Origin of the sequence: Capilliphycus salinus ALCB114379, from assembly GCF_047276495.1 — a bacterium.
In the GTDB taxonomy this organism is placed as follows: domain Bacteria; phylum Cyanobacteriota; class Cyanobacteriia; order Cyanobacteriales; family Microcoleaceae; genus Capilliphycus; species Capilliphycus salinus.
On the sequence record NZ_CP178543.1, the window covers coordinates 5,001,070 to 5,058,740 of the forward strand.

Below are 57,671 nucleotides of genomic sequence, written 5' to 3' on the forward strand. Positions count from 1 at the left end.
CGGATCTGTTTCCCGATAACTGGATTTATATTCACAGTCCTGAAGTTAAAGTCGGTCGGATTCAAAACTTTAAAAACTGGAGTCCGGCGATGGTTCCAGACCAAACTAAAACCTGTTTGGGTTTAGAATATTTCTGTACAAAAGGGGATGATATCTGGAATTTATCCGACACCGAACTGTTAGATTTAGCAACTCAAGAGATCGAAAAATTGGGTTTGGCGAAAGCGAGCAAAGTGGAGGATGGAACGATTCTTCGTCAGCCGAAAGCTTACCCGGTTTATGACCGAGACTATCGCCGTCATTTACAAGTTATTCAGGATTATTTATCCCAGTTTGATAACTTACAAACCATTGGCCGTAACGGAATGCACCGCTACAATAATCAAGATCATTCCATGTTAACCGGAGTGTTGGCGGCTCAAAATTTACTGGGCGACAATCACGACCTTTGGAATGTTAATACCGAGCGTTCCTATCACGAAGAATTTACAAAAGAGGAGTGGAAAGAACGCCAAAAACCCGAGTTAGTAATGAAGTAAAATTTGGGGAGTTAATAGGGAAGTTCACAAAACCCTATTAACTCTTTATCTGTTCGCTTTCTCCGGTCAAAGCCATAGCTAAAATTTCCTGAAAATGGAACACTCATCTGCGCCTTTTGTTTCGGTAATTGTTCCAGTTTATAATGATGCGGAACGCTTAAAACACTGTTTAAATGCACTGGATCGTCAGACCTATCCGCAAAACTCTTATGAAGTGATTGTGGTCGATAATGGTTCCGATCCGGCTGAAAACATTGATTCGGTTGTCGGTGGGTTTCGTCAAGCGTTTTGTATTTATGAAAGCGCTCCGGGTTCCTATGCGGCTCGAAATCGCGGAATCTCTATCGCCAAAGGGGAAATTATTGCTTTCACCGATGCGGATTGTATTCCGGCTTTCGATTGGCTAGAACAAGGAGTAACACGTTTACAAAAGGTTCCCAATTGTGGTTTAGTTGTGGGAAAAATAGAGCTTTTCTTTCAAAATCCCGATAAAATTACGTCTGTAGAACTCTATGAAAGTATCACCGCTTTTCCCCAAAAGGAACTTTTAGAAAAATATCAATATGGCGCCGGAGCGAATTTATTCACTTGGAAAAAAGTTATAGAAAAGGTTGGTGTTTTTGATGCAACATTGAAATCAAGCGGGGATGTCGAATGGTGTCGGCGAATTTTTGAGAGCGGTTATCTGCAAGTTTATGCCGAGAAAAGTTGTGTTCAACATCCCGCCAGAACCTCTTGGCGAGAATTGTATAAAAGAACAATTCGGCTCGTCGGAGGAATTTATGATTTACAGCAGAAGAAAAAGGGTAAAAACGCTTTAAAAGATGTTGTTTTTCTTTCGCTTTTGCTGAAAAATTTGGTTCCTCCTGTAAATTTTGTAATTAATACATTTCTAGATGAACGCTTGACCAGTTTTAAACATAAATGTCAGGTTTCTCTAGCAATGTTTTTTGTGCGATATGTCAGCGCTTGGGAAGTTCTCAGGCTGAGATTTGGTGGATTATCTGCCCGAGAGTAGTGAACGGTTAGTAATGATGAAAGTTGCATTTATTGTTGGTCATTTTCCCCAATTGTCAGAAACGTTTATTCTCAATCAAATTACGGGTTTAATTGAACGAGGTCATCAGGTTGATATTTACGCCAGTTCTCCCGGTGATACGACAAAAGTTCATCCGGCGATCGCGAAATATAATCTTTTGGATCGCACTTATTATTTTCCTCAAGTTCCCGAAAATATTCTTCTGAGAATTTGGAAAGGAATCGGATTACTCCTAACTCAAGGCTATAAAGAACCGAGGCGTTTTTTGGATGCTTTGAACTTTTTTAAATACGGAGAGCCAGCCCTTTCCCTTTGGTTACTGTACACGATTATTCCTCAATTTGATCGCCATTATGACATCATTCACTGTCAATTTGGCACTCAAAGTTATCGGGGAATGTCGTTTCGGACGATTAACGCTCCAAATGCTCAATTAGTCACCACATTTCGAGGCGATGATATTAGTCGATTTGTGCAGGAAAAAGGCGAAAAGGTTTATCATAAATTATTCAAGACGGGTAACTTATTCTTGGCAAATTGCGAATTTTTTAAACGTCGAGTTGTCGAGCTAGGCTGTGATGAAAATCAAGTGTTTGTGCATCGTTCTGGTCTGGATTGTCGGCGATTTCCTTTTGCTCCCCGTTCCTTTCCTTCCGATGGAAAAATTCGGATTGTTACCACAGGTCGGTTAGTAGAAAAAAAAGGAATTGAATATAGTATTCGAGCCGTAGCCAAACAAGCTTTAGTCAACCCAAATTTAGAGTATAATATTATCGGAGATGGCATTTTAAAGGAAAGCTTACAACAATTAATTCGCGAATTAAATGCCAGTCAATTTATTCATTTGTTGGGTTGGAAAGATGAAGATGAAATCGTCGAAATCCTCAATCAATCCCATATTTTTATCGCTCCCAGTGTGACAGCATCCGATGGAAATCAAGATGCTCCCGTGAATGTTTTAAAAGAAGCAATGGCGATGGGTTTACCCGTGATTAGTACCTATCATGGAGGAATTCCAGAGTTAGTAGAAGATGGCGTAACAGGTTTTTTAGTTCCCGAACGAGATGCAGAAAGTCTAGCAGAAAAACTCGGTATTTTAGTTAAGAATCCGCAATTATGGCCGGAGATGGGAAAAGCCGGACGAGCCTATGTTGAAGAACATTACGACCTCAACAAACTGAATGATACTTTGGTCGAACTCTACCAAAAAACCTTGGTATCCGGCTGGCAGAATAAGAACTTAAATGTTCAGATGTCACCGTCAGTTAAGAGCATCACTCAATCATCGCTTTAATCATTTAAAAGAGGTTATCAAAATGGAAAACTTATCAACACAAACCGAACCCCAAGTTACAATTATTGCCGTTCCTCGCGAACGTTTTAGCTGTACTCGCGAGTCCTTAGAAAGCATCTACGAACACACAAAGATTCCGTTTAAATTAGTCTATGTTGATGGGAATTCTCCCAAACCAATTCGAGCTTACTTGCAAGAAAAAGCCGCAGAAAAAGGCTTTAAACTCCTAAGAACCGATTATTATCTTTCTCCCAACCAAGCGAGAAATCTGGGTTTAGCAGAAGTTGATACAAAATATTTGGTCTTCATTGATAACGATGTTGTCGTTACGCCCGGTTGGTTAACTGAGTTAATCAAATGCGCTGAAGAAACAGATGCGACAGTTGTCGGCCCTCTGATGTGTCAAGAAAGACCTTTACATGAAATCGTTCACTGTGCCGGGGGTGAGTCTCATATTTGGGTTGATAAAACGGGCCGGCGACGGTTTCGAGAAAAAATGTGTTTGCAGGGTAAAAAAGTCAGTGATGTTCGCGAGAAATTACACCGCCAAGAAACAGAATTAGCCGAGTTTCATTGTGTATTAGTTCGCTGTTCAATCTTTGATAAAATTGGTTTTCTAGATGAAGCCATGCTGAATACAAAAGAGCATTTAGACTTTTGTATGTTGGTTCGTCAGGCCGGAGAAAAAGTCTACTTTGAACCCAATTGTATCGTCACTTATGTACCCGGCCCCCCGCTAGAATTTGGCGATTTACATTACTATATGTTGCGGTGGAGTGATGCTTGGCAATTGGCAAGTTTGCACCGTTTACAAGAGAAGTGGAATCTGGCAGAGGATGAATATTTCAAAAGCAAATATAAAAAGGTCGGATGGCGTCGGTACGGTACGATTATTGTCCCCTTAGTTTTACGTTTGACTTGGGGGATGGGCAGCGATATTTTAGCCCGAATTATCGGCAAAATCGACCATGTATTTATTAATCGCTTCTTGACGACCCGCCATGCACGTCAGCAACGCAAACTTCATCAATCAATGTCAACGAACCCTTAAACCGATTAAGGTATTATTGGGATGGAAGATCCTAAAACTTAGCCATGAACATCAAACAGAAGGCAATTCAAGGTGTGGTTTGGTCTGTCATCCAAAACTGGGGGAGTCAGGCGGGTTCGCTGATTGTATTCTTAATATTAGCTCGCTTGCTGACTCCCGAAGCCTTCGGCTTAATTGGTCTGGCTAATGTTTTTTTGGCGTTCATGCAAATCTTTCTAGAGCAAGGATTTTCCCAAGCCTTAATTCAACGGGAGGAAATTCAGCCCGAAGAACTAGATACTGCTTTTTGGACTCATGTATTTAGCGGGTTGTTGCTGACAATTATTAGTTTTTTCTTGTCGGGATTTGTTGCGGAAATTTTCGATCAGCCCAAGCTTATCCCCATCCTTCAATGCTTCTCATTTCTGTTTTTCCTTAAGTCTCTGAGCCATGTTCATAAAGCTATTTTAAGCCGGACATTTGCGTTTAAAGTCATGGCGCTTCGGACAATTATCGGTATTATTATCGGTGGAGTTGCCGGGATTATCATGGCTTTATCTGGGTTTGGGGTTTGGAGTCTGGTTAGTCAGCAATTTATTTATGAATCGGTAGAAGTGTTTATTATTTGGGGTGCGATTGACTGGCGACCCAAACTCAGATTTTCTTTCCAACATTTGCAAGGTTTTTTAAATTTTGGCTTAAATATCCTCGCATTAAAATTTCTCGCTTTTTGCAACAAACGCACGGATAATTTACTCATCGGTTACTTTTTAGGAGAGGTGGCTTTAGGATATTATTTGATAGCTTTTCGGGTTTTAGAGGTGATGAGTCAACTCCTGATCAGCACAACAAAGCAGGTCGCATTACCCACCTTTTCTCGATTACAAACCGAACCCGAACGCTTTCGACAAGCCTTTTATAAAGTGACTTTATTCACCAGTTTAATTGCTTTTCCAACCTTTTCAGGAATGATTATTTTCACCCGAGAATTGGTGTTAACGCTATTTGGAGAGCAATGGCTACCTTCAGTTCCTATCATGCAAATTCTAGCTTGTGCTGGAATTCTCAATGCAATTTCTTACTTTAATAGTTCTGTATTTATGGCGATGGGAAAACCCTCTTGGAAACTGCGATTGAGTTTACTTAGTGCGGTACTCAATCTAATCGCTTGTTTATTGGCGGTAAAATGGGGAATTGTTGCGGTTTCTATCGCTTATGTCGTCAGCAGTTATCTCGCTTTTCCGGTCGGTCAATGGGCGATTAGCCAATTAATTCATGTTCCCGCCAGGAAGTATTTACAGCAATTTGTTAGTCCGATTATTTGTTCGCTTATTATGGTCGCAGGGATTTTAATTTTTAAATATTTTATGATCGATTTACTTGATGAAAAGCTATTAATCCTAATCGGCACGGCAATCGGTATAATAATATATGGACTGTGTATTAAATTCTTATACCCTCCGATTTTTGAAGATTTACTTCAAATTTTAGAAATGCTAAAATCTTCCAAAAAAAAGTTTTCAAATCGTTAAGGCTAAAATCAGAGCTTGAATTTAATCCTAAAAATTACCGCTTATGTCACCGCTAAATTTACCGTTCAAAATAGACTTCAGCTTCTCTAAAAACCAAGCTTTAATCGAAAATAGCATAATCGTTGCTTTTGTTTTTTTCGGCTTGGTGGGTATCCTTCACCATGAAATGTGGCGGGATGAATTTCAAGCTTGGTTACTCGCCAGAGACAGTGCATCGCTGATAGAACTGTTTCAAAATATGCGGTCTGAAGGACATCCGGGTTTATGGCATCTCTGTTTATATGGGTTAAGCCGAATCACCCAAAATCCTCTAATCATGCAGATTTTTCATTTATCTGTATCGGTTGTTATTGTGAGTTTAATTGTCAAATTTTCCCCTTTTTCTCCTTTACAGAAATTTTTACTCAGTTTTGGATATTACTTTTTTTATGAATATACAATCATCAGCAGAAACTACAATTTAGGTGTTTTATTTATTATTCTATTTTGCGTCATCTATTCAAAATCAAAGGTTAAACCCATATTACTGGCGACGTTATTAGCACTGATGGCCAATGCTAATGCTTTTGCTTTTATTCTCAGTTTTGCATTCTCATTAACTTTAATTGACGAGTTTTATAGCCAGATCAAAGCCAATAAACTCGACCGAAAAAAACTCTTGATTAGTTTCTTGATTTTAACTTTGGGTTGGGCTATTTCCTTTTTTCAAATTATCCGCCCTTTAATTTCCCAAGAAAAAATAATTCGTCCGATCCAATCTTCAGCCGAACAGATTGAATCTAGCCCGAGTTTATTGCAAGAAATTGAGCGGTTGGGTACGGCTGTTACAGATATTTGGAGAAGTTATGTACCGATTCCCTTTCACCTGAACAATGAGTTTTGGAACACTAACATACTGGTTCACAATACAAATTTTCCTTCGGTTGCGGGTATACCATTGGGTGCAATTATTGCGGGAGTAGCTTCTTTAATTATTCTAGCAATTACTGTAAAAATACTATATCCAAAACGGCTAATCTTGACAATTTATCTGTTTGGAACGGGTAGTATTTTTGCGTTTAACTACCTAATTTTTCAAGGAGTTATGAGGCACAGGGGCCACCTGTTTCTTTTGTTCATCGCCTGCCTATGGCTGCTTGAAAAAGAGTTATTGAATCGGCGAAAATTAACTTCAAAACAGCAAGCACCAAGTCAATTGCGAAGTCAATTTTTAACCCTGATTCTTTCGGTTCATCTACTCGGAGGTTTTCATGCTTACAGTGTAGATTTATTTTATCCTTTTTCTGTCGGTCGAGAAACGGCTCAATATATTCAAGATAACAATCTCGACCAGTTAACCATAGTCGGTCAACGATACAGACAAGCAGCCGTTTTATCCGGCTATCTCAATCAACAAATCTATTATCCCGATCTGGGTGAATTTGGTAGTTTTTGGACAACTAAAACCCCAATGGAAAAGATAGAAAAAATAGAAGGATTCATTCGCGATAATCCCAATGAAACCTTACTGGTTTTAACTTATGAACTGGAATCAGATTCGGTTTTCCCGGACGACATTAAAGTTACTGAATTGAAGCGTTTTGTTGAACCAACCATAGAACCCAATGAAAAATCATTCTACATCTACACCGCCCGAGAAATAGAAACCCCTTTAAACAACTAAAATCCAAAACAAAACAACTAACTTAAAAATGATGAATCAGCCTTTTTTCTCCATTGTTATTCCGACCTATAACCGCCCGGATAGACTGAAAAACTGTCTTCAATCTATCAGCAACCTAGACTATCCCCGCGATCGCTTTGAAGTGATTATTGTAGACGATGGCAGTTCCATGCCTCTAGAACCCGTTGTCACTCCTTTTCGTGAACAAATTGAGATCACTTTCATCACTCAACCCAACGCCGGACCCGCTTCCGCACGCAATACGGGGGCGGCTAAAGCCCGAGGAAAATTCATCGTTTTTACCGACGATGACTGTCAACCGACGGCCAACTGGTTAAACAGTTTAGAAACTCAATTTACCCAAACTCCCGAAAGCTTATTAGGAGGCAAAACCCTCAACGCTTTACCGGATAATTTGTATTCAACCGCCAGCCAATTATTGATAGATTATCTGTACGAATATTACAACGCCGACCGCGAACAAGCCAGCTTTTTTGCGTCTAATAACTTTGCCCTTTCTGCGGAATATTTTCATCAAGTCGGGCGGTTTGATACAACATTCCCCCTGGCGGCCGGGGAAGATCGGGAATTTTGCGATCGCTGGTTATATCACGGTTATTCAATGGCAGCCGTCCCCGATGCCGAAATTTATCATGCTCACAATTTAACATTAAAAAGCTTTTGGCGACAACATTTTAACTACGGTCGAGGTGCGTTTCACTTTCATCAATTACGGGCCAAAAGAGGGGTAGGAGAAATCAAAGTTGAACCCTTATCCTTTTATTTTAAATTGCTAAGTTATCCCTTTTTTCAACCCAAACATCATCAACCCCGATTAATCCTTTCTATGCTATTTTTTGTCTCCCAAGTTGCCAATATTTTAGGTTTTTTCCGGGAACGCATAAATTCCAAATCAAAACTTCATCCTTCTCCGCTTCCTGTTGAAAACAATTAATTTGATCTGCACAGATTGGAGATGATTTACAACTTAAATACGGAGAAATTAATGTTGTTAGAACTTCTGCTTAAAAATAAAAAGCTTAAAAAACTTCCCTGGTTGCTTCAACTTAGTCTGGCTCATGGGGCAACTCTAGGAACTAGCGCTCAATTTGCTGACGAGTTTGCAGAGGTAGAAACCTACTGTACATTTATTGGCTATTCCCGAAGCGGACATAGTTTAGTAGCAGCTTTACTTGATGCCCATCCCCATATTGTCATGGCTCACGAACTGCGTGCGGTCAAGTATGTCAATTATGGCTTTGGGCGAAATGCCCTCTATTATCTACTATTTCAAATGACTAAAGTTAGAGGACATTCTTGGATGCGTGGGGGCGGATACACCTACAATGTACCGGGTCAATGGCAAGGTTCTTTTGAAAAGATTCGGGTAATTGGCGATAAGCATGGTGAGTTTACGGTTTGTACCCTCGCTGACAACCCAAAGTTACTTAAAAAGCTGCGAGATGTGGTCAAAGTACCAGTACGATTTATTCATGTTGTCCGTAATCCATTTGATAATATTACAACGATGGCAACGATGGCACAGAGGAAAGCAAAGCAGAATTCGTTGGATATTTGGGGAACCATTGATCGCTATTTTAGTGTTTGTGAATCGGTTATGAAGGTGACAGCAATGGTCGATCAAGTCGATCTATACGATCTTCGTCAAGAAGATTTTATTCAAGATCCAAAAGGACAACTTCGTAACCTATGTCTGTGGTTGGGAGTAGAGCCATCATTAGATTATTTAGAAGCCTGTTCGAGCATCGTTTTTGAGTCGCCGCAAAAAAGTAGATATAAAATAGAATGGAGCGAAGATTTAAAGCAAGAGGTTGAAAGTAGAATGCGTTCTTTTCCTTTTCTAGAAGGCTATTCTTTTGAGAATTAGATGCTAAAAAAGTGGTTATTTTTCTCATGCAAATTTACCGTTAATAGCTTGTTATCCAATGATAAGTATTATTATTCCAACCCATAATCGACCTCATTTATTACCGAGAGCGGTTCAGAGTGCGCTGAATCAAACCCACCAAAATTTAGAAGTGATTGTGGTCGATGATGCTTCAAAAGAACGTGCATATCTCCCAGACGATCCCAGATTACGAGTTATTTTTTTAGAAAAGAACGTAGGCGGCGCCGGGGCGCGAAATGTGGGAACTAAGGCAGCTTTAGGGCGCTGGGTAACTTACTTAGATGACGATGATTATTTACTGCCTCACATGGTAGAAATTTCTCTGTCAACATTGGAAAAAACAACCGCCAATCCCCCCGTTGCCGTTATTTCAGGACTTCAAAAAGTGGATGAGACGGGTAAAGTGATCGCCACGCGCATTCCTCCCGCTCTTTCTCCGAAAGGAAGCCATTTCTTTTTAGAAACCCCAGAACCGGGACGTTCTTTTCACACCAAACAAACCCTAGTTGTGGAGCGGGATCTGGTATTGAAAATTGGGGGATGGGACGAAACCTTTCGCTCCCGGGTTCATTCGGAATTGTTTTTACGACTAAATCCCGAATGTACTCTGATAGGTTTACCGAGCGTAACTTATCATCTCCTCTCTCATAGCACAGAGCGAGTATCGGGCAATCAACAGCTACGACAAGAAAGCTTTTATCGTTTGATTAAAAAACATCAGGATGTCTTTAGAAACCATCCGAAAATGTTTGCAGAGTTTGTCTACAAACACGCCGTAACCTCCTCGGAAATCGGGCAGAATAAAGCCGCTTTTAATCATTACCTCTGGGCTTTAAAACTTCATCCGGCTCACACTTTTTTTCTGAGTGCTTGGTCTGCTTTTTCTCAACTTTCAAGAAGCTAAAAAAGCTATTTTTAACGGCTTCAAATTCTTCTTGATTATCTTTGGTCAAACTCAACAATATTTATAGAGGAGCTTACATGATTCGCGACATTTTAGAACTTGATGAACAAACGACATTAAAAGGTGAAGTAATTGTTCTTGGCTCAGGCATTGCGGGGGCTGAAGTATCAACCCATCTCGCCCGTCACGGCCGGGATGTAATATTACTTGAAAGTGGACGCGATCGCTTTGATCCCGAGATTCAAGCCTTAAACGATGTGATATTTTTGGGCAAACGCCACCGCGAGTTAAATCCGAATACATATTACCATCGATACTTACCTCCCGAGCTACGGGGAGTCAGTCGGGTACGTCAGTTTGGGGGAACCAGTAACGTTTGGACCGGGAAATGGAAATATCTACAGCCTTCTGACTTCGACGGAAGAGATTGGGTACCCAACAGCGGTTGGCCGATAGACTTTAGCGATCTTTTAGAACATTATCGTTCTGCTGCCAAAGATTATGGATTTGGTGATTTAGAAGCCGAAGCAGTACGCCCTGAAATCATCGATCTTCGAGCCAAAATTGCCGCCTATGGCTTGAAAATGAGCAGTTTTTATTGGGAGAAAACCCCCACCCGCACGGCAATCCGTTTCGGGGAAGAAATGCGTCGTTCGCCGAATTTACAAGTGATTCAAGGTGCGACGGCAACGGAGTTAAAACTCGATCCTTCAGGCCAGCGAGTGACTGCGGTGGTTTGTCGCTCTCTCGAAGGTCGAGAAATCTTGGTTGAGGGTGATATAATTGTTTTGGCGACTGGGGCGTTTGAAGCGGCGCGTCTGTTATTGGCATCTGACCGTCAAATCCCCGAGGGTATCGGGAATGCTCACGATCTGGTTGGTCGTTTTTACACCGATCATCCCAAACATCATACTGGCACCCTTTTGCCGGGTCATCTGACTCGACAATATGCCCACGAGTTGCAATATGCGCCCAAACCTCGGTTTTGTATCTGTTTTGCTTTAGATGATGATACTCAGCGCGAACACCAGCTTCTCGAACACGTTTTATATATTAAGCCCATCTATGAAAAACTAACAGACCGACTCAAACGAATGATTCAACGTCGGCCGATTTGCAAGGATAATAACGGAGCGGTGGCGACATACCAAGTGAAATTTGTGACGGAGCAACTTCCCCAACAAGATAGCCGTATTAAGCTCGGCACTGAACTGGATGCCCTCGGTCAACGAAAATTAGAGGTTGACTGGTGCTTTACCGAACACGATCATCGTTCCATGAAGAAAACCTTGGAACTGTTGACCCAACGTTTTGCTAATGCTGGTATTGGCACCTTTGAGTTTGGGGACGAGCCGCCCTGTATCGATAATATGACCGACGCCGCCCACCAAATGGGGACAACGCGCATGGGTAGCTGTCCTGAGGAGGGGGTGGTCGATGTTAATTGTCGGGTGTTTGGCACGGATAATCTTTATGTGGCGAGTTCTGCCGTGTTCCCAACTGGACCATCTTACTCTCCTACTTTTACTATTTTAGCGCTAGCCCGTCGTCTTGGTCAACATTTGCTTGAGATCACAAAGTCTCATTCTCCGAGCAAGCATAAGACTGAAGTCGCTTCAACTTCAGTCAATACGACAAGCGCACAAAGCGACCATCTCTAATCAGTTTTATCTCTAAAAAAGTATGGATTTATGAGAGTTGAAAGTTTAAAAGTTCAAGTCGAAAAGATTTTTAGTTCTCCCAAGCCCAAGATTATCTTTATGCACGTTCCTAAAACAGGAGGGACATCAGTTGACCGCTCTCTGAGAATGGTTTATGGAAAAAAAAATAGTTACCAAGTTCACCCCATACTTACCAGTAATGCGGTTCAAGCTGTGACTCAAAACGGGAAAATTAACGGTAAAATTGATAAATTTCAACTCCGAGAATCCCTTTTGATTTACGAGATGGCTAAAGGAACAAAATATATTTCCGGTCATTTTCATTTTAACGAAGAGATTTGGGAAGCTTATCGTTATCAATACGCTTGGATTACCGTTTTAAGAAATCCGGTAAAACGATATATTTCTCAGTATTTTTATGATGCGTACAAACCGGAAGATCACGCCAGGGTTAGCGAGAGTTTAGAGGAGTTTATTGACGGTGAAAGGGGAAAGTTTAGAGGGCAAAATTATATTAACTACTTTGGCAATTTTTCCCGGGACGATAGCGCCGACTTGTCAACAAGATTAGAGATTGCTAAAGAAAACTTATCAAAATTCTCTTTGATTTCTTTTTTAGATGATTTGGATCGGTTCAGAAAGGATTTAAAAGATAAATTCAATTTAACGGTTAAGATTCCGCACATGAATAAAAATCCAGTTCCCCAACCTGAAATTGAAGCGTCAGTCATCAAAAAAATAGAAAAAAGTTGTGAATATGATTTAAAACTTTATGATTATGCTCAAGAAAAATTCGGATGATTCTTTGACCTCAACGCCGAGTTTAATCACTCAATAAAAAACTTAAAAGAAACAATATAGGAGTTAAGCAAAACTTTTTTAACTCCCGTGTCAGGAGAGAAAACAAACGTCTCTCCTGATTTTTTGCGTCAAAATTTGATGAAAAAATCATTAAAAATCGGGCTATTCCCGTCGGGTCTGTCCCCCATTTGTGCGACTTGCTTGCAAACCGAATTGATGTTAGAGCAAACAAAAGGTTAGTTGTAAAGAAACCTCATTAAATCTTCCCATTTTCAATTAATATTCGTTACATTTACAAATGAGCAAACATCAGATGAGGTGCTGTATGTTCCGAAAACGCTTTGCTTCTAAAAACAGATACAAGGTTGGTGTAACGATTTTTGGGTTTATCCTTTCCCTCGTTATTATTGTCAGCTTGAGTGCAGAAAAAACCCTCTCCCAAGACATCAAACCCAGTCCCTCGGAACAGTACGAGATTGCTTCCGACCCCACTTTATCCGAGAAAGTGATGAAAATGGAGCAAAGATTAGAAAAAGAATTTGAGGTTTATTTTAATCGCAACCTCGCTGATGTCGCCCAAGCCGGCGATGACATTGCTCAAACCCTGTCAGAAATTAGCCTGAAAAGTAATATAAAACCTGCCGTTTTGTGGGCAATTCCCGAATCAGAATATTTGCATTTAGTCTTTATTTCTCCGGGTAAACAGCCTCTCGTTCAAGATATAGAATCCCTAAAACGGGAAACTTTAATTAAGGCTGTAAAAGCCTTTCATTATGAAATTACCAATCCCCGTAAACTTTACACAGATTCCTACTTGAGTCACGCTCAACAACTTTATCAATGGATTATCAAACCCTTTGAAGCCAACCTGAAAAAAGAAGGAATAGATACAGTATTATTTTGTTTGGGAAAAGGTTTGCGTACCCTACCCATAGCCGCACTGCACGACGGCCAAGGATTTTTAATCGAAAAATACAGCCTTTCAATTATTCCCGCATTTAACTTAATTGACTCCAACTATACTCCCATTCAAAAAGCAAAAATTCTGGCGATGGGAGCCTCGGTATTTCCGAATAATAGTCCTCTACCTGCCGTTCCCATTGAACTGACAACCATTGTTGATGCGGATGTGATGGAAAAAATCTCAACTCGAGCCATTTCTAACCGTTGGCCTGGTAAATTATTTCTCAATCAAGACTTTACTTTAAACAACTTAAAAACTCAAGTCGCTTCCAGAGCGTTCAACATTATTCACTTGGCAACTCACGCCGAATTTAAACCCGGAAAACCGGAAAATTCTTACATTCAATTTTGGGATACTAAACTCAATTTAGACCAAATGAAAGAGATTAGCTGGAATAATCCCCCGGCTGAATTATTAGTTTTGAGCGCCTGTGAAACCGCAGTCGGAGATGAAGATGTAGAGTTGGGTTTTGCGGGGCTGGCGCTACAAGCGGGGGTTCAGTCTGCCTTGGCGAGTTTATGGTATGTTAGCGATATTGGGACTTTAGCGTTAATGAGCGAATTTTATCAACAGTTAAAAACCGCACCCACCAAAGCAGAAACCATCAGACAAACTCAAATTAAAATGATTCAAGGAAAGGTGCGTTTAACTCAAGATGCTTTGAAATTTTCGGGAGGAGAAAAGCCTTTACCACAGAGTTTATCTACATTGGGAGAAACCGAGTTTTCTCATCCTTTTTATTGGTCAGGTTTTACTTTAGTTAGTAGTCCTTGGTAGGGGAGTTTCAGTTAACAGTGAACAGTCAACAGTGACCAGTCTTTTTAGTTATACCGATGTGCGTTTGTGTGAGGTACCAAGCCAAAAACCCGGTAACTTTTACGAAACCGGGTTTTTGAGTGTCTACTGATATGATATCCGGTTGATTAATGTGTGTTATGGGGCGGGGCGGGTTTATGTCAATCTCGGAGTAGTCGTCAACATCAATGGAGAACCCGCCCCTACGTTTAGGATTATTAATTAGTCGGACATGATATGACAGAGAAACCCAGTTGAGGAAAACAACCGGGTTTCTAACACTTTTTATTGTCAAATTATTGTCAAATTATTGTCAAACGGGAGCCTTTACTGAACGGCGACCACCTGTTCAACACTTTCATTCGCCATTCTATCAACCGCTTTAATGGCATAGGTTCCCTTTGGAAGCCTTACCGTTGTCGTTTCCGCGTTAAGAATATCCATTAATTCCCAACTACTTCCCTGCTGTTGATAGACCGTCCAAGAGCGAATATCCTCCGATAAAGACGGACTCCAACTAACAGTATCATAACTAACGGTAACATCAGTAGGCGGTTGAGGCGGTTCGTTATCCAACCAAGTCATCGCCGGAACTAACGCAGGTTTTGAATACAAGTCGGATTTAAAAATCTCGTTCACACCCTGACGATTATCCCGGAAAATCTTCATGCTAAAAAAGATATTTCCGAGCGATAAATACTGTGCATTTTGGCGAGAAATTTGAACTTGACGTTCCAACTCAGAAATCGGCCAACCATTGTCTAATTGACTCAAATAATTCCCCGCATAAATATGACGTTGCTGAGGATTATGTCGCAGCCACCAATTCAACAACACCGGATAACTTTGTTGGGGGGGATCAATTCGCCAATACAATTGCGGCGCCAAATAATCAACCCAACCCTGTTCCATCCACAATTTTACATCAGCATACAACGCTTCATATTGATCTAATCCAACAATTCCGGGCGCTTTTCCGGGGCGATAAATTCCAAACGGACTAATCCCAAATTTAACATAAGGTTTCGTTGCTTTTATCCCTTCTGCGATGCGTTTTATCATCAGATCAACATTCTGACGCCGCCAATTTGAAAGCGATAAAGTTCCGCCAGAAGCGCGATAAGCACCGTAGGTTTGAGAGTCGGGAAATTCAACGCCAGAAACGGGATAAGGATAAAAATAATCATCCATATGAACCCCATCAATATCGTAGCGTTGAACCACATCCATAATCACTTGATAGGTGCGGTCTTGTACTTCTTTTACGCCGGGGTCCATCCAAATTAAATCACCGTAACGGTAGGCGTATTGCGGATACATAACCGCCATATGATTCGCTGCAAAAGGTGAGTCTTGGCGGGCGAGTCTGGCGCGATAGGGATTGAACCAAGCATGAAGTTCAATATTGCGTTTGTGACATTCTTCAATGGCGTATTGAAGCGGGTCATAATAGGGGTTTGGCGGGACACCTTGCGCCCCCGTTAACCAACTACTCCAGGGTTCAATTTGAGAGGCATAAAACGCATCGCCATTCGGTCGAATTTGCAACACTAACGCATTCAGATTTAACTCCTCCATGCGGCTGAGAATTGCTAACAATTCAAACTTTTGTTGGGCGACGGGTAAATTGGGTTTACTCGGCCAATCAATATTAGCAACCGATGCCACCCAAACGCCTCGAAATTCCCGCTGATGGTTAACATTATCGAGGCGAGTTGCCTGTTGATTTTGAGGAAGATTTGTAGCTTGGGTAAGAGATTTAACTTCCTCGGTTAATTTGCCCAATTGTTCTTGGATTTCGGGTAAATCGGGAAAAACTTCTTGAAGACTATTTTCGGGAATATCTACGCCTTGGGTGAGCGATTCTACTTCTTTGGTTAATTCTCCTAATTTTTCTTGAATTTGGGGTAAATCGGGGATAACTTGATTCAGATTATTTTCGGGAAGATTTGCGGCTTGACTTAAAGATTCTACTTCCTCTGTTAATTTTGCTAATTTTTCTCGGACTTTTGTTGAATCGGGGAAAACTTCCTGAATCCGATTTCGCAAAAATTGCCGTTTTTCTAACAAATTTGACCGCAATTTCTGGAGAATTTCGCCTTCGGGTTTTTCAACTTTCGGCGTCGGAAGATTTGTATAAATTGAATCTGGCGGTAAAGAATAAGCTTGAACTTGAGTTAACATCAATCCCACAAACACAAAAAAGATGCTAATCACGGCTTTGTGTTGAAAGCGGGTTAGCTTGCGGTTGGCGGGTTGATGGCTTCTAGGGCTTCGGTTGTTCACTCCTCTAGGTATCCATTTCATAGTATTCTGGCAGGTGTTGGGTTAACACGACAAGTCAGACAACAATCTACTAGAGTATCTGAGATTGGGTTTGGTAACAAGGGATTTTTGTAACAAAGACAGTCCTTTTTGTTTTTCTAACGGGGGTGAGGCGTATCCGCACGGTATCTAAATTCGGTGTAGCTTGGAGGGGTTAGCGTGGCGTGACCGATTTTTTCACAACTATCACAACTATTCTCATTTGAAATAACTTGGCCATAGATGCTCGCCCAAGACGTGCGCGACTTTTCATTTGCTGAGTGGGAACGGTATCACACCTTTAGATAGATGAACTTTCTCAAAACAACTGTGATGCTTAAAAAAGAGTTTAATCTACTCTCGCTCAACTCGCCGAATTTTCGTGCTAATTTTAATTCAATTGTTAATGTTCAAGAATCGCTCAAAACTATGAAGCTTTGGTTGTTTTATTTTTCCGCTTTGTTTGCAATTACTTTGATTCGCTATTTTGTCATCGCCGGAGGCACATACTGGTTCTTTTATTCTCTGTTTGGGGGCTTTTTTGGAAAGCTGTATTTAGATTTTAAGTCTCCCAACCGGGATTTAATTAAAAAGGATATTCAACTTTCTATAATATCAACTCTTGTTTTTGCGATTTGCGCTGCTTTTCTCCTGTCAATATACCATTCGGGTATAACCCGCCTCTATTATTCAATTGATGATTATGGAGTTTTTTATTTATTTATCAGTTTCGTGGGTGTAATTTTCTTGCAGGATACTTGCTTCTATTTTTTTCATCGACTCTTTCATCATCCCCGCTTGTTTCGATGGTTGCACAGCGGTCATCATCGGTCGAATTATCCGACGCCTTGGACTTCTTTCGCCCTCGATTTTCCTGAAACTTTAATTCAAGGATTATTTCTAATTGCAGTTGTTTTTATTATCCCTATTCATTTTGTTGTTTTGGGTTTGTTACTCACGACGATGACAATTTGGGCTGTTGTTAATCATCTCGGCTTTGAGTTGTTTCCGGCTTTCCCCAATCATTGGCTTGGAAAATGGTTAATTAGTTCGACCTATCATTCTATTCATCATCGCAATTATCGGGTGAATTATGGATTGTATTTTACCTTCTGGGATAGACTTTTGGGGACTGATAATGTGAACGAAAAACATACATATAGCGGTCTGATTTGAGTTGAGGGCGTATGCCATACGCCCCTACAATATTTGGTGTTAGATTGGTGTTAGAGGGGTTTTCGGATCACTATTGCTGATTTTATTGATTTTATCATTAACTTCCGGTTTAACTTCCTAACTTAACTTTCTTTTTTTCCCTGGTGTAGTGTTTGATAGTTTGCCATCTTAGAGATATGAAGAATGAGTTTAATCGCGATGGCTTATCAATATCAGCAACAAAACTCGACTCAAACCTTACAAGAAGGACTGGAGGAATATTATCGCAATATTCCCGGACTAACCACTTATAATTATAGCAGTTTGGAGATTAAAAAGTTTTTTCAATCTCACGATGTTACTCATGTGGTTTTTGGCTGTAGCACTTCTATTGTAGATGAAACGTTAACGGATTTTTGGACGTTATTTGGTTCTACGATGAAGTTTTCCCGCTATCTGGCTTATCTGAATTATCCCGAAACTCAACAAATTTTTCAAGAAGCGGGCTATTTACAAACCTTTGGGCTTTTTCTGAAGGCTTTACCCCAAGTTTTTCGGGTTATTTGGCGAACGTTTCAGATGCGAAAAAAATGGGATTGGGAAAATTACGAATCCTATCTTCATCTGTCTTTGCAAGAAATTCGTCGGGAGTTTGGGATTTGTGTAATTTGATCTCTGAGTAACCGGTTTTTTGTCCGATATCGGGTTTAACTTGATTGAAATTTGAGGAATTTTATCGTGCAACATTCAAACCAAACAAACGCCAACCCTCCCCTCCAAAATAATGAAGCTTTTGCGATTTTCATTTTCGGGTTAACGGTTTTAATGAGTTTGATTTTAATTGGAGTCAAAGCCGTTTTTGGCTAAAATCTATTCATAGCGAGGGCGTATGGTCTACGTCCTCCCGAAGTCGATATGATTACCGATTTATTTTGGGTTGACAAATTGCTGCAAAAATCAACTGTTCAAGGATTAGATAGGCTTGAACTTCCCGAAGGTATTTGAACCCTCATTTCAGTTATCGCCCCCGGTTACGTTGTGAGGGAGGTTAGGTGGGTTTGAACACGCTACAATGGCCCATTTAACTATTCTTTCGGACAGTTAGGGATTCTAAAAAATTGAGATATCATGTAAACAGCAGTGTAATTTAGGGGAGTTGGGCTGACCCGATTTTATGCTGCAATGAGTGGGGATGATCTACGAAGAAATCATTCAAGATATCCTGGGGGATAGAGTGTCATTTATGGGAAAAGTGTAGTAGCCTGTAAGGAATTATTTAGGGATGTTAGAGAACTTCTTAAGTTTTGTCCGGAAGTTCATACAGAGCAATCTGTAGAATACCTAACATTTACCATAAAACGACTAGGTTGACGACCTTCGACTGGAGGACAGGATTTGTCACCCTCGAATGGTCATTCTATCCCCTTTAAACGTTCGTGTCCTTAATCAAAATAGGAGAGAGTTGAACAATGGAAGTTATCGTCATTTTTCTCGGAATAGCCCTTTATTTAATTTGGCATGAAGAAGGAAAACCCCCCCAAAAACCTAAGGAGGAATGGAAAGAAGTGAGTCGTAAAAGAGTTACAACCATTGAAGAACAACCGAAACCCAAAAGCTAGTTTGGATTGGGTTAATAATTTTTGTAGGATTGATTCTGGGGTCTTTCTACTCTCAAGTCATTTGTTATAACCCTCATTGAGAGAATATTCACAGCCTAAACAAAGACTAGCGGTTTATCTTTAAACGGTGCAAATGCTTCGGCATCAAACCGATATAAACTTGCGGGTCGTCCCGCCCCTCGTGATGTTTTTTTCCCGGTATCGCAGAGAAACCCCAACTTCAGTAAACGGGCGCGAAAATTGGAATAGTCGGAAAATCCTTCCCCCAAAACGGTAGTATAGAGTTGGTACAAATCTCCCAATGTAAATAATTCGGGTAGAACTTCAAAAGCGACGGGACTATATTCAAGTTTATTGCGTAGACGTTGATAACCGTATTTTAAGATCTGATTGTGATCGAAAGCCAGTTGGGGAACTTGTTCGAGGGGATACCAAGCAATTCCTGTAACGCCATCGGCAATTAATTCGGCTTCTTCAAACCGAACTAACGCAAAATAACTCACCGATAAATAACGAACATGATAACTCTCGGGACTTTCACGGGGATCGCGATGCGGCCCGCCAAAAGTATATAATTGTTCTAAGTATAAATTATTGACGCGAATTTTCTCCGATAAAATCCGATAGGCGGCTTCTTCTAAAGATTCTCCTTGACGAACCAGAGTTCCCGGTAGACTCCAGCGATCGCGAAAGGGTTCTTCTTGTCGCATCACCAATAAAACCAACAAACGGTTTTGGGTGGTATCAACAGAAAATATAATATTATCGACTCCAACTTTGAAGTCTTCTAGGGGATGAGAAGTGGTTTTTTTTTGGCTGCGTCCTGCCATCTAGTTCTGCTTGAGTTACTGATGTACAATTCAACGGTTAAGTCCGATGAGAATCTGATTCGGAGTAATAGTAGCTGATGTTAATTTTAACTCTAGCCTAGAACTCGATGAACTGGGTTTTCTCGAACCCTATTGAGAAGACTGATACAGGCGGTTTTGTTCGATATAGGCGGAAATAGCGGGGGTTAAGGTTTCGGGATCTCCCTTTTCGCGATAGTTTGAGGAAGAAACGGGTAAACCGGTAACGGAAGCGATCGCCACATTTGTCCCGAGTTGTTCAAGTGTTTTGACCTTCTCATCCTCGACGGGATAACCGGGTCTGGGGATAACTAATAGGTTGACTTGGCTGAGTAATGCTTCGATTTTATACCAGTTGGGCATCTGGCCGATCAAGTCGGAACCGACGGCTAAATGTAATTCGGCATCCGGCCAATATTGTTTGACGCCTTGTACCGTTTCGAGGGTGCGACGACTGCTGAGTTCTTGGTGAAGGGCGATGTTATTGCGGGGAATATCTTCTATTAGAATTTTCAGCATGGTTGTCCGATGTTCTATGGTGGTCTGGTGAGACTTAAACGGGTTATCGGACGCCCAGACGACAACTTGATCGAAGTGTTCCGATAGCCAACTCAAAATTTTTTGATGGCCTGCGGTTGGGGGATCGGCGCTGGTGCCAAACAGAGCGATTTGCATTTTACCTAGATTAACACGGAAGAATGAAAGCCGAGTCGTTTTAACGCTCGGATGAAAGGCGACCCGTCGGATTTTAATCCGAAGTGTTTATATCTTACACGATGGCTGCAAGATGTGTGTTAAGATGTGAGCTTCATGGCTATTTTAACTCTGACATTGAAGCTTCCTTTTTATCGGTTAAACCAATGCAAAGCGCAAGAGTTTGACCGACTAACTAAGTTGAATACGGGCATTGGTAATCAATTGTTATAAATTCCTAAAACGGATAGAAGAAAGTACACCAGCAAGGATTTTAATCAGATTGAAATTGGGTCGGGCTGGATTAATCAAACTATCCGTAATAGTTGTGCTGCAACTCAAGTTAAAAAGTTCAAATGTCTGCCTCTTGAAGTTAATAATCAAGGATGGCGAATTGAGAAAAAAGGTAATACTTATTCAGTCGCTTTCTCAATTGTCAGGGGAGTTAAAAAGCGCATTCCCTTAGCTATTCATCAATCTAGTCATACCAATGTCTTAGACAAAATCATAAACTCTGAAGCTAAGAAAGGTAGTCTGAAGTTATGGAAGTCTAAGAAAGGTATCTGGTATGTTTTGTTATCAGTATCAATGGATGTTCCTGATGCTGAACAAGTTGAAAACTGGATTGGAGTAGATAGAGGACAAAACCAAATTGCTGTTGCCGCTTTGCCTAATGGGTTTGGTAAATTCTGGAATGGTCGTCCAATTAAACATTTAAGAAGACGCTACCAAAAACTTAGAAAACAACTCCAAAAAGCAAATAAGCGCAAAGTAATTAAACGGTTAGAGTCTAAAGAAAGACGAATCATAACCTATATCAATCATTGCATTTCCAAGCAGTTAGTCCAATTTGCCAAAGATTATGGCATGGGATTAAGATTTGAATATCTGTCTAATATTAGGCAAACTTCAAAACAGTCTAAAAAAGTCAGATCTGATGCAGGAAACAGCCGTCATGCTTGGTCATACTTTCAATTGGAAGCGTTAACTCGTTATAAAGCGATCAAAGCAGGTGTACCTTTTGAATCAATCCCTGCCCCTTATACTTCTAAATCTGATCATCGTAATGGTTTTATCGGGAAAAGAAATGGGCATTGGTTCACAGGTTTTGATGGTTATCGATGCAATGCTGACTGGAACGCCAGTCAAAATATAGGTCAATGGCTAGGTTTTTCATGTCCTTTAGACCTTCAGAAAGCTGTATTTGTAATGGATGCAGATGGTTTAAAGGATGGGGTGGATGGGAATCCCTTAACTAGAGTAATGTCTAAACAGGTGGATTTATCCCCTGTGCGCGATAACCTCTAGAATCCCTTCGGCTAAAGCCGAAGGGAGTCTCAAATGAAAATAGACTAAAGCATTATAGCAGTCACTCCGATACCAGTTTTTACAGTTGTCAGTTTTCAGTAACCTCACGACTCCGGGGCGGGTTTATATGGGTTGAGAGTGGGACATGATTAATTTATTCCGAACCCGCCCCTACACTGATACCTATTCTTTTCGTATCACATAAATTATCTGTTTTGTCAAGATGTCTATTTTGGGCTTGGCTTTGGACTTTCAAAATTCGTGCGTCGGGGTTGCTATTTTTTTGTCATAATCTTCTGATTTTTAACGAGAGAATCGGGGTTTTAGCTTTTATTTTGACGTGTGGACAGAGTAACCCCTTGAGTGGTGTTTTTTATAGCTTACCAGAACCCCTATATTTTCGTCAACTTTTTGAAAATTTTTCTCAGTAAAAATTTCGATTTTTTCACAAATCTTTTGTTTATTAAAACGAGTTCGTGGTTTTGATTAGAAAAACTTATGGTTTAGGGGCGAAAGTTGAGTGAGGGGTTGAGAGTTGCAAGTTAATTAATTGAGGAGTTTTGAAAAGCCTAAATTTAAGCCTAAATTGTCGTGAAGCGGGGTGGAAAAATTACGTTATAGGTCGGCACAGATTTCCATTCTTCTAGAATAGGTCAAGTCCGAGGATTTGTCAATCGAAAATCGGGGAAATTTTGGGGAAATTTTTCAGGAAAATTGACTATTTTAGGAATAAAAAAGCGATCGCATTATTAGGGGACAGGGTTTTCAGTCACCAGTTACCAGTGACCTGGGTCAAAAACCCGGTTTCTTTGAGAAACCGGGTTTTTCAAATCTAGAAACCGGGTTTTTCACTCATTAGGAGTCTAACGGGGTTTCAATGGGTTCAAATAAGGTAAAGTCTTCTTCACCGATATCTCCCACCGCAATACCCGGTAAAGTGGCGAGAACTTCATCGGTACTGCTAACTTGAATTTGAGTTAGACCGGAAACTTGAGTAATAGTCAGTTGGTCAAAAGTTAACCCTTCACCCAACACAAACAGATCCTGACCATCTTCATAGTCTGCGATCAAGTCGGTTCCCGACCCTTCAACAAACAAAAAGCGATCGCGTCCGTCACCGCCGACGAGAGTATCATTTCCCTCATCACCTGCGATGAAGTCATTCCCCTCACCCCCGCTAACGAGGTCGTCATCTTTTCCGGCGAAAATAATATCCTCTCCGTTACCGCCAACAATGGTATCTGACCCGGTATTTCCGAAGATAATATCATTTCCATCTCCACCTTCGATGTAGTCAAAATCACTCTCGGGATCGCCGGGAAGTGTACCGCCAATACCGCCAAAGATCGAATCATTTCCGACATCGCCGTAGACATTATCATCGCCAAGACCTGCCAAAATCAGATCATCATCTCCGCCCCCGTAGATATTATCATCCCCATTTAATCCGGCGAGAATATCAATACCTTGGAAGCCGAAAATATCCTCACCCTCATCGGTTCCCAACAGTTCGTTATCGTCTTCATCGCCTTCAATGGTGTTGGTTGTGGTATTGGGTGGACGAACCGGAATTTCTACGTCAACCGGAGGAACGGGGGGTTGTGGGGTTTCGCCGTCATCGCCATCATCGTCGCCATCCTGATCGCCATCATCATCCCCATCATCAACGGGGGGTTGTTCCTGATCGTCATCGCCGTCCTGATCGCCGTCCTGATCGCCGTCATCGTCGCCATCATCATCCCCATCATCAACGGGAGGTTGATCGTCATCGTCGTCGGGTAACGGGGGAATGACAGGAATATTAAACGGTGAAACTTGGAACTGAAAACTGGTTTCGACTTCGGCTTCACCATCGCTAGCAACGACGGTAACATCAAAGGTTCCCGCATTAATGGGAGTTCCGACTATCAATCCTGTATTTTCATCTAGAGTTAACCCACGCGGTAAATTAGAACTGCTAAAGGTGAGGGGATCATCATCTTCGTCGCGGAAGTTATCAGAAATATTGAGGTTAAAACCAATATTAACTTCTCCGGTTTGGTTGGGAATTTCTTCATCAACAACGGGGGGAATATTTTGTTGTTCAATAACGGTCAAGCTGGCGGTTTGGAAGTTTTCACTAAAGGCGGTCGTTTGACCGGTTTGGGTGACATTTGCAAAAGTTGCATTTTCTCCAAAAGTTCCATCCCAAGCGTAGAATGTAATTGCGCGTTCAATGGTGCCTGTAAAGGTAATACTGGTGGCAATAAAACGAATTTGGGCGGTTGCATTTAAGAGTAAAGCATTTTCTTGGGAAACGCCAGTAATAACAATCCAAGTTTCACCGTTATCGATGGAATATTCCCAAGTTCCGTTTGTTGTATCAACGCCTGCGATCGCAATGCCAATATTATTATCATCGCTATCGCTGCTAATTTCCCCAACAAACTGGCTAATAGAAATCCCCTCCAAGTTATCGGGGTTTGAGAGGTTTTCCAATTCTCCTAAACTCAAGTCGGGGGTTTCTTCTAAAACCGGGGCGCTATTTTGACCGGCTATAGAATAAATTGTTGTGGTTCCGCTAACTTCGTTACTAACAATTAATTTCGGGTTTTCTCCGGGTACAAACGTAATCCCTTCCGGGGCGAGATCGCCAACTGCGGCTAATTGTTCGGGGGTCGGTGCGGGATCTCCCTCTTCGTTTTCATCAAATTGTACCGAGAAATTTCGGGGATTAATGTATTCGAGAAACTGGGGTTGGTTGGGGTTGGTAATATCATAAGACATAATACCGCCCATCCGTTCTAAAGTGATGAAAGCGTATGTTTTCCCGTTGATTTCCCCAATAGCAACCCCTTCCGGTTCCGATCCTTTATCGTTACTGCGATCGTCAAAGACGTTTTGATCGTTGGTGGTATTGAAAAAGTCGGGGAACTGTTGGGCAATAATTTGTTCAAATTGATCGCCGCTATCAAACACCAATTCTAAACCATTTTCTGTCGGTTCCCAAATGGAAAAAGATCGGCCCCCAAAAGCATAAAGTTCGTCATAGTCGCCATCGCCGTCCGTATCTCCGAGGCTGGTTGTTACTTCCAAACGCCCCAAATTTTCTTCAAGTTGTAATTCTGCGGCGTTGGGGAAAGCGGTTGGATCGAGAGTTAGATCGTCGATATTTTCTTCTTCGCTAAATGCGTCATAGTCGCGACTATCGCCTTCATTTGCAGTGACAATATAGGTGACTCCATTTGCTTCATAGGTAGCTATCCCATCGGGTTGATAAAGTCCGAATAATTTCGGATAGGTGGCGATATTAATGGCGTCGTCTCGGTCGCTTGCATCTAAAGGAATTTGGCTGTGATCTTTGAAGCCAAGCGGTAAAATATCTGTTACCGTACTGCTGGCAATATCAACAACAGCGATCGCATTATTTTCTTGTAAACTAACGTAAGCGGTTGTCGAGTCCGGGGAAACGGTGATAAACTCGGGTTCGACGTCTTGGGCGACGGTTGCATTCGGCCCAAAAATCTTGACTCCGGCTTGTTTTAACTCGTCTATTTGTTCGTTAAAAGCGGTAAAAGTTGCGGTTGTAACTTGCCGAGTTTCAACGTCAATAATGCTAATTGAACCTTCGGGATCATTTGTATAATCAGAACTGGGTTCGCCTTCGTTGGCGACTAAAATTGTGCTACCATCGGGGGTAAAGGTGAGCATATCCGGTAACGCCCCGGCTATAATGGGATCGCCCTGAATATTCCCCTCAGTATCAAGGAAGATAATTTGACCGTTATCTTGACCGACATTGGCTTCAACGGCGACAGCAACTAATCCTTCAAATATCGCCACACTGTTAACAACGGCGCCAAATTGTGAGAGGTCAACTCGTTGAAATAATGTCGGTTCTTCGGGGTTTGAAAAGTCGATAATATCGAGACTCACTTCAGCATTATTGGTGACAAAAGCCCGTTGAGTCGTACTATCAAAGGTGTTAATTTGACTGGCGGAATCGTTAAAAATTCCCGTTTCAAAGCGTCCTTGAACTTCTAAAAGTTTTGCGAGGGGTTGAGGTTGAGGTGTAGTATCGGCTTCAACTTGTTGGATGCGTTGATCCTGTTCAATTGGAGTATCTTCTTGGGTGAATGCCGGTGTATTTGCATCATCATCAGCCGGGAAGGTTTCGGCTAAATATTCGGCCAAAGCATCTTGTTCTGTTCCATCTTCTGCAAAGGTTTCTAAGTTCGTTTCTGGGGCGGGTTGTTCGATTAAATTAACCCGATTTTCCCCAAACAACGGGAACGGATAACTATCGCCACCGTTGGCTAAAAACCCCAACGTAACTAAACGAATTTCGCGGCTAGCATCCCCAACAAGTTGACCATTTTCAACAACAGTATCAACTACATTCCCCTCGTTATCGACAATTTCTAAACTAACAATTCGTTCCCCTTCTGTGGCGACTCCCGTTGCAATTTGGTTTTCATTCCGTTCAAATTCTATCGCTTGTTGAGTCGGGTCGTAAGTAAACCTTAAACCGCCCACTTGGGGAAACTGTCCGGGCGTCGAACCGGGGGCGACTGCTGCAACACCATGTTCTAGAATTTGTTTGAGTTCTTCTGCGGTTACAGTTAATAGCGATAAATCATTATTAAACCGCAGGGCGTTTTCAATATCAAGCTGAGAAATTTCCCCTTCTTCTTTAAGACCCGGAACGGCTTGGGGAGGAAGTTTTTCTAACTCATCACTTACACCACCGGGCGGAATAAATGCCACCCCAATATTATCGCGAATTCCGCCCCCATTTTTAATCGAAACGACAACATCTTCATCGTATTCTTGGGCAATATCCAAGTTAGCATCCGCACTTAAATTCCCCAAATTCGTTTCTTGAGTGCGAACATCTCCGCGAGTTCCGTTCAGGAACACCTCTGTTAAACCAAAAACATTCCCCTCTTTTTCTTGAATAATTTCATCAATTGCCGAGGTCACTTCAACCACAGTCGGATCTGCGAATTCTGCGGGGTTAACATCTTCGCCATAAACCCGATCCACTCCCGCTTCATCGGTTGCATAAACGCCGCTTTTTTCCCCAATTCCGGTAATAATGCCATTGGCATCAAAATCGGCAATTAACCGCCCGACATACTGATAACTTCCATCGGTATTAATCACATAAACGGGTTCATTGCTGGCCGAGGTTTTCTCAAGCGGATAAGGACGTCCGGCGGTGTCGCCTTCTCGCAAAATATCGTCTTCGTTGGCGAGTATTGTATTAGAACCTCCCGCCATGATAATATCAACATCTGTCAGCAATTCTGCCAGTTGTTCTTCCACAGAAATTTGCTGCATATGAGACAGTAAAATGATTTTATCAACCCCCTGATTTACCAGTTCATCCACACTCGGTTGAATGGTTGCGGCGAGGGCGTTAATATCATTGGGATCGGGCGGCGTAACGGTAATATCGCCAATATTAGAAATTGCAGGTAACTGAGGCGTAGTTGCACCCACAACCCCAATTGATTCGCCGTTTACTTCAATGACAATACTATCAGTAATTGTGTTCGGTTGGGGGGCATTTGCGGGGTCTACGACCAATTCGGCTAAATCGGGTTCGCCCGTAAAATCGAGGTTGGTGGAAAGATAGGGAAAGGCCGTTCCCGGATAACCGCCTTCGGGGATTCCCGGCCCGGTAATTTCTGCGTCGGGGCGGATGAGGGTATTGAGGGCGTCGGGGCCGAGGTCGAATTCGTGGTTGCCGATGGCTGAGGCTTGAAAACCGAGGGCGTTGTTAATTAAAATATCGGCTATTCCGGGTTCGCCGTAAATTTCCCGACTGGTGTTGAAAAATGGCCCCGCAATGAAGACGTCGCCGGTAGTCAGTTTCAGGGTATTTTCAAATTCGGGATCGGCTTCTAAGGCGTTGAGGACGGCCGAAAAGTTGACCGCATCGGTAATGGCCGGAATTCCCGCTTCTTGGTCTGCGGCGTGGAGAATTTCCAGGGTAAAGGGAGTCCCCGGATCGGTTTCTTCATCTTGGGCTTGCGGATCGTCTGGTGTGGTCAGGTCGGTAATTAGTTCTCCTGCTGTACTTCGATTAAGAGAAGCGTTAAATGTAGCAAATCTCATGGTGATTAATTCCCCTCACGAACCCGGTTAATTGAACTTAAATTTAAACTTTCGGACGGCAATAACATCATTATTCCATTGTTTGATTAATTGCTGACTCCGATTCTGAATTTATTGATAATTTTACCAAAAATTGCAGGATTCAGAATACAAGAATTAAGTCATAATTGTTACTCTAGCAATAGGATTGGCTTGAGTATTTGACAATGGAAAGTTATGCAGCCTGATGAGATCAGTATTATTGGGTTGGGGAGAAGCTTTGAGAAGGCGATCGCCCTATCTAATGCAGTAGCAATGGATGTCTGTTCACTTCTCCACTCGTTAATAATGCTGATATTGTTTAGATATGATACTATAAAATCGGCAAATCGCAAATCTAAACTGAGTTGTTATTTATCAAAAACAGTTGCTCGGTTTAATCGGTATATTCACCGGAAAAGACAGTAGTAGATCCTGGGTCAGGATTCTCATCAACAGATCGGGATCGATAGGATTAACAATAGGTTAAATTTACCGGATCGAAGGGTTAAATTTTTTTTCTCGTCCTTGACCCGTGCGAGAAAAGCTTCATACACTCTAGTTTTGATGGGATTGTAGAGGAAAAATTTATCGGTTGGACTTCAAAATAATACAGTGACGCCTCGGACGTAGGATAATTCCTTTTCGTTCTAATTTTTGCATCATTCGAGTTACACTCACTCGGGTTATCCCAATCACATCGGCGATTTCTAAGTGAGTTAAACGCACGTCAATTAACAACCCGAATTCGGTGGGATTTCCAAACTTTTTGGCTAACCAATTGAGGAAATTTAACAGACGTAAATCGGTACTTTGAGTTTGAACAATGCTGTGTAATTCTTGGGCTTGTTGGATATGAGAAAGAATCGAATCTAACTCCTGTGACCACTGTTGAGGAGGAATTAAACTCACGGTGACAGGGGTCAAACATTCGACTTGAAAGGGGTCGAGTCGAGATAGGGGTTGACCGATAACATCTCCGACCCCCCAATATCCTAAACTAATTTGGTTTCCTTCTTCATTCCAAGTGACTGTGCGGACAATTCCTGACTCGATTTTCCAGAGGGCTTCAGGCCAAAGTGGGATTAAATCTCGTCTGCAAAAATCACGGGATTTTGCGTTAGAAGGAAGTATAGCAAGCGTCGAGATCGTCACGATAGGACCCTTATGAATGCTTACACCTTACCCTACACCTTTGAGGTTAAATAAAGGTTCAGCTTGGGTTAAATTTTTGCAGATTCGATGGAAATCCGATCGAGATTCAGATCGAGATTCAGATCAAGATTTAGCTATCGTAAGACTAAGACCGGACATTGAGCAAATCGAATCACTCGTTCGGTGACTGAACCCAACATAAACCGACTAATTCCTCGGCGCCCGTGAGTGGGAATTACAATTAAATCGGCTTTTTGTTCTTGGGAAAAGTCTACAATTTTTTCAGCCGGATGTCCGATTTCTACATGAATTTCTATGCTTTGATGTTCGGGTTGATTTAAAACTTCTTTTAACTTTTTATGAACATTATTTTTTCGGGTTTCATTGTCGAGGGTACTCCAAATCATCGCCGGATCGGTGGCGGGAAGGGGTTCTAAGACGTGAATGACATGAATTTGCTCGGGGGATTTGACATATTCTAAGGCGGTGGCGATCGCCGTGAGGGAGAGTTCCCCAAAATCTACGGGAACAACCACGCAGTTTTTCTCAATTGCGCTCATTATTGTTCATCTCCTAAACTCATCTGATCGACTGAAGAATTCTATTATCTCATTAATCAGCTATTTTTGCTCGCAATTCTATTAAAATTTGACTTCATAACTGTTTTGAGGGGGAGAAATGAAGGCTGAAAATTTAACGGTTACTGAAGATCGAGGGGTGAAGGTTAGCGTTTACGTTGGGAGTTAAAATTACAGACACATCCGAGGATTTTAGCGTTAATTTATCCAAATAATTCGGTTAATTCACGGTGTTATTTTGCCAGAGATTCGACAAAAAAATAGGATAGGCATTGCCCATCCTACTGTTTTTACAGAAGATACTTAACTTTTTTGGGTAATGGTTTGTAATGCGGGAGCGATGGCAAAATTTCCATAGGCGAGTTCGCTGACTGCACTCCATTTATAAACACTTTCTCGGAAGTTTTTCCACTGTTCATAAACCGTTTTAAAGGTGGAATCTTTAGCGGCGTTTTCCTCATAAATTTCAAAGGATTCTTGTTGGGCGGCTGTCATAATTTCGGGGCTAAAAGCCTTGAGTTGCGTTCCGGTTTGGATCATCCGTTGGAGGGCGAGAGGATTTTCAGTGTCGTAGGTGGCTAAACATTCCATATTCGCTTGGATTGCCGCCGCTTTAACGACTTCTTGATATTCTTTCGGGAGTTTATTCCAAGCCGCTAAATTAATCTGCAAATCAAAGGTTGAACCCGGTTCCCACCAGCCCGGATAGTAATAGAATTGTGCGGCTTTGTTTAAGCCCAATTTTTCATCATCAAACGGCCCAACCCATTCTGCTGCATCAATCGCACCCCGTTCTAAAGCCAGAAAAATTTCCCCACCTGGTAAGACTTGAACATTGACTCCTAAGCGAGATAAGACTTCTCCGCCCAAGCCAGGAATTCGCATTTTTAAACCCTGTAAATCATTGACTGTATTCACTTCTCGTTTGAACCAACCGCCCATTTGTACGCCGGAATTTCCCGACGGAAAAGCGATAGTATTAAAATCAGAATACAGCCGGTGCATTAAATCTATTCCGCCGCCTTGATAGAGCCAAGCATTTTGTTGTTGAGCGTTTAATCCAAAAGGAACGGCCGTTCCAAATGCCAAAGCGGGATTTTTTCCGATATAATAATAACTGGCCGAGTGACCGCATTCAACTGTTCCCTGTTGTACCGCATCTAAAACTTGCAATCCCGGTACAATTTCACCGGCTGCAAACACTTGAATGGTAAATCGTCCTTCTGTCATTTCGCTAACCCTCTGAGCGACTCTCTGCGCCGCACCGTAGAGGGTTTTGAGCGAAGTCGGCCAACTGGTCGCCATTTTCCAGCGCACGTTGGGTAAGGCTCCCCCGGCTGTGCTGGTGGTATTCGTCTGACTACAAGCAGCTAGGGCGGCTGTCGTGGCGGTGGCGGTGGCGGCATAACTTAACAGAATGCGTCGTTTCATGGGTTAAAATTCAGGGTAAAATGAGGATGTTAACAAGGGATTGAGATGAAATTTATCATCGGATTCAATTTTAACAAAGTCGCGATGCTTCGGGTTAAAAATTCTAGGTTTATCGGTTATTCTGAGCAGATAAACCTACGGAACTCGAAGTTTAAATTCCCTCTCAAACGTTTTTTAAACGCCGATCAACTGACTGAAAATATCTACTCTTTCTTCAGGTTTGCCTTTCTAAAATCAGCCAAAGCGCTCCAATTTTACCCCGCAGAAACATTTCAAAACTCAAGCGTTCGTCTGTCCGTGACCTCGGAGCCGGCGGCAGCATCGGGGTAGAAAGCCCCAGATGGGAATGAAAGGGAGTCATCTCTGCTACAGTTGAGAAGATCTTTAATTATATCAAGATCAATTGAACTTTCATATTAAGATATTTAACGCGCACCGCGATCGCCTCTACAATTAATTGTAGAAATTCTCCGATCTCGTGCGCCCATCACCGGGTTTGATTCTCACTAAAATGGTAAGGTAGACGTTTAACCTCAACGTTTCTACAATGAATTAGCATTCAAAGGTAAGGATGATGAAAGACGCTAAAACGCTGATTGTGGCCTTAAGCATTATGATCTTGGGTTCCTTGGGTTTAGTTTGGCACACAAAATCTGTGCAAAATAAAGCGATCGCCAAAGCAACCGCCCAGGTGGAAAACCTCGGAGATCTTAATCAAATTTCTGAGACTGAAAAACTCAAAAATGCTCAACAACAAATCGAATATGCTTTACTGACTTTAGATAATATACCGACTTTACCCGTTGTTGCGACCGCACCGCAAGCGGTGACTGAAAACCTCGATCAATACTCGACTAAACTCGATGAAATAGAGCGGAAATTGCAACAAAAAGCGGAAGGACAACAGGGTATAGAAGCGGCCAAAAAACTGGCTTGGTCAGCGGCTAAATTGGCGCAAAACCCGCCCCATACCGCAGAAGTTTGGCAAGAAGTTCATCAAAAATGGCAACAGGCCATGACTTTACTGATTAATATTCCCGAAGATAGCCCGGAGTTTGCCAACGCTCAAGCTAAACTCAAAGATTATCAGAAAAATTATGAAGTGGTCAATCAATATTATGAGAAGGCGAAACAGGCGGTTCAACTGAATAATCGGGCGATGAAGTTAATAGAGTCGGGTGATTATCAACAGGCGATTTCAAATCTTAATGAAGCGGTTAATCTCAATCCGGGACAAATCGAAGCTTATTTAAACCGGGGTGTGGCTTATTCAGAATTAAACAGTCATGCTTCTGCGATCGCCAATTATGATAAAGCCATTGAACTTGCACCCAATAATGCAGATGCTTACTATTATCGCGCTGATGAATATTTGCAAGCGGGAAATGCACCCAAAGCCTTGGCAGATTACAATAAAGCGATTCAACTCAATCCCAATTATTCCCAAGCTTATTTAGATCGGGGATTTATTTATTATCAACAGGGAGAGAGTATAAAAGCGATTGAAGATTTACAAAAAGCGGCGGATTTGTTAGGACGCCAAGGAGATCTTCAAACCCAAAACACGGCGTTAGAGGTGATTCAAGATATCCGCAATTCACTTTAAATTATCGCCGGGATAATAGGAATTTTCTGAGTAGACAATTTGTTGATAACAAAGCCTACATAAATAAAAGCACCAGGTAGCAATTCCCATTAATTTGCTGCCGTCTTCGAGAATGAAATATAAATTACTTTCAGACCCGATATAATCAACTTCAAAGGGTAAACGGTCGATGAGTAAAGAACTCGCAAAGAATAAAAAAGCCAACCCGAGAATTGGAAAATTCGTCCGCTTTAAAATCAGGTTTCGATAGTGAAATACATGAAAAATCACCCAACCCAAAGTCAGAATTATAACCCCTTTTTCGGGGAAGCCTAACCGCGTTGGAATCACTCTTTCATGCAGCATCAAAAAGTCATCCAGCATCATCCAAGCCGAAATTAATCCAAACCAACCCAGACAATTCTTGATTTTCTTTGCTGTTCCTGTGCTGGGTTGAATGACAAAAAACGTAAACAGACAAACCACCGCACTACAACACCACGTTAAAATCCCCAGGTTTGAAATTAATCCCGTGTAAACTGGCGCTTCAAGATCGGCAAAAATATCCCGCGTTAAGACATGAACGGGAATCTGAGTCTGCCAACTCGAAAGAAGCAAAATAATCAGGAAGGGAAGATAAAAAATAACTAAATTGACCAGGGTTTTGGTGAAGACAAGTTTTCTCAAATTAGACACAGGAAAAGAGACTTTCATTTTCAAAACAAGAAAGTGAACAAATAGAGGGATTGACTACTTTAAGACAACCCTTAAGTTGTATGCCCGGGGCATTTGATCACGTTATTTTAACCTATTTTTAACCTAAATTCAAACGACATCCTCCTAAAGATCTAAATTTTTGATGACTAATGGCGGGTTTAGCCGCTTATCAGCAATATAACGCACTTAACCAGCAGGTAATCGTCTGTTAACCTTCGGTTGAGGGAATCGAGATCGGCGAGAATACCGATATATCGTGATTTCCTGGGGCTATCCTCAGTCATAGAGACGCTATTGGCCGAATTTCGCAGGTTAAGGTAAATTTAAACTTGTTTAACTTGGAGTCATCCGACTGAAGCCGCAAAATCTAGCTATCCTCAATCCTTTTTGACTTAATCTAAAAAAGATTAACGTTATTAATATTCAATCAACCGCTTCAAATTCAGAAGATTATGCGCTATCTTTTAGAGAAGATAATAATCAATAGTTAAAAGCTATTCAAATCAATCTCTAAGTAAAATTACTTTTTATTGCAGTTTTCCAAACGCTTAAAAATAATTGACCCTTTCGACGTACAATAGAATAAAGAATCTATTCACCAACGAGGGAGAGAGAAAACACCAGTAAACAAACTCTTTCCCTTGTTGCTCATGTTGAATCATTGTTGGAGAAACATTAACCGTGGTTGCACAAGCTCCTGGCACATACGAAACCAAAACACAAGAAATCGCCAAACAACTCCTCGCCGCAACGCAAGAGAAAAAACGCTCGTTTCTCGGACAGTTGCAAGACCAAATGCGTTGGGATGATAAACTGCTCGATTGGACGATGGCGAACCCCGGACTGCGCGTGCAGTTATTCCATTTTATCGACTGTTTACCCGCCCTGCGAAGCAAACCCGAAATCGCCGCCCATTTGCAAGAATATCTTACCACATCAGAAGTCGAACTTCCTGACGCCTTAAAAAAACTTCTCAACTTTGCAAACCCCGACTCGGTACCGGGAAAATTAGCCGCAACAACCGTCGCCCCTGCGGTGGAAACTCTCGCCCATAAATACATCGCCGGGGACTCCATTCCTCACGTTATTAACACCTTAGAAAAACTGCGGAAAGATAAACTGGGTTTCACCGTTGACCTACTCGGAGAAGCCGTTATTACCGAAGCCGAAGCCCAGGCTTATCTCAACAGTTATTTAGAGTTGATGGAAAAACTCAGCGAAGCGGCGAAAAAATGGTCAACCATTCCTCAAATTGATGAAGCAGACGGACAACCCATTTCAAAAGTTCAAGTGTCTGTTAAATTAACCGCTTTTTATTCCCAATTTGACCCCTTAGACGCCAAAGGAAGCGAAGCAAAAGTTAGCGAACGTATCCGAATTTTACTCCGTCGGGCGGCAGAATTGGGCGCTGCGGTTCACTTCGATATGGAACAATACACCTATAAAAATCTCACCTTCAGCATTTTAAAAAATCTGTTGATGGAAGAAGAATTTCGCAACCGCACCGATATCGGGATGACGGTTCAAGCCTATTTGCGGGATTCTAAAAAAGATTTAGAAGGCATCATCGAATGGGCAAAATTGCGCGGAAATCCGGTAACTGTGCGACTGGTGAAAGGGGCGTATTGGGACCAAGAAACCATCAAAGCCATGCAAAACGACTGGCCCCAACCGGTTTATAATGATAAAGCCGCGACCGATGCGAACTATGAAGAATTGACCCAATTGATGTTAGAAAATCATCAATACATCTATTCGGCAATTGGCAGCCATAACGTTCGTTCTCAAGCTAAAGCCATTGCGATCGCCGACACGTTAAACGTTCCCCGTCGCGCCTTTGAAATGCAGGTATTATATGGAATGGGCGACCAACTGGCGAAAGCGTTGGCAAAACAAGGATATCGGGTGCGGATGTACTGTCCCTACGGCGATTTATTGCCCGGAATGTCTTATTTAATTCGCCGTTTGTTGGAGAATACAGCCAATAGTTCTTTCCTGCGTCAAAGTTCAGAAAATCGACCGATTGAAGAACTTTTGGCACCTCCAAAACCCAACGCGGAAAGCACTATTAAAGACACTTGGAAACCCGTATTTCCGAACGCCCCAGATAGCGATTATGCAGACGCCGTTCAACGAGATAAAGCGTTTCGAGCGTTGGAAACGGTTCGTCAACAATTGGGTCAAACTTATCTGCCGTTAATTAACGGAAAACGGGAACAAACCGAAACCATTGTTGATTCTGTTAACCCCTCTAATCCCTCAGAAATTGTCGGAAAAATTGGGTTAATTAGTATCGACCAAGCAGAACTTGCATTAGAAGCTGCTAAAGCCGCATTTCCGGCTTGGAAACGGACGCCCGTTCGTCAACGTGCGGGGGTGTTACGCAAAGCCGCAGAATTGATGGAACAGCGCCGCCACGAGTTGTGTGCTTGGATGGTTTATGAAGTTGGAAAAGCGTTGCATCAGTGCGATGCAGAAGTCTCCGAAGCGATTGATTTTTGTCGCTATTATGCGGATGAAATGGAACGCTTAGATCAGGGATATAAATATGATACAGCCGGAGAAACGGATCGTTATCATTATCAACCCCGAGGGATTTCTGTTGTGATTTCCCCCTGGAATTTTCCCCTAGCTATTCCTGTTGGGATGACGGTTGCATCGTTGGTAACGGGAAATTGTACGCTGTTAAAACCTGCGGAAGTTTCATCAGTAATTGCGGCAAAAATTGCCGAAGTTTTGGTCGATGCGGGCGTACCAAACGGGGTATTTCAATACATTCCCTGCAAGGGTTCAACGGTGGGTTCTCATCTGGTGAAACATCCCGACGTTCACATGATTACCTTTACGGGTTCTCAAGAGGTTGGTTCTCGCATTTACGCCGAAGCTGCGGTGTTGCAACCCGGACAAAAACACCTCAAGCGGGTTATTGCGGAAATGGGCGGAAAAAATGCGATTATTGTTGATGAAAGTGCGGACTTAGATCAGGCGGTTGCGGGTGTCGTTTATTCGGCGTTTGGCTATAGCGGTCAGAAGTGTTCGGCTTGTTCTCGGGTGGTGGTTTTAGAACCGGTTTATGAGGCGTTTGTTAGCCGTTTAACCGAAGCTGTGCGATCGCTTAATGTGGGGGATGCTGTTCATCCTAGCACGTTTGTTGGTCCGGTAATTGATGCTAATGCTCAAAAACGGATTTTAGAATACATTGAAATTGGCAAACAAGAAGCCGAACTCGCCATTCAAGTTCCCGCACCGGAAACCGGATATTTTGTTCCGCCAACGGTATTTGTGAACGTTTCTCCGACGGGAAAAATTGCCCAAGAGGAGATTTTTGGGCCGGTTTTAGCGGTGATTAAAGCGCCGAATTTTGAGGAAGCGATTAATATTGCTAACGGTACAAACTTTGCATTAACGGGCGGTTTGTATTCTCGTACTCCGTCTCATATTGCGACAGCAAAAGCCGATTTTGAAGTGGGGAATTTGTACATTAACCGAGGAATTACGGGTGCAATTGTTTCCCGTCAACCGTTCGGAGGGTTTAAACTTTCCGGTGTTGGTTCCAAAGCGGGAGGACCGGATTATTTGTTACAATTCCTCGAACCTCGGACGATAACAGAAAATATTCAACGTCAAGGGTTCGCGCCGATAGAAGGCTTCAGTAACGAGTAGTTGTAGTAGGGTGGGTGACAACTGATCAATTAATTGTTGAGATTTCCAATTTTTTGATGTCACCCACCCGACTGTTAATTGTTGAGTTGTAGGGTGGGTGACAACGGATAACTTAATTGTTGAAATCAAAAACTTTTTAATCTCACCCACCCGACTGTTGAAATCAAAAACTTTTTAATCTCACCCACCCGACTGTTGAAATCAAAAACTTTTTAATCTCACCCACCCGACTGTTAATTGTTGAGTTGTAGGGTGGGTGACAACCGATAAATTAATTGTTGAAATCAAAAACTTTTTAATGTCACCCACCCTACTGTTGAGATTGCAACTTTTTTGATGTTATCCACCGCACCGTTAAGCGATCGCTTAAATGTGAACAATACTCAACTAGAAACGCTTCGCTAGCAAGCGAGACGCTTGCACTACATATACAGGACTAGATTGAATATCAAGCAGTTTTAGCTATGATTGAGATATTGGTTTACTAGCTGTCAATGATATCCGATCAAGAGTTTCTATACGGTGCTGCCTTATTAAAGCTTATTAATTTTGGAAATAAAGTGACTCTTGTTCACTACTCTTATATACATTCTTCGTTATACTTAATTGAAACAGACAATACAAAGTCTGCGGTTTTATTCAAATTATCAAAAAAACCAAAATCCGCATGGTCTTTTACTTTTAGTGAACAAGAAGATATAGCTTTAAAGACTGTGCGGGATCAACATCTCAACGTTTTAGTCTTTCTAGCTTTAGTGTGCCATAAAGATGGTATTTGCTGTATGGCTTTGGATCGTGTGTTAGATATTCTAGAGAATCGAGAAAATATTAGCGGTCAATATATTTCGGTGTCAAGACGACCTCGGGGAAGCTATCATATAAGTGGGGCCGGGTAGGGAACAGATGGAACGAACTGTCCCTCAAAGTGACTGGCCACGCATTATTCTATCAAAATCAGAAAAAAATTATGAGTAAAACACCTATTAAAACGGATGGTTATTGTATCACTCAACTGCTGAAGAGACAGAAGAAAAAAATTGGAGATGAAGCAGCAGAAAAGTTAAAACAAACTGCTGTTGATGTGGTCCAGAACTGTGTTGATGTCTATACTCAGACGTTCGGTGGTAATGATGTTGGTGCTTCGGGTCTAGGAAAAGTTAGTCATTCTCGTAAGGGTAAAGAATTTGTTAATGGCACGACTGGATTAATATATGGTAGAGTTCAAAGTGGAAAGACAATTACCACAATTGCTACGCTTGCGATCGCTCAAGATAATGGTTTTAAATGCTTTATTGTATTGACTTCTGATAATACTTGGTTGGGTAAACAAACAGCAAGTCGATTTAATACTGAACTCAAAGGAGGGCCTGTTGTCTTTGACTGGGAGCAATGGAATAAAGATCCTAAAGATTTTGCAGAAAGTAAATTGAGTCCTTATATTGAATATACAGGTGTAGTCTTAGTTTCTACCAAGAATGTTCGTCATCTAGATAACTTACTACAAGTTCTAACATCTGCTAAAGCCAGTAGTGTCCCCACTCTGATCTTTGATGATGAAGCTGATAATGCTAGTCTCAACACAAATGAAGCCAAGCAATTTAAAAAAGGTAAAGATTCTGTAGAGGATAGTCCAACTTTTGATAAAATCGGTAAGATTAGGAAAGAGGTAGCAAATCATATCTATGTACAAATCACGGCTACTCCTCAAAGTTTGCTTCTGCAAAATCTTGAGCATCCATGTAAACCTACTTTCTGTGCTGCTCTTCCTGAACCGGGAAATAGTTATATGGGAGGAGACTTATTTTTTGCAGACAATAGCCCATACTCTTATGTTGTTAGTGCCGAAGAAGTCAAGGAACTCAAAAAACAAAAAGGTCAAATTAATCCGGGTAATAATTGGGATATTCCTAAAGGTTTGAGACTGGCTTTATGCTGCTTCTTCTTGGCTTCTATTTATAAGATGCAAACCGAAGAAGATGAAGATGCTAAGTATTCTTTTCTAGCTCATATATGCTATAAGCGGGATAATCACGAACATCTTGAAAAAGTGATTAGTAGTTTTGTTATCGATCTAGACAAAGCTCTTCGAGGTCAAGCATCTCCTACGAAGGAAAAAGAAGCTCGTAAATGGTTGAGCGAAGCCTATCAAGAGCTAGAGAAAACCGTGCAAAATTTATCTCCAATTGATGAGCTTCTTGAACACTTAAAACATGAATTACGAAGTGCAATTCCCAAAGTAATTAACGCAAACAATCCTGATAAAGAACCAAACTATAATCCGGGGATGAATATTTTAATAGGTGGAAATAGACTGGGACGAGGTGTAACAATTGAGGGATTAATGGTAACTTACTACGGGCGCGAAGCTAAACAGAAAATGATGGATACTGTTCACCAACACGCACGGATGTATGGTTATCGTCAAAACTTGAAGGATGTTACCCGTCTTTTTCTATCTGAAAGCATTCTAAAAGATTTCCGTACTATCCATGAGGCTGATGAGGGAATGCGTCAAGCTATTGGCGATGATCCAAGTCAAATTAAGCTTAAGCCTGTTTGGGTTGGTCGTCCACTAAAGCCTACTCGTTCTAATGTTTTAAATCCAGCAGCTATCAATGCTTTCACACCTGGTTCAGAAATAAAACCTGCTGATCCACTTTGGAAAAAGCCGGAAATTAAGCAACATACAGAAGCTCTAGATCAGCTTTTAGCTCAATATAAGAATCAGGAATATTCTAAAGTAGATATAGATTTCATAATCCAGCTTCTTCAACATATGCCAAGCCGTTCCTGTGAGGGACATCCCTGGGAGGATAAACGAGTTCAAGAAGCCTTACAAGCTATGAAAATAGAAGGTATTGAAAAAGGAATTCTCAATATAAATCGAGGTCAGAAAGGTGATGGACTTGGCTTGTCAAATAAACCCCGTCCTTGGCGAGGTAGCTTTGGACAAAGTGAATTATTCAGTAAGCCAAAAAAGGAATATCCCGATGTTCCTACACTTGTAGTGATGTATGAAAAAGGTGAGAAAAAGAAGGGTTGGGATGAACAACCACTCTATCTTCCAACCCTAATTCTACCCAAGCATAAGTTTGTATTCATGTTTAACTATTCCGAAAAAACACAAAAGTTAGAATGAGTTGATGAGGAAGAGTGAATGAAACTAGCAGCTAGGGCGATCGCTTAAGGTTTACAGTTGTAGGGTGGGTGACAACCGATAATTTAACTGTTGAAATCAGAAATTTTTTAATGTCACCCACCCTACTGTTAGTGAAAAACCCCTGTTCAAGTTGTCGGGTGGGTGACAACGGATAACTTAATTGTTGAAATCAAAAACTTTTTGATGTCACCCACCCTACTGTTGAGATTTATAATTTTTTGATGTTATCCACCCTACTGTTAGGCGATCGCTTAAACGTGAAATAACTGTGTTAAACTCAGGTTAGAGTAGGTGAAGTTTGAAAGATGCAAAAAGTCTACAAAGTTAAGGCTAATGACTTAGATGATCGTTTTTTGACCGAGTTGAAAGCCATATTTCGCGACCGAGAGATTGAAATTGTTGTTTCGGAGGTTGATGAAACTTCCTATTTATTACAGTCTCCAGCTAATCGAGAAAAATTGATCAAAGCCGTAGATAATATTAAGAAAAGAGATAATCTAGTTGAATTTAATAGCGATGATCTGACATGAGAAGAAGAATCGTCTTTGAAGCATCAGCCTTTGAAGATTTTAACATATGGGCTACTCAGGATAAAAAACTGTATGGAAAAATTATTAAGTTAATTCAGGATATTGATCGCTCTCCTTTTGAGGGTTTGGGTAAACCAGAACCTTTAAAATATGAACTCAGTGGATTTTGGTCAAGACGGATCAACGATGAGCATCGCTTAGTTGATCAGGTAACAGATGATGAAATTATTATAGCTTCATGTAGATATCATTACTCGTAATGATGATACCTATTAAAGTTGTATTTCAATTCTGCAAGAGAAAGATGATCATTACTGAAAGTGGGTGAAAGGCGAGCGCTTAAGGTTTACAATTTTAGGTGGGTGACAACCGATAATTTAACTGTTTAAATCTGAAACTTTTTGATGTCACCCACCCTACTGTTAGCCGAGCGCTTAAGGTTTACAATTTTAGGTGGGTGACAACGAATAACTTAACTGTTGAAATCAGAAACTTTTTGATGTCACCCACCCTACTGTTGAAATTTATAATTTTTTGATGTTATCCACCGCACCGTTAGGCGATCGCTGTTCTGTTATATTTTTTAACCCCAACCTTGAAACAAAATATTTCTTTTGATTGATCCGGAACGATGAACGATTTTGATAACCTTTGAGATAAGGTAAATATCAAAGTCAAATAAATTATGTTTAAAAATATTCAGATTCCGCTAACAATTAGTTTACTCATCGGTGGGTTTTTTGGGGGTATTTCTCCCGCTTTAGCCCAAGTTAGCGGTATAGAAAATCAACTCTGTCAACAGTACGAACAAGTTCCGGGTTCGGGTCAACAGATCGATTGTTCTCAGGGCTTTGACGAAGGATATCAAGTAGGATTAGAATACGGACAAGAATATCGTGAATCTGAGGGAAGGGAACAAAGAATAGAAGCAGAAATTGAAGCAATGATTCCGAATGATGCGACTGAAGCTTATCGAAATGGATTTATGTCGGGTTATCGAGTTGGATTCCAAGAAGGTTATCAACTCTAATTTTGGGGTTGAAAGCAGCTAAAAATAAACTAGCTTAGTGTGAGCTTAAACTCTCTGAAGAAGTGACATCTTGTTCGGCTTGTTCCTGCATAATATACTTTTGAATCCTAACTGCTTTTTCGTGAGCAATCTCACCTGTTAAGTCATCTCGACGAGAATCAAGTTCTAATAAAGCAGTCTTGCGACCGTAAAGAATGAGCAAGTCTAAAGGACGAATATAGGTCGAACCATTCGGCGCTCCGATATAGGTTTTATCCTGTCGCTGAATTCCCAAAACCATAATACCTTCGGCTTTTAATCGGAGTTGATGAAGTTGTTTATTAGCCAGCCAATCCGACGAGTTAACTTGCAATTCCATAACCCGATATTCGCCTTTGAGATGTAGTAAATTTGCATAATCTCGCACATCTAAATTCGTCCAACTTCGCAACGCCCATCTCACTAATCGATTCAGATATCGGTTAAATCCTCGATGTCGAATTATTAAAGAAAGCAAAGCCAATCCTAAGAATAAGAGCAGCAATCTTAATATCCATTGCTCCGAGCGAGCCGTAGTTACAAAAGTTAGAACAACAGAAGAAATAACCGTAACAATTCCTGCATTTCCTAAGAACATTAACCACATAATAATTCGTCGTCGGACGGGATGATTAACGACTCCTTCCGACTCCTGGGTTGTAAAACCGGAACCTGTAAACGCTGAACGAGCTTGAAAACGAGCGGACTGGCGAGATAAGCCGGTGAGGGTGAGCGCTTCGGAAGCAATTCGAGTCACCAATAAAGATAATGTCACCGCAACAAACAATGAAATAATTGCTGGCAATTCTTCTGTTCCTTTAGTTCTTCAATATCGAAGTATAAAGTAAAATCCCAGAGATCTCAAACTCAAACATGATGAAAGCTTGAAATCTGAAGTTTCTATCTATCCCGTTAATTTGATGTTCAAACAGAGGAAAGCGGCTATACCCCAAACCAGAATCTATCATCCGGGAGAGGTTAAACTAAAGCAATTTCGCTTAATCTATAAAATTAAAACTAGAGGTTAAACATGAACGATAAAAGTCAAAATCTACTGAATCATCTACAATCAGAAAATCTAACTAAATTGGAAATAGCTACATTAATGGTGGCTCAGGGAATGTTAGCAAATCCTGCGGCCGATAAACGGGTTGATAAAGAAAAATTTGCAGAGGATGCTACAGCTTTAGCGCTGTTGTTTTTACAATCAGCCCAAGCTGTCTCTCAAAAGCTGGAGAATAATAAATAATAAAAACTTCCTTCGGAGTCAGCGATGAAGGTTGACTCCAATAATTCAAGAAAAACAATAGATGATTAACCTAGCTTTGCTCATAAAAAATGATAGGTTCATTGGTTTTTCCATAGAACTTAGTAAAAGGAACGGCCGTCAAACCATGAATTAAAATTGATGCACAGATCATCAAACTACTGACCACCCAAATCGATTCTAGTCCGACTCGTTGAACCGATAAGTTGGCATAAAAAACGGCTGCAACACCAATCGGCCCAAACCAACCCATAAATAAAGCATCCGTCCATTTTATTATGCTAGAAATCTGATTTTTCAAAGCAAGAACTGCTGGAAGTCGGCGTAGCAATAAAATAGCGCCGACTAAGAATAAACCCGACCAACCCAACTCAAGCCATTGTTGCCAGGGAAGATTTAAACCTAAAATTACAAAAATATACAGGGTAAAAAATCGGTCAATGGCTTCTTGAACTTGTTCTTCTTGTGCGCGATCGCGACCGTTTACAACCATACTAAACATCACTCCAGAAACAAAAACCGCTAAAATTCCATCGCTACCCAAGAGTTTTACTGCCGCCAATACAAAGATAGAAAGTGCTACAGTGTAGGCTAAAAATGAATGTTTTTCTAGCATCTTTTTGGCTTCTGACCACAGTAAGAGTTTACCGGCAATATATCCGAAGACTCCGCCTAAAATTACCGCTACTCCCACTTCCCAAATTAGCGTTTTAGTCAGCCAGTGAAAGATTGCTTCTCCGGGGGGTTTGGTGAGGAGTAAAATCGGTAAAAAAACAAAAGCATACCCCAAACCATCGTTAGCGGCTGACTCAGTAGAAAGGGTGTAACGGATGCGAGCAGGTAAATTTTGTTCTGCTATTGTTCCGGTTACAACTGAGGTTGCAATCACCGGATCTGTGGGGGTAATAATGGCACCAATTAGCAGAGAAACCCAAAAAGGTAAGCCTAAAATTAGATAAACGAGCAAGCCACTAACTAACCACATTAAAGGCATAACTAGCCCCAATAAAATCGCTAGAGGCTGCCAATGTTTGAATAGATAACCTTTTGGTAATCGTAAAGCAACTCCCATGACTTGAATCGCAATCGCCAGACGAGCGCTTTGTTCTAAAATGGCTTCGGGTTTACCCCAATGTTCTAAGTGTACTAAATCTAATCCCCCTGAACTGATTAGAATTCCCACAAATAAAGCAACAATGGGATCGGAAATAAAAAAACGTCCTTTGATCAGGCTAGAAAATAATCCGAGTAGGATAACTAGCCCTCCGATTGTTAAGAGTGCAATATTGATTTCAAGCATCATCTAATTTTTGATTCATCAACGGATTTTTATAATTAATTTAAGACGATAATTTTGATCGTTTTTCTGCTAGTTTTAGGGTAAAAATACAAGCACTTAACCAGACTAATCCGGCCGCATATCCTGCTATAATATCAGTCGGCCAGTGAACACCTAAATACAAGCGGCTGAGTCCGATGAGAAAAATTAAAAGACTCGTTAGGCTGATAATAATTTTTGAGGAAGCTTGAAATTGAGTGATTAAGTAGTAGCTAACGATACCATAGACGACCAATGAAATCATCGCATGACCGCTCGGAAAACTTTTCAATTTTACATCTACAATTTGTTGCCAAAGTTGAGGTCGAGAGCGAGAAAATAGAACTTTTAGCCAGTAATTTAAACCCATTGCTCCTCCGGAAGCAATTGCGAGTATTCCTAACTTAGCCTTTTGTTTGTAGTGGATTAAAATAAAACTGACAACCCCGGTGAATAAAATTAAAAAATTTGGATTTCCTAAAACAGTAATACCGCGAAAGATTTGGTTTAAAACCGGGGTATGCCAGGATTGAAAATGCTGAAGAATTGCTGTATCTAACGCTGTAGTCTCTTGTTCAAGCACTTCCTCAGCAATTTCAAAGAAAACCCAGAGTGATAGAGCGGATAAAATTAATCCACTACTAACCAGTGAGAAAAGCCGAGTGAAAATCCGAGAAGTAATTTTTTTGGTTTTTTGTTTCATCAACTGTTGGTTTATGGGCGATCAACTTCAATATTTTTATAAGTTTAATCGGGAATTCGATAATCGACAATCAAAACATCTATATTACTTTTATTCTCTTTTTGTTGGGTTTGAACTGGTTTTTGAGGTTTACCTGTCTTGGATTTAATTTTTAATCCGGGTAATCCTTCTAATTTTTCAGGTTGTTCAGAAGAAAACTTATCGGGAACAAATACTTTTAATTGGCGAGAAACACACTCAATCTCAACAGGAGTTTTTCCGATCACTTCTCCATCGACAGCCACTTTTTGGGGGGGATCGGTAGTAACTCGAATGCGTTGGGTTCGGAAGTAGCCAATATCATTTCGTTGAGCTTGATCTTCAGATAAAGCCGACAGGAGTAAATGATAAGATGCTCCCACAGCATTCCAACGATTTTTAGGGGCAAAAATTGTGACATCTAAGAGTCCATCATCCATAATAATTCCCGCCGGCCCCTGAGCTAAAATCGAAGAAGCTGGGGCAATATTAGCAATAGTAATAGCGGTTGCTTCTACTTCAATAATTCTATCGTTTGTTTCCAGTTGAGCGTGAAAGGTTTTAAATCCTTTCCACTGTTTGAAAGCCGCAATATAGTAAGCTAATATTCCTAAGCGATTTTTGGCTTTTCGATTGGCATCTTCAACCATCCCCGCTTCTAAACCCACACCCGCTAACAGCATCATGGGTTTTCCGTCACATTTCCCCATATCGACAACTCGCTCTTTTGCCGCTAAAATAATTTTGCAAGCCCCTTCTATTCCTTGGGGAATATTGAGAGCATTTGCAAAGGCATTAGCGGTTCCTCGGGGAATAATTCCTAATGGAATTTCGGTGTCCACTAAAACGCCGGCGACTTGAGAAACAGTACCATCTCCTCCTGAAGCAATTAAACATTCTACCTTTCGTTCGATAGCTTCACGGGCTAATTGTTCAGCGGATATGTCTTCAGTCGTAAACTGAATATCTAAATGAATATGGGGTTTCAAGTGGCGTTTAATTTCGGAGAGATCCTGATCGGGATCGCTTTGACCGGCGACCGGATTAAAAATTAAACACGCTGAATCAAGCATAAAAATTTTTCTCCCCTATTTTCAGGCTATTAACTGATAGGATATTCGACCTTAATTTTTCGGCTCTTAAGTTTGTGTTTAATCATAACAAAAAAATTAACGATTGATTAAAACATCTGTAATTTATACCGTAAGAATGAAGAATCTATCGGGGGATATAGAAAAAAATTAAATGAGTTCAGCCAATGGGTAGAGGAAATCCAGAAGATTACTAAGATAATATGTAAGTTGAAATTCTATTTATAAATTTTGGAGTTAATTTATGGGTTGGTTAAGCAGACTTTTTGGTAGAGACGAAGAAGAGAAAGCCAAAAAATCAAAAACAGCAAAAACATCCGTCGCTCAAGCTCCGGCATCGACAGGCGGCGGATCAATTCCCTCTGAACGAGTGGGTTTGAATGGAGAATACGATCAAAGTGGCTTGGCCAAGCGAGTCGCTTACGCATTTGATCAAGATTCTCAAATTGACGATATTGAAACGCTCTGGGTTGCACAAACAGGTAGCACGGTGGTTCTTAAAGGAACAGTTCCCAGTCAAGATCTTTTAAATAAAATTGTTTCTGTTGCCAAAAAAGTTGATGGTGCAACGAAGGTTGATACTTCTCAAGTTACCGTGAGTTAAGCTAACAAGAATAGAAAAACAAAGCACTGTTAGAGTAATCTATTTTTGCTCTAGAGTGCTATTGTCTATTTAAAAGTATAGAAAACGGATTGACCCAAGTTTTTAAAGTTGAATAAACATTCATCTCGGGTTTGCAGTCGTGAGATTGTAAACTATAAAAAGTACAAGTAAATTTTGAGTGATTATGACAATGGAAGACCCCAAATATACTTTATCTGCTCAATCTCAAAATAAAGCTTCCTCTAACTCCGATCTCGGCAGTTGCATTTATGAAACCACATCGGATTTGAGAAAGGTGATAGATACAGCGATAGAAGCCGCAAATCAAGTCGCTCAAGCGGGCGCAGAGCAGGCTCAACAGCTTCTGGAACTCGCTTTTAAAGGAACGGGAAATACGATGGCGGCGATCGCAGATAATCCCCTCGTTAAATCGATTACCAAACTATTGGGGGCGGACTGGCTTAAAGTAATGTTGGGTCAAGTAAATATTGAAGAAGCCCAACGCAATGTGGAAAAATTGCAGCAAAAATATCCCAATGAAACGGCTGCCGAAATTGCTCACCGCATTATGGTAGAAAAGTCAATTCAAGGTGCTGGAATTGGATTGGCGACCAACTTTATTCCCCCTTTAGCTGCGGTACTTTTTGCTATCGATTTAGCCACAACAACTCGACTGCAAGCGGAAATGATTTATGAAATTGCAGCCGCCTATGGTTTGGATCTAAATGACCCGGAACGTCGGGGAGAAGTCTTAGGAATTTTTGGCTTATCTTTGGGCGGTTCAAGCGCTTTAAAAGTGGGATTTGGTGTGATTGAAGTTATTCCCGGTATTGGTGCATTTGTCGGGGCTTCTTCTAACGCCGTTATGCTGTACGGACTCGGTTATGCTGCTTGTCGGTTTTATGAAGCTAAACTTAAACCCGATGGCGCCGAGTTAACTCCGGCTGAGTTTTATCAAGAACAGGAAAACTATTTTCAAAAAGCATCAGAACAAGAAGCAATTATGGATCAAATTATGGTTCATGCGGTGTTGGCAAGTTCTCCGGAAAAATCTTGGTCTGAAGTGGTTTCAGAATTGTTACAGCAGGGAAATTTCAATTCAAAAACGGCTAATACTATCGAAAATCACTTACAAAATCCTCAGTCTTTAGAGAGTTTATTGCAGCAACTCGATCCTGATTTTGCTCCTTCTACGTTGATGCAATGCTATAGAATTGCTCAAAGTGATGGCGTGATTACAGCCAGAGAGCGGGAAGTTTTAAAAGCCATTGCGGATAAATTTGATTTAAGCCTCAATGAAATTGAGGAAAATTATCAAACTCAATTAAGCAAGGCGGCGTCACAGCCATAACCGTATCTCTGAAGATAGGGTTAATGAATCTATCCTGCGGTAGAAGTAGGATAGATAACCATTCGATACACTAAGAATAGCAAAATTATTTGCTGAAGATTAAGGAGATTTTTAATTATGAGTAAAGATAATAAAGCCGAAGCTACAATGAAGAATATTGAGGGTAAAGCCCAGGAAGCTTTAGGAGAAATTACAGGCGATCCTCAAGATAAAGCAGAAGGCAAACGAAAGCAAGCGGAAGCCGCAGCACAACACGAAATAGAAAATGTGAAAGAGGCGGTAAAGCAAAGAATTGAGAATCGCTAAATAGAGGGTGACTCAATAAGTTAGTATTGCTCTGGTTGGTGGTTTAACCCCTGGTTTTCTGGGCTTTCACTGGATAAGTGATTTCGGCCAGCAAATCGGGGGATTTGTTTGATTTTGATACCCGTTTAAAACGATCAGATAAGTTTAGATAAAGGAGTAAATCATGGCAACTCAATCTTCCCCCAATTCTTCCGAACAAAATCTTCCTCAATATCAAAGAAAAGTTGTTCCAGATACACCCGTAGCCGAGACGATGGATGCGGTTCCCGACGGTCACGATACAGAAAGTCTCGCCGATAGCGCAGGAATTGATGTGCCAGATACGGAACCTTTAGAAGTCAAATCCCAACTCGATCAACGAGATGAACAGCGATGGCAACTCGATCCGGATTCTGCCGAAGATCATCATTAATTAGCCCATTTTTAAACTTGGTAAAGTCTGAGTCTTGTCGGGGCGCCATCCCTGCGCCCTGAATCCTTATATTTTTGACAATTAAACTCTAAAGATTGGCGATTAATTAACTGTCATTATTTTCAAATTATGACCAAATATATATTACAATTAGAGAGATATTTAGGTAGAATTATAGTTTGGTTTATAACGTGTTTTTAGTATTCTAGGAATCACTACCTACTGGGGTTCCCGAAATGTTCAAACTTATATCAAAAGGAAGATGAATCTATACTCAAGCTGCGTAAATATATAAAACAGCTTTACAAATCCTTTGAAAGAAAGAGAGAGAAAACGATGCCTATCACATTAACCGATGCCAAACGAGCTACAATTGCTCAAAAGCTTGCCGATATGCGAGCCATTCAAAATTTAATCTTGAACAATGAGCGTCAATTTATTCAAGAATGCAGCGATAACGATATTCGCAGTCGCTTACAGGATATGATCGAAGACGACGAGAAAAACCTGGGCATCATTGAAACCACAATTACTCAGTACGGAAACCCGGCAGAACCGAAAGAAAAAGTGCAGAAAATGGTGAACCATGCACAGGAAATGATGCAAGGTTCTGATTTGAGTTTATATGAAAAAATGGCTCAACACGAACTGTTGAAGCACGGTCAAGTTCTGTCCGGTTTGGTCGTTCATAAAGCAGCACAAGTTGTTGGCACTGATGTTAAAGAAGCTCTCGCGCCTTTAAATACTGTTAACTTTGAAAATCGCGCTCATCAAGAGCAATTAAAAGGAGTTCTAGAATATTTGGGTACTCGCGAACTCACGGGTCAAGAACCGGAAGAAGGCTTCTGGGCGCAAATTCAAGACGCATTAGCCGCCATGACGGGTGTATTAGGAAGTGCAACAACCCAAGCTTCCGATGCTTCCGATATGGATATTTTGACTTTAATTTTCATGGATCACCAAAAGGCAAAAACCTTGATGCGTGAAATTGAAAAGACTCAAGATACCAATAAAATTCAGGAGTATTTCGGACAACTTTATAAAGATTTAATTGCTCACGCTAAAGCGGAAGAAGAAGTTGTTTATCCCCGTGTTCGTTCCTTCTACGGCGACGGTGATACTCAAGAACTTTACGACGAACAAGCAGAACTCGAAAAAGTTCTCAATGAAATGAAGAACGGCGAACCCGGCAGCGAAGCTTTCAAACAAATGCTAAAGCGGGTTAAAGATATGGTTGGCGATCACACTCGTCAAGAAGAAGGTACCATGTTTGCGGCTATGCGGAAAAACATGAACGATAGCCAACGCGAACAAATGGCAACCGAATTTAAAGAAGCGAAGAAACGCTTGCAAAATCAAATGCAATAATCTCATCTCCAATTCTGACACATAGAGTATGTTTTTCAGACTGTTAAAATGAGTTGACAGTTGAGGAAAAAACAGTAAATCTCAAGGTTAAGTGTTGTTGTATTGATGAATAAGCTGGAAAATTGACGCCCGATAATGAGCTAATTTTCCAGCTTTTTCTATCTCCCCATTTCTTAATTTGACCCGGCACAGTAATCTGAATTAACCCTCTAAAATTTTAGGAGTTTAAAATGACTATTACACCCGATAAGATTCCCGCACAATCTCAACAAAGAAAACCTGCATTAGAGTCAGAAATGACTCCCAAACCCCAATACGACGACCCCAATTATAAAGGCAGTGGTAAACTGCAAGATAAGGTTGCTTTAATTACGGGTGGCGATAGCGGTATTGGTCGTTCGGTGGCGGTTTATTATGCCAAAGAAGGCGCCGATGTTGCCATTGTTTATTTAGATGAAACTGAGGACGCTCAAGTAACTAAAAAAGCCGTTGAAGATCAGGGTCGCCGTTGTTTGTTAATTGAAGGCGATATTCGCAACGAAAACTTCTGTCAGGAAGCCGTTAAAAAGACCGTTAACGAGTTCGGAAAGTTAGATATTCTCGTTAACAATGCGGCCGAACAATATTATGAAGCCAGCATTGAGGAAATTGATTCGGCTCGACTCGGTAGCACTTTTGCAACCAATATTTTCTCAATGTTTTACTTTACCAAAGCGGCTATGCCTCACTTAAAAGAGGGTAGCGCCATCATTAACACCACTTCAATTAATGCTTACAAGGGTAACGCTTCTTTGTTAAGCTATTCTACCACAAAAGGCGCAATTCTAGCCTTTACTCGCTCCATTTCTCAGCCTTTAATTGAGAAAGGAATTCGCGTTAATGGCGTTGCTCCCGGCCCGATTTGGACACCGTTTATTCCTGACGCTTTTGGCGGCGATGATGTGAGTAATTTTGGGAAGCAAGTCCCGATGAAACGTCCGGGTCAGCCGAAAGAAGTTGCTCCCTGTTTTGTCTTTTTAGCCTCGGAAGATTCCTCATATATGGCGGGACAAGTCCTCCATCCGAATGGCGGTGTTGTCGTCGGTGGTTAAGTTAATTCATTTAAGGAGATTCGGGAAAAAATCCCGAATCTTTTAGTTAGTCTAAAAACAAAAAAATATAGTTATGATTCATAATTTGCCTCAAAAATCTCAATCCTTTTGGCTCGATTCAACACCCGAACCTAACTATCCTAATCTTACTCAAAATCTCTCGGTAGATGTGGCAATTGTTGGGGGCGGTTTAGTCGGAATTTCCGCAGCAAAGTTACTCAAACAAGCCGGAAAAACCGTCGCCGTTTTAGAAGCAGAACAAGTGGGTTCTGGAGTTTCCGGACATACAACCGCCAAAATTAGTTCATTGCATCAGCTTATTTATGCAGACTTAATTGAGCAAATCGGCGAAGAAAAAGCGCGTTTGTATGGCGAATCTAATCAAGCCGCAATCGAACAATATGCAAGCATTATTGAAAGCGAACAAATCGACTGTGACTTTCAACGCAAAGACTCCTACACCTTCGCATCTTCTATCAATCAATTAGACAAAATAAAAGCCGAATATGAAGCCGCAGTTCAATTGGGATTACCCGCTTCTTTTGTACAGGAAACTGGCTTACCCTTTGACATTGCCGGAGCCGTAAAATTTACGAATCAGGCTCAATTTCACCCCCGAAAATACATTCTACATTTAGCTAAAACCATTAACGGTGACGGGAGTTACATCTTTGAACAGACTCGAATTAAAACCGTTGAAGGCGAACAACCCTGCAAAGTTATTGCAGAAAATGGCTGTATTGTAACCGCTCAAGACGTCATTATCGCCACCCATTTACCGATTTTAGACCAAGGATTGTTCTTTGCAAAAGCCTATCCCAAACGCTCTTATTTAATCGGAGCCTGGATAGATCCCGCCAAAGATCCGCAGGGAATGTTTATCGGTGTGGGTCAAGATTATCACTCCGTTCGCACCACTCCCCACGAAGGAAAAACACTGCTTTTAATTGGTGGAAAAGGTCATAAAGTTGGCGAAGTTGACGATACAGAAGTCTTGTACAAACAACTGTCAGATTATGCTTATTCTACCTTTGGAGTTGATGAAATTGCCTATCGATGGTCAACTCAAGATATGGTATCTTTTGACAAATTACCTTATATTGGTAAGCTAACTCCGCTCAATAATCATACCTATGTCGCAACGGGTTTTAGTCTGTGGGGAATGAGCAAGTCAATGATGTCGGCGATGATATTATCCGACCTGATTTTAGGCAAAGAAAACCCCTGGGCGAACCTCTATGATGCCACTCGTCCGACACCCTTTGTTAGTCAAGAATCCATTAAGCAAAATCTTGATGTTGGTATACATTGGGTTGGCGATCGCTTCAAAAATCTGTTAGATTCTTCCGAAAAAGTTGGCGTCGGTGAAGGCAAAGTTGTTACCGAAAATGGTGAGAAAATAGGGGCTTATCGAGATGAATCCGGCACCTTACATAAAGTGTCGGCCGTGTGTTCCCATTTGGGATGTATTGTCTCTTGGAATCCGGCGGAAAAAAGTTGGGATTGTCCCTGTCACGGCGCCCGTTATAACTGCCAAGGTGAAGTGATTCAAGCTCCTGCTGTTAGCGATTTGAAAAAATACTAATCCTCTAAAAATACAAAATTGGAGATTGCTGAATATCAGTAATCTCCAAAAAAAATAAGGGTCAATACAAGGGTTGAGAAATGCGTCAGTTATGGGTTCAAGTACCAAACGGTCAGGGAAAACAAGTTCTTAATATTGCTCAAGCTCATCAAGGGGTTAACTTGGCTCGGTTCCCCGTGATTGATGACCAAGAATCCCAAGAATTAGTGTTAATTCATGTCTCCAATAAACAGGTTGAAAGTCTGCTCAATCAGTTAGATACTATTCGGAATTTGCAGGTTACTTTGGTTCCTCATGGTACCATTGCCCTCCATCCTCCCGCTTCCGAAGCTGCTGAACAAATCAAAGAAGTACAAGAACGCAGTCCCATTGAAATCTTCCTCGGAGGCTTACAAAGTGTAGGCTCCTGGCGAGGATTTTTGGGTTATGCGGGACTCGCCGGAGTGGTGGTTTGGATTGGATTATTTACCAATACTAATTATTTGCTCGTTGCGGCGATGTTAATTGCTCCTTTTGCGGGGCCTGCAATGAATGTAGCGATCGCCAGTTCCCGGGGAGATTTAACATTATTATGGCGGAGTTTATTGCGTTATTTTGTAGCAATTCTTGTCACGGTTTTTGTAGCAGCAGCGTTGAGTTTAATTCTCGGCCAAGAAATCCCCACTAGCTTGATGCTCAGTAACAGTCAAATCTCCTCTGTAGCCGTGTTACTTCCGATCACAGCAGGTGCGGCAGGAGCGATTAATTTAATGCAGTCAGAACGCAGTAGTTTAGTATCGGGAGCGGCGACTGGAATGCTCGTAGCTGCTTCTCTCGCGCCGCCTGCGGGGACGGCAGGAATGGCGCTGTCTCTCGGAAGAATGGATATTTTTATCGGCAGTGTTTTTTTAGTGATATTGCAACTGGTGGGGATTAATTTATCCGCAGCAATTTTGTTTCGTTTTTATGGGGGTTTATCCGCTAAAGGAGCGCGTTACAATCGAGGAAAAAAATGGGTATTTCCGATTACATTAGGAGTGACCACTTTAGCATTAGTCGGACTGCTCAATTGGCAATTTATAAATTCACCCGCTTTTGAACGTTCCAGTCGCGCTCAACGGGCTACGGCAGATATTCAACAAGTCGTTAAAGATAATCCCTTAGTGAAGCTTGTTGAAGCTAATATTCGCTTTACACGCTCCGATATTCCCGGACAAGATACATTACTTTGTATTCTCTATGTACAACGGGAACAAGATGTAACAATTTCCAAAGATAAAATTAGTCAACGTCTCACCCGCGAAATTCAAAATTATGTCAATGAAGCCGGATATAATGTAACGCCTTTAGTTGAAGTTACTGTTCTCGATCCTCCCAGTTTATTGTAAATAATTTTTGATAGAATCTAGCCAAAAGAGACGTGCCGCAACACGTCTCTACACTGGAGTTTAATTCTTAGTCCTTAGTCTTTGTGAACTTTAATAATTAGTTCACCTCAACCAGTTGAATATCAAAAATTAGGTTCTCATCTCCGAAAGAAGAATTCACAACAGATAGAACCACATTTGATTCGTTAATCTCCATAATGGTAGCGGGGATTGAAGCGTGAACATTCGGCATCCGAATATAAACCTCTTGACCGACTTCAATTGATACATCGCTTGGTAAATTTTGCCGATCGACAACTAAAGTTGATTCGCGATCGGGATATTCATAAGCTTGCTTGGCGGGAATGGTTACTGTCTTTGATTCTCCCGGATTCATCCCCACAACAGCCTGTTCTAAATTGGAGATAACCTCTCCTTCTCCGATACAAAACTCTAAAGGTTCATTATTCGCCGAAGAACTAAAGACTTCACCATTTTCCCGTTTCCCAACGTAATTGACTTTAACTTTACTACCCATTTCAGCCTGTGACATTTCTTTATCCTCCAATTTTTTTAAATGGCTTAAACTTGACTTAGCTTGAAAATTAGCCCGATTTTTTGGATGTTATAAACAAAATCATTAATTGAGAAACGGGGCCAACGTTCCTCCTATCAATCACTTCCTAACAGCCCGTGAATTTAATTGTTTAAATTGCTTAATATCCATTCGGAAAACTTTTGTAGTTTTCCACTCCTCAATTATCCGTTCTTTTATTGTCAAACATCTAGACAACACCTGCATCAATCTTGGGTTAGATCTTGGTCTACCTCATTAGTGATATCATTAAAAATCGGTAGTGAAAGGCTAGAGTCGCTCAAACCATTATTTTAGTTTATACCTTTCTAGCGACTACTACTGATTGACAACCATCACAACTGATTCATTAACGTAAATGCTATCCTTTGATAACTGGTTGAGTGTAATTCTGTTAATTGGGTTTTCCATCACCGTTGTAATCCTAATTGTTTTGTATGTTCAAGGTGTATTTCGCCGAAGAATTCACTACAAAATATTTAACTTTCCTTCGGCAAATGCCCCTAATTTTCCCCTAACCATTGCAAGTTTATCCGATTCTTTTATTACCAACGCTGAGGCGACAAAATTTTGGGTAAAAGCCGATGAAATTCAACCCGCCCGTTTAAATGCAATTCGGAGCGCCCGACATCGAATTCTGTTTGAAACCTATATTATGACCCCCGGCGAACGGGCGGACGCTTTTGCAACCGCACTGATTGAAAAAGCAAAATCTGGGGTAACAGTACAGGTAATTGTTGATAGTTATGGTGCGAAATCTATACCCGAACGATACTGGAAAAATTTAGAACTCAGCGGGGTAGAAGTTCGCTTTTTTAATCCTTTTAGTTGGCGATCGCCTTACGATTATTTAAAACGCAGTCACCGAAAATTACTGTTAATTGATGATGAAATTGCTTTGATTGGTGGTGCCGGAATGTCTGACTATTGGGATGGCATTCCCGAACAAGGAGATCGGGCGCCTTGGTTTGATTTTGAAGCCCAATTTGAAGGGCCAGTTGTTCAACGTCTCAACGGTCTTTTTATTCAACATTGGCTCGACTGCGGAAAAACCGTCGATCTCGGTAAAAATCCTTTAATTCCAAAATTTGAAACCTCTCTACCAACAGTATTAGTAACCTCTGGTGAAGATCCCTCTTACCGAGATTCTTCTATTCGCGCTCTTTACCAAACGTTAGTGATGGCGGCTCAATCTCGAATTTGGATTGCTAGCCCTTATTTTTTGCCTTTTTCTAATATACAAAAACTACTCATTGATGCAAAACATCGAGGTGTAGATGTGCGAATTTTAACGATGGGATCGAAAACAGATAAGCCATTTGTCCACTATTCCGCTCGGGAACTTTATAAGAATTTACTCCGTCATGGAATCGAGATTTATGAATATCAACCCAGTATGATGCACGGTAAAACCCTGTTAATTGATGACAGTTGGGTCAGCATGGGAAGTGCAAATTTTGATCCGCGTAGTTTTTGGAGTAATGATGAGTTAAATGTCTCCACTGCACAGCCTTTTTTATGTCAAAACATTGAAAACTTTCTGTTAAATGGTTTTGTTCAAAGTCAGCGCATAAGTTATGAAGATTGGAAACGCCGCCCGCTGATTCAAAAAATTCGGGGGAAAGTTATGTTATTATTTTATTTGCTGTTATAAGATTGGTTCAAACTCTCATCATCTTGCTACCCTTTAAAATGATGTTGAAATAAATTATGTTGAAAGGCTTGAAACAAACGCGAATCATTCCTCAGTTTATCACTTTTATTGTTAGCCTGTGTTTTGTTCTATTCATCATCAAACCCGCTTTAACAATTCCACCCCCAGTCAGGGAAATTCGCGGAGTTTGGCTAACGAATATTGATAGCGAGGTTTTATTTTCCAGACGGGGCGTTACAGACGCTTTAAATCGCTTAAAAACCCTCAATTTTAACACCATCTATCCAACCGTTTGGCAGGGCGGTTATACACTCTATCCGAGTGCAGTTGCTCAACGCTATTTCGGACAATCTCTCGACCCCACACCGGGTTTACAAAAACGGGATGTTTTACAAGAATTAGTCAAACAAGGACATCAAAAAGGTTTAACCGTTATTCCTTGGTTTGAGTTTGGATTTATGGCACCGGCTCACTCAGATTTAGCCAAACAACATCCCGACTGGTTAACCCGTCGTTTGGATGGAACATTAATAAAAAAAGAGGGAAATGACGAGCGAGTTTGGTTGAACCCTTTTCATCCCGAAGTGCAACAATTTATCCTCGATTTAATTGCGGAAATTGTCACCAACTACAATATTGATGGGATTCAATTTGATGACCATTTTGGTTTACCCTCCGAATTCGGCTACGATGAATATACCGTGAGTCTTTATCAAGCCGAACATCAGGGAAAATTACCCTCTGAGGATTTCTATGAAACCTATTGGGTGAGGTGGCGAGCCGATAAAATTAACCAATTTGTAAAACGGGTTTTTGAAACCGTTAAAGCTATCGATCAAGATTGTATTATTTCCCTTTCTCCCAACCCGCTTCATTTTGCTTTACCCGCTTATTTACAAGACTGGTTTACTTGGGAA

General features: G+C 41.2%; 48 protein-coding genes (2 of these 48 only partly in view). 35 read left to right on the top strand and 13 right to left on the bottom strand.

Going from position 1 to position 57,671, the window contains the following annotated elements:
• The 12 genes from ACL6C3_RS20255 to ACL6C3_RS20310 all read left to right on the top strand — a co-directional run.
• Positions 1 to 539, top strand: the final stretch of a protein-coding gene (locus tag ACL6C3_RS20255) for an NAD(P)/FAD-dependent oxidoreductase (RefSeq protein WP_413160845.1). It extends 919 nt beyond the left edge of the window; 539 of the gene's 1,458 nt are visible here — the last part of the coding sequence; the start codon falls outside the window, past its left edge; its stop codon occupies positions 537 to 539.
• Between the two features lie 94 nt (positions 540 to 633).
• Positions 634 to 1,557, top strand: coding sequence for a glycosyltransferase (locus tag ACL6C3_RS20260; protein WP_413160846.1), 924 nt, complete (start codon positions 634 to 636; stop codon positions 1,555 to 1,557).
• A 13-nt stretch (positions 1,558 to 1,570) separates the two neighbouring features.
• Positions 1,571 to 2,872 carry a glycosyltransferase gene (locus ACL6C3_RS20265; protein WP_413160847.1) on the top strand — a complete coding sequence of 434 codons (1,302 nt, stop codon included), beginning with the start codon at positions 1,571 to 1,573 and terminating at the stop codon, positions 2,870 to 2,872.
• A 22-nt stretch (positions 2,873 to 2,894) separates the two neighbouring features.
• Complete coding sequence (locus ACL6C3_RS20270; RefSeq protein ID WP_413160848.1) at positions 2,895 to 3,923, top strand: glycosyltransferase family 2 protein; 1,029 nt, start codon at positions 2,895 to 2,897, stop codon at positions 3,921 to 3,923.
• A gap of 44 nt (positions 3,924 to 3,967) precedes the next feature.
• Positions 3,968 to 5,434: a lipopolysaccharide biosynthesis protein gene (locus ACL6C3_RS20275; RefSeq protein WP_413160849.1), complete on the top strand. Its 1,467-nt coding sequence runs from the start codon at positions 3,968 to 3,970 to the stop codon at positions 5,432 to 5,434.
• 43 nt (positions 5,435 to 5,477) lie between these two features.
• A complete protein-coding gene (locus ACL6C3_RS20280) occupies positions 5,478 to 7,097 on the top strand; it encodes a hypothetical protein (protein WP_413160850.1) in 1,620 nt (539 codons plus the stop codon).
• Positions 7,098 to 7,125: 28 nt separating this feature from the next.
• The gene (locus ACL6C3_RS20285; RefSeq protein ID WP_413160851.1) at positions 7,126 to 8,052 is read left to right on the top strand and encodes a glycosyltransferase family 2 protein; all 927 of its coding nucleotides are present in this window, start codon (positions 7,126 to 7,128) and stop codon (positions 8,050 to 8,052) included.
• 21 nt (positions 8,053 to 8,073) lie between these two features.
• Positions 8,074 to 8,985, top strand: coding sequence for a sulfotransferase family protein (locus ACL6C3_RS20290; RefSeq protein ID WP_413160852.1), 912 nt, complete (start codon positions 8,074 to 8,076; stop codon positions 8,983 to 8,985).
• 58 nt (positions 8,986 to 9,043) lie between these two features.
• Positions 9,044 to 9,910: a glycosyltransferase family 2 protein gene (locus tag ACL6C3_RS20295; protein ID WP_413160853.1), complete on the top strand. Its 867-nt coding sequence runs from the start codon at positions 9,044 to 9,046 to the stop codon at positions 9,908 to 9,910.
• A gap of 77 nt (positions 9,911 to 9,987) precedes the next feature.
• Entirely contained in the window at positions 9,988 to 11,571 is a 1,584-nt protein-coding gene (locus tag ACL6C3_RS20300; RefSeq protein ID WP_413160854.1) for a GMC oxidoreductase, read from the top strand.
• 30 nt (positions 11,572 to 11,601) lie between these two features.
• The gene (locus ACL6C3_RS20305) at positions 11,602 to 12,372 is read left to right on the top strand and encodes a sulfotransferase family 2 domain-containing protein (protein WP_413160855.1); all 771 of its coding nucleotides are present in this window, start codon (positions 11,602 to 11,604) and stop codon (positions 12,370 to 12,372) included.
• Between the two features lie 325 nt (positions 12,373 to 12,697).
• Positions 12,698 to 14,113 (top strand): CHAT domain-containing protein, encoded by a 1,416-nt coding sequence (locus ACL6C3_RS20310; RefSeq protein WP_413160856.1) that lies wholly within the window; start codon positions 12,698 to 12,700, stop codon positions 14,111 to 14,113.
• Between the two features lie 345 nt (positions 14,114 to 14,458).
• Here the strand turns inward: ACL6C3_RS20310 and ACL6C3_RS20315 are convergent, their stop codons facing one another.
• Entirely contained in the window at positions 14,459 to 16,417 is a 1,959-nt protein-coding gene (locus ACL6C3_RS20315) for a family 10 glycosylhydrolase (RefSeq protein ID WP_413160857.1), read from the bottom strand.
• Between the two features lie 327 nt (positions 16,418 to 16,744).
• Here ACL6C3_RS20315 and ACL6C3_RS20320 point away from each other — a divergent pair, with 327 nt between their 5' ends.
• The 4 genes from ACL6C3_RS20320 (at position 16,745) to ACL6C3_RS20335 (ending at position 19,209) form a co-directional block, all read left to right on the top strand.
• Positions 16,745 to 17,611, top strand: coding sequence for a sterol desaturase family protein (locus ACL6C3_RS20320; protein WP_413160858.1), 867 nt, complete (start codon positions 16,745 to 16,747; stop codon positions 17,609 to 17,611).
• Between the two features lie 183 nt (positions 17,612 to 17,794).
• On the top strand, positions 17,795 to 18,262 hold the full coding sequence (locus ACL6C3_RS20325) for a hypothetical protein (RefSeq protein ID WP_413160859.1): 468 nt from the start codon (positions 17,795 to 17,797) through the stop codon (positions 18,260 to 18,262).
• A gap of 66 nt (positions 18,263 to 18,328) precedes the next feature.
• Positions 18,329 to 18,457 carry a hypothetical protein gene (locus ACL6C3_RS20330; RefSeq protein ID WP_413160860.1) on the top strand — a complete coding sequence of 43 codons (129 nt, stop codon included), beginning with the start codon at positions 18,329 to 18,331 and terminating at the stop codon, positions 18,455 to 18,457.
• A 602-nt stretch (positions 18,458 to 19,059) separates the two neighbouring features.
• Positions 19,060 to 19,209, top strand: coding sequence for a hypothetical protein (locus ACL6C3_RS20335; protein WP_413160861.1), 150 nt, complete (start codon positions 19,060 to 19,062; stop codon positions 19,207 to 19,209).
• 95 nt (positions 19,210 to 19,304) lie between these two features.
• Here ACL6C3_RS20335 and ACL6C3_RS20340 read toward each other — a convergent pair whose 3' ends face one another.
• Together ACL6C3_RS20340 and ACL6C3_RS20345 are read right to left on the bottom strand one after the other, a co-directional pair.
• Positions 19,305 to 20,039, bottom strand: a complete 735-nt coding sequence (locus ACL6C3_RS20340) for an NUDIX hydrolase (RefSeq protein ID WP_413160862.1) — start codon at positions 20,037 to 20,039, stop codon at positions 19,305 to 19,307.
• A 129-nt stretch (positions 20,040 to 20,168) separates the two neighbouring features.
• The gene (locus tag ACL6C3_RS20345; RefSeq protein WP_413160863.1) at positions 20,169 to 20,732 is read right to left on the bottom strand and encodes a nicotinate-nucleotide adenylyltransferase; all 564 of its coding nucleotides are present in this window, start codon (positions 20,730 to 20,732) and stop codon (positions 20,169 to 20,171) included.
• 474 nt (positions 20,733 to 21,206) lie between these two features.
• Here ACL6C3_RS20345 and ACL6C3_RS20350 point away from each other — a divergent pair, with 474 nt between their 5' ends.
• Positions 21,207 to 22,058: an RNA-guided endonuclease TnpB family protein gene (locus tag ACL6C3_RS20350; RefSeq protein ID WP_413168378.1), complete on the top strand. Its 852-nt coding sequence runs from the start codon at positions 21,207 to 21,209 to the stop codon at positions 22,056 to 22,058.
• An 855-nt stretch (positions 22,059 to 22,913) separates the two neighbouring features.
• Here ACL6C3_RS20350 and ACL6C3_RS20355 read toward each other — a convergent pair.
• From ACL6C3_RS20355 to ACL6C3_RS20370, 4 genes are all read right to left on the bottom strand, one after another.
• Complete coding sequence (locus ACL6C3_RS20355) at positions 22,914 to 28,160, bottom strand: choice-of-anchor I family protein (RefSeq protein ID WP_413160864.1); 5,247 nt, start codon at positions 28,158 to 28,160, stop codon at positions 22,914 to 22,916.
• Positions 28,161 to 28,766: 606 nt separating this feature from the next.
• Complete coding sequence (locus tag ACL6C3_RS20360; protein ID WP_413160865.1) at positions 28,767 to 29,333, bottom strand: Crp/Fnr family transcriptional regulator; 567 nt, start codon at positions 29,331 to 29,333, stop codon at positions 28,767 to 28,769.
• Between the two features lie 134 nt (positions 29,334 to 29,467).
• On the bottom strand, positions 29,468 to 29,893 hold the full coding sequence (locus ACL6C3_RS20365; RefSeq protein WP_413160866.1) for a universal stress protein: 426 nt from the start codon (positions 29,891 to 29,893) through the stop codon (positions 29,468 to 29,470).
• A gap of 321 nt (positions 29,894 to 30,214) precedes the next feature.
• Positions 30,215 to 31,342, bottom strand: a complete 1,128-nt coding sequence (locus ACL6C3_RS20370; RefSeq protein WP_413160867.1) for a TRAP transporter substrate-binding protein — start codon at positions 31,340 to 31,342, stop codon at positions 30,215 to 30,217.
• A 571-nt stretch (positions 31,343 to 31,913) separates the two neighbouring features.
• Here ACL6C3_RS20370 and ACL6C3_RS20375 point away from each other — a divergent pair.
• Entirely contained in the window at positions 31,914 to 32,948 is a 1,035-nt protein-coding gene (locus tag ACL6C3_RS20375; RefSeq protein WP_413160868.1) for a tetratricopeptide repeat protein, read from the top strand.
• On the opposite strand, the gene ACL6C3_RS20380 is transcribed toward ACL6C3_RS20375, so the two are convergent.
• Entirely contained in the window at positions 32,940 to 33,641 is a 702-nt protein-coding gene (locus ACL6C3_RS20380; protein WP_413160869.1) for a hypothetical protein, read from the bottom strand. The genes ACL6C3_RS20375 and ACL6C3_RS20380 overlap by 9 nt on opposite strands.
• 684 nt (positions 33,642 to 34,325) lie before the next feature.
• Here ACL6C3_RS20380 and pruA point away from each other — a divergent pair.
• The 6 genes from pruA (at position 34,326) to ACL6C3_RS20410 (ending at position 42,027) form a co-directional block, all read left to right on the top strand.
• Positions 34,326 to 37,307 carry an L-glutamate gamma-semialdehyde dehydrogenase gene (gene pruA / locus ACL6C3_RS20385; RefSeq protein WP_413160870.1) on the top strand — a complete coding sequence of 994 codons (2,982 nt, stop codon included), beginning with the start codon at positions 34,326 to 34,328 and terminating at the stop codon, positions 37,305 to 37,307.
• A 494-nt stretch (positions 37,308 to 37,801) separates the two neighbouring features.
• Complete coding sequence (locus ACL6C3_RS20390; RefSeq protein WP_413160871.1) at positions 37,802 to 38,203, top strand: hypothetical protein; 402 nt, start codon at positions 37,802 to 37,804, stop codon at positions 38,201 to 38,203.
• 71 nt (positions 38,204 to 38,274) lie between these two features.
• Positions 38,275 to 40,446, top strand: a complete 2,172-nt coding sequence (locus ACL6C3_RS20395) for a Z1 domain-containing protein (protein ID WP_413160872.1) — start codon at positions 38,275 to 38,277, stop codon at positions 40,444 to 40,446.
• Between the two features lie 326 nt (positions 40,447 to 40,772).
• Positions 40,773 to 40,997 carry a hypothetical protein gene (locus ACL6C3_RS20400; protein WP_413160873.1) on the top strand — a complete coding sequence of 75 codons (225 nt, stop codon included), beginning with the start codon at positions 40,773 to 40,775 and terminating at the stop codon, positions 40,995 to 40,997.
• Complete coding sequence (locus ACL6C3_RS20405) at positions 40,994 to 41,257, top strand: Txe/YoeB family addiction module toxin (protein WP_413160874.1); 264 nt, start codon at positions 40,994 to 40,996, stop codon at positions 41,255 to 41,257. The genes ACL6C3_RS20400 and ACL6C3_RS20405 overlap by 4 nt, the downstream gene beginning before the upstream one ends.
• 425 nt (positions 41,258 to 41,682) lie before the next feature.
• A complete protein-coding gene (locus tag ACL6C3_RS20410) occupies positions 41,683 to 42,027 on the top strand; it encodes a hypothetical protein (RefSeq protein WP_413160875.1) in 345 nt (114 codons plus the stop codon).
• Positions 42,028 to 42,061: 34 nt separating this feature from the next.
• On the opposite strand, the gene ACL6C3_RS20415 is transcribed toward ACL6C3_RS20410, so the two are convergent.
• Entirely contained in the window at positions 42,062 to 42,850 is a 789-nt protein-coding gene (locus tag ACL6C3_RS20415) for a TrkA C-terminal domain-containing protein (protein ID WP_413160876.1), read from the bottom strand.
• 225 nt (positions 42,851 to 43,075) lie between these two features.
• Between ACL6C3_RS20415 and ACL6C3_RS20420 the strand changes: the two genes are divergently transcribed.
• On the top strand, positions 43,076 to 43,294 hold the full coding sequence (locus tag ACL6C3_RS20420; protein ID WP_413160877.1) for a hypothetical protein: 219 nt from the start codon (positions 43,076 to 43,078) through the stop codon (positions 43,292 to 43,294).
• A gap of 70 nt (positions 43,295 to 43,364) precedes the next feature.
• Here the strand turns inward: ACL6C3_RS20420 and ACL6C3_RS20425 are convergent, their stop codons facing one another.
• From ACL6C3_RS20425 to ACL6C3_RS20435, 3 genes are read right to left on the bottom strand one after another with little or no spacing between them, the layout of a single operon-like run.
• The gene (locus ACL6C3_RS20425; protein ID WP_413160878.1) at positions 43,365 to 44,615 is read right to left on the bottom strand and encodes a cation:proton antiporter; all 1,251 of its coding nucleotides are present in this window, start codon (positions 44,613 to 44,615) and stop codon (positions 43,365 to 43,367) included.
• A gap of 37 nt (positions 44,616 to 44,652) precedes the next feature.
• On the bottom strand, positions 44,653 to 45,333 hold the full coding sequence (locus tag ACL6C3_RS20430; RefSeq protein WP_413160879.1) for a phosphatase PAP2 family protein: 681 nt from the start codon (positions 45,331 to 45,333) through the stop codon (positions 44,653 to 44,655).
• Positions 45,334 to 45,377: 44 nt separating this feature from the next.
• A complete protein-coding gene (locus tag ACL6C3_RS20435; RefSeq protein ID WP_413160880.1) occupies positions 45,378 to 46,424 on the bottom strand; it encodes a YegS/Rv2252/BmrU family lipid kinase in 1,047 nt (348 codons plus the stop codon).
• 262 nt (positions 46,425 to 46,686) lie between these two features.
• Between ACL6C3_RS20435 and ACL6C3_RS20440 the strand changes: the two genes are divergently transcribed.
• From ACL6C3_RS20440 to ACL6C3_RS20475, 8 genes are all read left to right on the top strand, one after another.
• Positions 46,687 to 47,046, top strand: a complete 360-nt coding sequence (locus tag ACL6C3_RS20440) for a BON domain-containing protein (RefSeq protein ID WP_413160881.1) — start codon at positions 46,687 to 46,689, stop codon at positions 47,044 to 47,046.
• 184 nt (positions 47,047 to 47,230) lie between these two features.
• Complete coding sequence (locus ACL6C3_RS20445) at positions 47,231 to 48,397, top strand: YcjF family protein (protein WP_413160882.1); 1,167 nt, start codon at positions 47,231 to 47,233, stop codon at positions 48,395 to 48,397.
• A 117-nt stretch (positions 48,398 to 48,514) separates the two neighbouring features.
• The gene (locus tag ACL6C3_RS20450; protein WP_413160883.1) at positions 48,515 to 48,703 is read left to right on the top strand and encodes a CsbD family protein; all 189 of its coding nucleotides are present in this window, start codon (positions 48,515 to 48,517) and stop codon (positions 48,701 to 48,703) included.
• Between the two features lie 163 nt (positions 48,704 to 48,866).
• Positions 48,867 to 49,115, top strand: coding sequence for a DUF6335 family protein (locus tag ACL6C3_RS20455; RefSeq protein ID WP_413160884.1), 249 nt, complete (start codon positions 48,867 to 48,869; stop codon positions 49,113 to 49,115).
• 336 nt (positions 49,116 to 49,451) lie between these two features.
• Positions 49,452 to 50,483 (top strand): hemerythrin domain-containing protein, encoded by a 1,032-nt coding sequence (locus tag ACL6C3_RS20460; RefSeq protein ID WP_413160885.1) that lies wholly within the window; start codon positions 49,452 to 49,454, stop codon positions 50,481 to 50,483.
• Between the two features lie 230 nt (positions 50,484 to 50,713).
• Complete coding sequence (locus ACL6C3_RS20465) at positions 50,714 to 51,574, top strand: SDR family oxidoreductase (RefSeq protein ID WP_413160886.1); 861 nt, start codon at positions 50,714 to 50,716, stop codon at positions 51,572 to 51,574.
• Between the two features lie 73 nt (positions 51,575 to 51,647).
• Positions 51,648 to 53,159, top strand: coding sequence for an FAD-dependent oxidoreductase (locus tag ACL6C3_RS20470; RefSeq protein WP_413160887.1), 1,512 nt, complete (start codon positions 51,648 to 51,650; stop codon positions 53,157 to 53,159).
• A gap of 80 nt (positions 53,160 to 53,239) precedes the next feature.
• Positions 53,240 to 54,526, top strand: a complete 1,287-nt coding sequence (locus ACL6C3_RS20475) for a DUF389 domain-containing protein (protein WP_413160888.1) — start codon at positions 53,240 to 53,242, stop codon at positions 54,524 to 54,526.
• A 97-nt stretch (positions 54,527 to 54,623) separates the two neighbouring features.
• On the opposite strand, the gene ACL6C3_RS20480 is transcribed toward ACL6C3_RS20475, so the two are convergent.
• Positions 54,624 to 55,058: an FKBP-type peptidyl-prolyl cis-trans isomerase gene (locus ACL6C3_RS20480; RefSeq protein ID WP_413160889.1), complete on the bottom strand. Its 435-nt coding sequence runs from the start codon at positions 55,056 to 55,058 to the stop codon at positions 54,624 to 54,626.
• A 400-nt stretch (positions 55,059 to 55,458) separates the two neighbouring features.
• Between ACL6C3_RS20480 and ACL6C3_RS20485 the strand changes: the two genes are divergently transcribed.
• Both ACL6C3_RS20485 and ACL6C3_RS20490 read left to right on the top strand, forming a co-directional pair.
• Positions 55,459 to 56,754, top strand: coding sequence for a phospholipase D-like domain-containing protein (locus ACL6C3_RS20485; RefSeq protein WP_413160890.1), 1,296 nt, complete (start codon positions 55,459 to 55,461; stop codon positions 56,752 to 56,754).
• Between the two features lie 56 nt (positions 56,755 to 56,810).
• Positions 56,811 to 57,671, top strand: the 5' portion of a protein-coding gene (locus tag ACL6C3_RS20490) for a glycoside hydrolase family 10 protein (RefSeq protein WP_413160891.1). 336 nt of this gene lie beyond the right edge of the window; 861 of the gene's 1,197 nt are visible here — the first part of the coding sequence; it begins with the start codon at positions 56,811 to 56,813; the stop codon falls past the right edge of the window.

Coding starts and splice junctions, on each gene's coding strand:
- ACL6C3_RS20260 (WP_413160846.1), top strand. CDS start 634: ATGGAACACTCATCTGCGCCTTTTGTTTCGGTAATTGTTCCAGTTTAT.
- ACL6C3_RS20265 (WP_413160847.1), top strand. CDS start 1,571: ATGATGAAAGTTGCATTTATTGTTGGTCATTTTCCCCAATTGTCAGAA.
- ACL6C3_RS20270 (WP_413160848.1), top strand. CDS start 2,895: ATGGAAAACTTATCAACACAAACCGAACCCCAAGTTACAATTATTGCC.
- ACL6C3_RS20275 (WP_413160849.1), top strand. CDS start 3,968: ATGAACATCAAACAGAAGGCAATTCAAGGTGTGGTTTGGTCTGTCATC.
- ACL6C3_RS20280 (WP_413160850.1), top strand. CDS start 5,478: ATGTCACCGCTAAATTTACCGTTCAAAATAGACTTCAGCTTCTCTAAA.
- ACL6C3_RS20285 (WP_413160851.1), top strand. CDS start 7,126: ATGATGAATCAGCCTTTTTTCTCCATTGTTATTCCGACCTATAACCGC.
- ACL6C3_RS20290 (WP_413160852.1), top strand. CDS start 8,074: ATGATTTACAACTTAAATACGGAGAAATTAATGTTGTTAGAACTTCTG.
- ACL6C3_RS20295 (WP_413160853.1), top strand. CDS start 9,044: ATGATAAGTATTATTATTCCAACCCATAATCGACCTCATTTATTACCG.
- ACL6C3_RS20300 (WP_413160854.1), top strand. CDS start 9,988: ATGATTCGCGACATTTTAGAACTTGATGAACAAACGACATTAAAAGGT.
- ACL6C3_RS20305 (WP_413160855.1), top strand. CDS start 11,602: ATGAGAGTTGAAAGTTTAAAAGTTCAAGTCGAAAAGATTTTTAGTTCT.
- ACL6C3_RS20310 (WP_413160856.1), top strand. CDS start 12,698: ATGTTCCGAAAACGCTTTGCTTCTAAAAACAGATACAAGGTTGGTGTA.
- ACL6C3_RS20320 (WP_413160858.1), top strand. CDS start 16,745: ATGAACTTTCTCAAAACAACTGTGATGCTTAAAAAAGAGTTTAATCTA.
- ACL6C3_RS20325 (WP_413160859.1), top strand. CDS start 17,795: ATGAGTTTAATCGCGATGGCTTATCAATATCAGCAACAAAACTCGACT.
- ACL6C3_RS20335 (WP_413160861.1), top strand. CDS start 19,060: ATGGAAGTTATCGTCATTTTTCTCGGAATAGCCCTTTATTTAATTTGG.
- ACL6C3_RS20340 (WP_413160862.1), bottom strand. CDS start 20,039: ATGGCAGGACGCAGCCAAAAAAAAACCACTTCTCATCCCCTAGAAGAC.
- ACL6C3_RS20345 (WP_413160863.1), bottom strand. CDS start 20,732: ATGCAAATCGCTCTGTTTGGCACCAGCGCCGATCCCCCAACCGCAGGC.
- ACL6C3_RS20355 (WP_413160864.1), bottom strand. CDS start 28,160: ATGAGATTTGCTACATTTAACGCTTCTCTTAATCGAAGTACAGCAGGA.
- ACL6C3_RS20365 (WP_413160866.1), bottom strand. CDS start 29,893: ATGAGCGCAATTGAGAAAAACTGCGTGGTTGTTCCCGTAGATTTTGGG.
- ACL6C3_RS20370 (WP_413160867.1), bottom strand. CDS start 31,342: ATGAAACGACGCATTCTGTTAAGTTATGCCGCCACCGCCACCGCCACG.
- ACL6C3_RS20375 (WP_413160868.1), top strand. CDS start 31,914: ATGATGAAAGACGCTAAAACGCTGATTGTGGCCTTAAGCATTATGATC.
- ACL6C3_RS20380 (WP_413160869.1), bottom strand. CDS start 33,641: ATGAAAGTCTCTTTTCCTGTGTCTAATTTGAGAAAACTTGTCTTCACC.
- ACL6C3_RS20390 (WP_413160871.1), top strand. CDS start 37,802: ATGATATCCGATCAAGAGTTTCTATACGGTGCTGCCTTATTAAAGCTT.
- ACL6C3_RS20395 (WP_413160872.1), top strand. CDS start 38,275: ATGAGTAAAACACCTATTAAAACGGATGGTTATTGTATCACTCAACTG.
- ACL6C3_RS20400 (WP_413160873.1), top strand. CDS start 40,773: ATGCAAAAAGTCTACAAAGTTAAGGCTAATGACTTAGATGATCGTTTT.
- ACL6C3_RS20405 (WP_413160874.1), top strand. CDS start 40,994: ATGAGAAGAAGAATCGTCTTTGAAGCATCAGCCTTTGAAGATTTTAAC.
- ACL6C3_RS20410 (WP_413160875.1), top strand. CDS start 41,683: ATGTTTAAAAATATTCAGATTCCGCTAACAATTAGTTTACTCATCGGT.
- ACL6C3_RS20420 (WP_413160877.1), top strand. CDS start 43,076: ATGAACGATAAAAGTCAAAATCTACTGAATCATCTACAATCAGAAAAT.
- ACL6C3_RS20425 (WP_413160878.1), bottom strand. CDS start 44,615: ATGATGCTTGAAATCAATATTGCACTCTTAACAATCGGAGGGCTAGTT.
- ACL6C3_RS20430 (WP_413160879.1), bottom strand. CDS start 45,333: ATGAAACAAAAAACCAAAAAAATTACTTCTCGGATTTTCACTCGGCTT.
- ACL6C3_RS20435 (WP_413160880.1), bottom strand. CDS start 46,424: ATGCTTGATTCAGCGTGTTTAATTTTTAATCCGGTCGCCGGTCAAAGC.
- ACL6C3_RS20440 (WP_413160881.1), top strand. CDS start 46,687: ATGGGTTGGTTAAGCAGACTTTTTGGTAGAGACGAAGAAGAGAAAGCC.
- ACL6C3_RS20445 (WP_413160882.1), top strand. CDS start 47,231: ATGACAATGGAAGACCCCAAATATACTTTATCTGCTCAATCTCAAAAT.
- ACL6C3_RS20450 (WP_413160883.1), top strand. CDS start 48,515: ATGAGTAAAGATAATAAAGCCGAAGCTACAATGAAGAATATTGAGGGT.
- ACL6C3_RS20455 (WP_413160884.1), top strand. CDS start 48,867: ATGGCAACTCAATCTTCCCCCAATTCTTCCGAACAAAATCTTCCTCAA.
- ACL6C3_RS20460 (WP_413160885.1), top strand. CDS start 49,452: ATGCCTATCACATTAACCGATGCCAAACGAGCTACAATTGCTCAAAAG.
- ACL6C3_RS20465 (WP_413160886.1), top strand. CDS start 50,714: ATGACTATTACACCCGATAAGATTCCCGCACAATCTCAACAAAGAAAA.
- ACL6C3_RS20470 (WP_413160887.1), top strand. CDS start 51,648: ATGATTCATAATTTGCCTCAAAAATCTCAATCCTTTTGGCTCGATTCA.
- ACL6C3_RS20475 (WP_413160888.1), top strand. CDS start 53,240: ATGCGTCAGTTATGGGTTCAAGTACCAAACGGTCAGGGAAAACAAGTT.
- ACL6C3_RS20480 (WP_413160889.1), bottom strand. CDS start 55,058: ATGTCACAGGCTGAAATGGGTAGTAAAGTTAAAGTCAATTACGTTGGG.
- ACL6C3_RS20485 (WP_413160890.1), top strand. CDS start 55,459: ATGCTATCCTTTGATAACTGGTTGAGTGTAATTCTGTTAATTGGGTTT.